Raw genomic sequence first — 57,090 nt, forward strand, 5'->3', positions numbered from 1 at the left:
GGAAAGTTGATGTTTCTTTGCACGGTAACGGATTGTTAGTGCCATCCAGTAAAAAGGAATTCACTGTTAACAACAATGACTTTCAGAACCTGACAATTAACGATGGAGATCGTGGAGCCTTATTGCCTACAGCATTTGGGAAGGATTCAAATGTAATGTTCAAAGGGTCTTTTATGGGAGAAGAGTTTAGTTTTCAGGCAATTGAGGGTATTGATAAAGGGGCTCTTTTTTATCCATTTGCACAGGTCTCGGTTGGATTGCCTTACGGTTTTCAAATTGGCGTGAGAGCTTTACCTGAATTGGAAATAGATGGATCTCAGTTCAGTACTTACGGAGCTGGATTAAAATATAATATTAGTCAGCATTTTAGATTTAATAAAGAAGATGATTTCCAGTTGGCGGCAATTGTCGCATATGATCTATTTGACGTGAAATATGAGTTTGAGCAAATTAGTGTCCCGAATCTTGTAAATCTGGATCTAATAGATGTTAGTGCTGGCGTTTGGCTGGCAGAGGTTATGGCTTCCAAAAAATATGAGAATTTCGAGGTTTTTGGTGCTTTTGGTGTGGCGCAGTCTGATTTCGAATATGAATTTGGTGGCGATGGAATTGCTCTAGGCCTTGTGAATTCAGAAATTGCAACTTTAAATGATAAAGAAGCTCAATTCAAGGGAGATATTGGATTCAACCTATATTTCGAAAGATTCAAAATTTCCACCATGGCGACTGCCGGGAAATTCGTGAATTTAAATCTTGGACTTCACTTTATATTATAAGGACTCTTTGATTTAACCATTCCTTATTATTATTACTGCCTCATTATTCGTAATTTCGCAGTCAATATTAATAGAAATCAAATAATATTTTAACATGAAAGTTACTATAGTAGGAGCAGGTGCCGTTGGTGCCAGCTGTGCCGAATATGTCGCCATCAAAAATTTTGCTTCAGAAGTTGTGTTGCTGGATATAAAAGAAGGTTATGCTGAAGGTAAAGCAATGGACCTTATGCAAACCGCAACTCTTAATGGCTTCGATACAAAAATTACAGGAAGTACTAACGATTATTCTAAAACTGCTGATAGTGATATCGCGGTGATCACAAGTGGGATTCCGCGTAAACCTGGAATGACCAGGGAAGAACTTATCGGGATCAACGCGGGGATCGTAAAAGAGGTTTCTTCAAACCTTATTAAACATTCTCCAAATGTGACCCTTATTGTGGTAAGTAATCCAATGGATACCATGACTTATTTAGTTCATAAAACTACCGGTCTTCCTAAGAACAAGATCATTGGTATGGGTGGAGCTTTAGATAGCGCCCGTTTCAAATACAGACTTAGTGAGGCTTTAGAATGTCCTCCTTCAGACGTAGACGGAATGGTGATTGGTGGTCACAGTGACACCGGAATGGTGCCATTAACAAGACTTGCTACAAGAAATTCTGTTCCCGTTACTGCTTTTCTTTCTGAAGACAGATTGAATCAGGTTTCTGAAGATACTAAAGTTGGTGGAGCAACGCTTACCAAGCTTTTAGGAACCAGTGCCTGGTATGCTCCTGGAGCTGCAGTGTCTGGTCTGGTACAGGCCATTGCTTGTGACCAGAAGAAAATGTTCCCATGTTCAGCCTTACTGGATGGAGAATATGGTCTTAAAGACCTTTGTATTGGTGTACCGGCCATTCTTGGAAAAGATGGTTTGGAGAAAATTGTGGAATTACAATTGGATGATGCTGAAAAAGCAAAAATGAAGGAGAGTGCTGAAGGTGTGAAAAAAACCAACGGTTTACTTGACGTGTAGTTTTTTAGCAAAAACCATTAGAAATAACATGAAAAGCCACAGTATTTGTGGCTTTTTTGTTGGATTTAAAAGTTAAAATTATCCAAAAAAAAATATTGGGATTTGATAATTGAAGTCCTATATTTGTCCGTTTTTAAAATAGACCTAATAATCAATAATTTGAGGAATAATGCAGAATAAAGGACTGATTAAAGTTTTTGCAATTTTGTTTGGGCTGGTATGTCTTTATCAGCTTTCATTTACGTTTATAACAAATAATGTTGAAACTAATGCTGAGGAGTTTGCCGTTCAGGAAGTTGGTGAAGATGTAGAGAATTACTCTGAACTACGTGACCAGGCCGAGGCCCGTTACCTGGATTCTATCGGTAATGATGAAGTTATTGCGGGAATTACCTACAATGCCGCGAAAGACAAAGAGCTTAACAAAGGGCTTGACCTTAAAGGAGGAATCAACGTGATTCTTCAAATTTCCGTAAGAGATATCTTGAGCGGATTGGCGAACGATTCAAAAGATCCTGCTTTTAGAAAAGCGATCGCAGAAGCAGACGAAGCACAGACCGATAGTCAGGAAAACTATGTGGATCTATTCTTCGAGGCTTTCAACAATATCCCGAATGCAAAACTTGCATCTCCTGATATTTTTGCAAATAAAACATTGAGTGACGAGATCAACTTCAACATGAGCAATGAAGAAGTTGAGCCGATCATCAGAAAGAAGATTGACGAATCTATTACTTCAGCTTTTGAAGTATTGAGAAAACGTATCGATAAATTTGGAGTAACCCAGCCAAACATTCAGCGTCTTGGAAATTCAGGAAGAATTCTTGTTGAATTACCTGGAGCAAAAGACATCAGCAGGGTTAAAAACCTATTACAAAGTACAGCTCAGTTAGAGTTCTGGCATGTTTACAAGAACAACGAAATAGGAAATTTCCTTGTTCAGGCTAACAACAGGCTTGCTGAAATGAAGAGAACTCAGGAAGATGCTACTGAAGAAACAGATACAACTGCAACTTCAGGTGATGATGAGATCGATGAGCTTCTTGCGGATTCAGCAGACAGTACTGAAGTTGAAACTGGAAATAACCCACTATTCGATCTAATCGTTTCTCCAGGATTCCAGGGAGGACCGGTAATCGCAACTTTCAAAGTACAGGATACAGCGAAAGTGATGGATTATCTTCAGAATCCTCAAATTAGATCTTTACTTCCTAGCGAAATGCGTTATGCTAAGTTTGTATGGGGAGTTGCAGATGAGGAAACTCAAACAACAGGTCTTTATGCATTAAAAGGTAACCGTAACATGGAGCCACCATTAAGTGGTAGTGTTATTACCGATGCTCAGCAAACATACGATCAATTAGGTCGTATTGCGGTAAGCATGCAAATGGATGGAACCGGAGCTAAGATCTGGGAAGATATGACTGGTAAAGCTTCTAATGAGCAAAGCCAGATCGCTATCGTTCTTGACAATATCGTTTATTCTGCACCGGGTGTTTCTACTGGTCCAATTTCTGGAGGTAGAAGTGAAATTAGTGGAGACTTTACAATTACAGAAGGTCAGGATTTAGCAAACGTACTACGTGCTGGTAAATTACCTGCTTCTGCAGATATTATTCAGAGTGAAGTTGTTGGTCCATCTCTAGGACAGGAGGCTATAGATAGTGGTATCAATTCATTTGGTATTGCTCTTATCCTTGTATTGGTTTGGATGATCCTTTACTACGGTAAAGCTGGTCTTTTTGCAGATGTTGCTCTTGTGGTGAATATCCTTTTCATCTTTGGAGTACTTGCAGGTCTTGGAGCAGTACTAACTTTACCTGGTATTGCCGGTATCGTTTTAACTATTGGTATGTCTGTAGATGCGAACGTACTTATTTTTGAAAGGATTAAAGAAGAACTTGCTAAAGGTAAAATTCAACGTGATGCCATAAAGGATGGTTTCAATAATGCGTTGTCTTCTATTCTTGATGCGAATATCACTACAGGTCTAACCGGTCTTATTTTATTCGTACTTGGTACAGGTCCTATTAAAGGATTCGCGACTACCTTATTAATTGGTATCGCTACTTCTTTATTTACTGCAATTTTCATCACCAGATTGTTCATTGATGGATACGGTAAAAAAGGAAAATCTCTAGATTTTACTACTTCTCTTACCAAGAATCTGTTCACTAACATGAACATCGATTTCCTTAAGAAGAGAAAGGTTGCCTATATAATTTCAGGATTATTTATTGTAATTAGTGTTGGATCTTTATTTGTACAGGGTCTTAACCAGGGAGTTGATTTTGTTGGAGGTAGAACTTATACCGTAAGATTTGCCGATGATGTAAATCCTACTGAAGTTCAGAACGATCTTGTGGCTACTTTTGGTAGTGCTGAAGCAAAGACTTTTGGACCAGACAACCAATTAAAGATTACTACAAAATATAAGGTAGACGAAGAAGGTGCTGAAGTTGATGAAGAAATTCAGAGATCACTTTATGAGTCTCTAGGTTCATACCTTCCTTCAGATTTAAGTTACGAAGAGTTCGTTGACGGAGCAGATGACAAACAGGTAGGAGTGATGCAATCTATGAAGGTTGGAGCTACTATTGCCGATGATATTAAGAATGCTTCTTTCTGGGCTGTATTAGGTTCTTTGGTTGTTGTGTTCCTTTATATCCTGTTGCGTTTCCGTAAGTGGCAATTTAGTTTGGGAGCTGTAACTGCAGTATTCCATGATGTATTGGTAGTATTGGGTATTTTCTCATTATTATACAAAGTGATGCCATTCAACATGGAGATCGACCAGGCGTTTATCGCGGCAATCCTAACCGTAATTGGTTACTCGCTGAATGATACCGTGGTAGTGTTCGATAGAATTAGAGAATACGTTAATGAGCATACTAGCTGGGATCTGAATAAAACAGTGAACGCTGCTTTAAACAGTACCATTAGTAGAACTTTGAATACCTCGCTTACTACCTTGGTAGTATTACTTGCTATCTTCATCTTTGGAGGTGAAAGTATCAGAGGATTTATGTTCGCCCTTATCGTTGGTGTTATTGTAGGTACTTATTCATCGCTATTCATTGCAACTCCTGTGATGTTCGATAGCGTGAAGAAGAAGTCTTCAATTCAAAAGAAAGAAAAGCCTAAAGCAGAAGAGGCTGCTACAGCCTAATCTGTAATAGGATCATATATTAAAAAAGGCTTTCCAAATCGGAGAGCCTTTTTTAATGCCTGAAAATTATTAGTTTATTATGAGTAAAGAGGTTGAGTTCTCTACCATTAATATCATTGGATTCGTTCTGGCTTATCTGCTGCTTTTTCCAGTCGCATACCTGGTTAATTTATTCATCGAGTTCGATCCAGTATATATCTATAGCTTTATCCTTTTAATTGCGCCTATTTATATGCTTTTCAGTGGAAAGCTGCACTTGGAGCTGTGTGAAGATCATTTGTTCATCAAATGGCTTAAAAGGCCTCTTGTTGGAAAGCAGCCTGACTATAGAATCCATTATGGCAAAATTCTGCGATGGAAATATCGAAGAGGAGGTAGAGGACCGGATTCCCTGATTTTTATTTTAAGAAGTGGGAAGAAAATTCGGATTCGTCCATCCATATTCAATATGAAAGAATTGGAAACAGATTTTGTAAAATCTTTTGGAATGCGAATTTCCGAGTTCCATTCGAACCACTCAACTCAGGAATTAATGGAAGAATTGGCTCAATCAGCCTATGTTCAGAAGCTGAAAAAAGATAAAGCCATCCTGAATTGTCTGCTAATTCTGAATACGGGAATTGCCGTATTATTTCTTGCAGTCGGATCTTTTTCAGAAGGAAATTCAGCTGATGAAATCTGGATCTTATTTTGCCTTAGCATTTTAGTTTTCCTGCTGCTAAGTTTTAGATTTCATTATTTAAAGAATGAGCTGAAGGAAACTTTGTCCCTGAATTAATCCAGTTTCTTAAAGCTTATTTTATCGCCTTGTTCTACACCCCATGCGTCTGACAGGCCTCCGTTTATCTCGAGCACAAATTTTGTTGGTCCTTCTGAAGGTAAAGAGGTTTCATCTCTTGGAGTAGCATTCTTCTGTATACTCACCAAAGTGCTGTCTGCAGCGTAATAAATAATGTCTAAAGGGATATAGGTGTTCTTCATATAAAAGCTTCTTACCCTTGCATCATCGTAAACGAAAAGCATTCCCTGGTCGTCTTCCATGCTCTCGCGATACATTAGTCCGGTTTGATGTTCGTAATCTGATTCAGCCAGTTCTATATCCAGTTTTTTCAGAGTGTCACCTGAAGCCTTGATCATGTATAATTCACCTTCTTTAGTGAAGGTGATAGGATCGGTCTCAATGACCTCTTCTTTCTTGTCATCATCGCCACAAGAGGTGAAGCTCAGACTTAAAAAAAGAGAGAGCGAGGCAAGGCTTAAAATTCGTTTTTTCATACTGTCTTTCTTTTAACAGGTCTGTACATGAAGTACAATCCGGCAATTACGAATGGGATACTTAGCCATTGGCCAGTATTTAAGAGCCAGTTCGCGCGTTCTCCTACCTGTGGTTCTTTAATAAATTCAATAAAGAATCTTACCGTCCATAGCAATACAAGGAACAGGCCAAATAGATATCCGCTCTTAAAGCGTTTTTCGGTTTTCCAGTACAGGAACCATAAAATGATAAAAATGGCCAGGTAACAAGCCGATTCGTATAACTGGGCGGGATGTCTTGGGAAATCCTCTCCTAATTTTTCGAAAATAATTCCGTAATCTGAATTCGTAGGTTTTCCAATGATCTCTGAATTGATAAAATTTCCAATTCTAACGAATATAGCTCCACTGGCTACCGGTATCACGATCCTGTCCAGTATCCAAAGGACTGGTTTTTCAATGATCCTTTTGGAATAAAGGTACATCGCGATAATAATTCCTATGGCTGCACCATGACTGGCAAGACCTCTGAATCCAGTGAATTCAAATTCCGGTTCAAAACGAACCGGAAGGAAGATTTCTAACAGGTGATTTTGAAAATACTCCCAGTCATAGAAAATAACATGTCCTAATCTTGCTCCAATAAGCGTAGCTAACACCGTATAAATGAATAAGGAATCTAGTTTTTCAACAGATATATTTTCCCTTGTATAAATAGCCTTCATGATATACCAGCCAAGGGTAAAGGCGATTAAAAACATTAAGCTGTAATAGTGAAGAGTGAAAAATCCTAGATCTAATCCTTCAGAGGGATTCCAGCGAATGGCATTAAGGAGCATACTAATAATTTTGATTAGGCGTAAATATACATATTTGCCTTTTCTTTAGCTCGTTTTGCTGCTGGATTTTCGGGGCACCGGGTCGTATCCCGAACCGCCCCAGGGGTGACATCTACTAATTCGTTTCATCCCCATCCAGAAGCCTTTTACAGGCCCATGTAGCTCTATTGCTTCCAGCATATAACTGGAGCAGGTAGGCTGAAACCTGCACGAAGCAGGGGTAAGTGGAGATATGAATTTCTTGTAGAACTGAACAATAGCGGTCAATATGTTACTTAACCATCGGTTCAGCATAATAAGATTTATTTTACAGAAAAGGTTGTGCCTTCTTTTCCGTCTTTTAATTGAATACCTATTTCCTGTAATTGATCTCTAATCTGATCGCTCAAAGCAAAATTCTTGTTGTTTCTTGCTTCAGCTCTTAATTTGATCAATAGTTCGATAGTTCCCGTAAGCTTTTCTTCACCATTTTCATTTTCTGAAACACCATCAAGTAGTCCAAGAATGTCAAACATAAAGGCATTCATGGTAGACTTTAAATCTTCCCTATCTGCCTCGGTGATGGTTACAGAACCTTCTTTAATACTGTTGATCGTTTTAACGGCATCAAAAAGTTTAGCTATGACGATAGGACTATTGAAGTCATCGTTCATGGCGTCGTAGCATGACTGTTTCCAGCCTGCCAGATCAAAGCTGGTTTTATCTGAAACTGGAAGATCTTCAACCGAATAATAAGCTTCCATAAGTCGGTTAAAGCCTTTTTCACTTCCAAGTAATGCTTCGCTTGAAAAATCAAGTATGCTTCGGTAATGTGCTTGCAGGATAAAGAATCTCACCACGTTCGGCGAAAATGCTTTGGTTAGAACATCGTTATTTCCAGTAAAGATCTGTTCCGGAAGAATAAAGTTACCGGTGCTTTTTGCCATTTTCTTACCGTTAAGGGTAAGCATGTTGGCATGCAACCAGTAGTTTACAGGAGATTTTCCGGTGGCAGCTTCTCCCTGGGCGATCTCACATTCGTGATGGGGGAACTTAAGGTCCATTCCGCCTCCATGAATATCGAATTCCTCTCCAAGGTATTTTGTGCTCATCACCGTACATTCAAGATGCCACCCAGGAAATCCGTCGCTCCAGGGAGATGGCCATCTCATAATATGTTGCGGCTCTGCTTTTTTCCAAAGTGCAAAATCCTGAGGATTTCTTTTATCGCTTTGTGCCTGGAGCTCTCGGGTGTTCGCGATCATATCTTCGATCGCTCTTCCGCTTAGTTTACCGTAAGTATGTTCTTTATTGAATTTTAATACATCAAAATACACTGACCCATTCGCTTCATAAGCAAACCCATTTTCTAGTATAGTCTTAATGATCTCGATCTGTTCAACTATATGTCCCGTGGCAGTGGGCTCGATACTTGGCGGCAGGTTATTGAATTTCTGTAAGATGTTATGGAAATCAACCGTATATTTTTGAACAACTTCCATAGGTTCGATCTGTTCGATCCTTGCCTTTTTGGAAATCCTGTCCTCTCCGCTGTCGGCATCGTTTTCAAGATGGCCTGCATCGGTAATATTTCTTACATAACGCACTTTATATCCAAGATGCTTCAGGTATCTAAAGACCAGGTCAAATGATATGAAAGTCCGGCAATTACCTAAATGCACATTGCTGTATACGGTAGGTCCGCAAACATACATCCCTACATTTCCTTCGTTAATGGGCGTGAAAACTTCCTTTTCACCGCTCATGGAATTATAAAGTTTCAGGCTTTGTTCCTGGTAAAGCGCCATGTAATAAGTTGTTTATGATTTATTAGAACGATGTGTCTAATTTAATATAATCCAGAAATTCTCTTCTAACTTCTTTCTTTTTGAAAGCTCCGCCAAATTCACTGGTCACCGTGCTGCTTTCGATATCGCGTATTCCTCTGCTGTTTACACAAAGGTGCTTAGCATCAATTACGCAGGCAACATCTGGTGTTCCCAGAACATTCTGCAATTCGTGAACGATCTGCATGGTCATCCTTTCCTGAACCTGTGGTCTCTTTGCGAAATAGTCTACGATTCGGTTCATTTTTGAAAGACCAACTACGGTACCATTTGAAATATAGGCAACATGAGCCCTTCCAACTATAGGTAATAAATGATGCTCACAGGTAGAATATACCGTGATATTCTTTTCTACCAGCATCTCGCCGTATTTGTATTTATTTTCAAAAGTAGAAGCTTTCGGCTTTCTTTTAGGATGAAGTCCGGCGAATATTTCGTTAACGAACATCTTAGCTACTCTAAGTGGAGTTCCTTTTAAACTGTCATCAGTAAGATCAAGACCTAATGTTTCAAGGATGTTCTTAACGTCCTCTTTTATAAGATCAACTTTCTCCTGATCTGTTTTTTCAAAAGCATCCTCTCTAAGAGGAGTATTTGCACTACTGCTCGCGTGGGCATCGCCCATCTCTTCAATTTCGTTCAATATTTTGTCTATTTTCATGCTTTTTTGCAATAATAGTCGGTTAAAACCGTATTGGCTTGCAAAGATACATATTTATAAGCTTTTAGCAGTATTCAAAAATCAATAAGCCTGAAGGCTTTGTCTGCTTTATATTTTATATTTTGCGTTGGTTATGGTGATGACGGGAATGAAACCAATTTTAAACACATTATTACTGCTGGTATTTGGGGTTTTATCTAGTTACACGATAAATGCTCAGGGTTCCCTTTGTTCAGATATTGAACCTTTTTGTGCCGGCGAGGAACGTCTCACTTTTCCCAACTCCAACATGACCAATAGTACCCAGATCAATGGTGAGGTTGGGCCCGACTACGGCTGCCTTCTAAAACAACCTTATCCCGCCTGGTTTTTTTTACAGATCGAAGATTCAGGAAATCTTAATTTCAGAATTTCACAGGCTGAAAATCGAGATGGATCTGGTGCCCCACTGGACGTTGACTTTGTAGTCTGGGGTCCCTTTGAAAGAGGTGATGAGTACTGTAATGCCACTAGCCTTAATGCCAATAATATTGTTGACTGTAGTTATCTGGATAACGCCGTGGAGAATATGAGCATACCCAATGCCCAGGCGAATGAGATTTATGTGGTGGTCATTACCAATTTTCAGCAGTTACCTGGTTTTATAAGTCTGGAACAAACCAGTAGCCAGGGCTCTACAGATTGCTCCATACTCGATCTTGACCTGGGAAATATGATCTCCGTTTGTGATGAAAATGAATATACCATCGATGGTACTACCGAAGAAGCTGGAAAATACGAATGGTTCGTTTTTAACGATTCAACTTCTCAATATGATCTCATTCCCGGAGAAGATGGACCTACCTTAACCGTAACCACCTCCGGAAATTATAAATTGATCGTTACCGATGTTATTGAAAATAAAACCGAAGAGGATAATGTGACCGTTACTTTCTATGATAGCCCTGAGATCGGGGAGGTTGCGAATTTACCTGTTTGTGTTGATGGAGCCGAATTTGTTGATCTAAATGATCTCTCCGGCGATCTCTTAGCGCCCAATACTGGAGAGAATTCCAATTATGAAATTTATTTTTATGAAACCCGGGAAGATATCGAAGCCGGGAACAGGATCACAAATGCGCAGGCTTTTCCTTTTGTAGAGGGTAAAACGATCTATGCTGAAGTGGTTGATAGTGATAGTGGTTGCAGATCTGAAGTAGAAGATTTTGAACTTAAGACCTTTGATTTTCCAGAATTCTCTCTGGCGGAAAATACCATTCTTTGCGTGGATGAGAATATGAATCTTCTAAAGACCATAAGCATTGGTAAAGACCTTGGGTCTGGTTATTTCTATGAATGGAAAGACGGCGAACAAATTATTAGTACAGAACCAGTTTTGGATTTGGAAGAATTACCAGAGAATTCAGAAATAAGCGTGACTATAGAGCACCCGGAATCTGGTTGTATGCTGGAATTTTTTACAAACACCATCGCGGTGGCCGGTCCTGAAAATGTTAGCATAGAAATTTCAGGCTCAGATTTTGGTGATGGGTACACCGTGGAGGCAAATACAGATGATTTTATAGGGAAAGATTTTGCGCTGTTGGTTTACAGGCTGGATAATGGAATGTGGCAGGATAGCAATATATTCAACTCAGTTACTCCCGGTAGTCATACTGTGAGTGTGAGGGATCTTAATGGCTGTGGTGCAGCGACTAGCGATAGTTTTTTTCTAGTAGGGTATCCGCGGTTTTTTACGCCAAATTCAGATGGATATAACGATAACTGGAATTTAATTTCAGATAATAATATAAGTATTAAAAGGCTCTATATTTTTGACAGGTACGGTAAGCTTTTAACCCGATTAAATCCTTCAAATAAAGGGTGGGACGGTACTTATAACGGGAATGACCTCCCTGCAGACGATTATTGGTTCAGGGTTGAATTTGTAGATGAAAAAACAGGGGAATATCAGGAATATATGTCCAACTTTACTTTGATGAGATAAAAAAAAAGCGCCCTTTTAAGGCGCTTGGTTTTTTTATATATAAGATCATTTTACAGTCCAAAAGTGAGTGAAAGAACAACATTAGAAAGGTCCCGGTCTAAAGTGGTCGTGTTTATGAAACTTGTGCTACCGTCTTTATAATTAGCATAGCTATAAGCAAGGTCCACATTAAAATTACCAAAGCTATATCCAACACCTCCGGTATAACCGGTAAGATCTCCAACATTATTTTCGTCTTTGAACGGGCTCTCTTCAAATCTATATCCTGCTCTTAGGCTAAAATTGGAAATACGGTACTCACCACCAAATCTAAAAGTGGAGGCTGCCTGCATTTCTTCATCGATCGCATTATTAAGATCATAATATGAAATATCATAGTCTGAACTGTATTTCATATTAGAATAATCTTTCCAGCTGTAATCGAAACTTATCAATCCAGATTTCCCGAATAAATAAGCGAAACTTCCATTGAACTTCGAAGGAAGTCTAAGTTGATAATCAGGATAAACGTTCACAATTTGCGGAGCAACTCTTACGAATTCATCAAATGAATTATTAGATTCAAGATATTGCCTGGTTTCTTCTCTAAAGGTAAACCAGGTAGGGGAGTCATAGGTCAATCCCACTCTAATATTATCACTTACTTTGGCGATCCCTCCCAACTGAAATGAAAAACCATCTCCATTAGTAAATAGACTGTTTCCAAAGTAAACCTCGGTGGTCTCACTTCCGGTATTGCTATTAACCTCAGAAAACTCAGTAGAATTTTCATAATTAATAAAATGAGAATTCAGGTTAAGACCTAAATACAGGAAGTCTTTGTATTGCGTTCCCGCATTAAAGGTAAATTTTCCGTTAAGACCGGTAGCGGCATATTGATATCGCTGATCAAATGTTCCCTGTTCTATAAGCGAATAATATTCAGTATTGTTGGGATCATCAACTTCAGCTTCAATTACATATCCCTGATAACCAAGAAATGCCTGTTGAGCAGCAAAGCCGTAATTCTCTCCTAAGAATTGATAAAGGCTCGAAATGCTTTCATCATCCTGTAATTGTAAAAGCTCCAGTGGAACTCCGTCTGCATAACCTAGGAAATACTGATCTAAAGAATTGGATGAATTTCCACGAACATCAAATCTTTCATCATAATTTGATTCTGTACTGTAATTAAGTCCTAAGGAAAATTTTCGCCAGTCGCTATCTGCGTTATCTCTAAATACAAAAACTCCACCGGCGTTGGAAAGGTCGAAGTCGTCCTCTTCACTGCGACTTGTCCCATCATTAAATCTGATGCTATTCTCCAGGTCCCTGTAATTTAAGGTCATGGAAGCACTGCTAGATAGAAATACCGCAGAAGAAGCCGGGTTAAGGGTCATTGCAGAAATATCTCCTCCCAAAGCGCCAAATGCACCGCTCATTGCCATAAACCTGGCTGTTCCAGATAATTCGTTGTTAGAATAGCGGTAGGCATCTCGAAGATCCTGGGCCTGTATAGAAAGGGTGGTTATAAAAAGTAAGAATAGAATTCTTTTCATTGCTTGAAAACTTTGTGTTTATAAAAAAACCTCACAGGATGGATTCCCGTAAGGTTTGATCTAAAATATCATTTTAATTATCGGTTACCGCCTCTGCCGCCACCTCTGGATGATCCTCCAGAACTTCTGCCGCCACCGCCGGAACCTCTACTTGAACTTCCTGAGCTTCTCATTGAGCCGGAACTTGACCTGGTCGAGCTGCTGCTTCTGGTTGAAGGTGAAGACCTGTAAGTTCTGCTGCTACTCTGGCTTGAGCGTGAATAAACAGGAGAACTACTGCTTCTACTGGTTCTGTAACTTCCTGAACCTTCAGCTCTCCTTGTACTTCTGGTATAGGTTCTGGAATTATCTGTAACTCCTCTTTGTACTCTAGAAGCACGAGAAGATGATTCTGAACTTCTTATGTTTCTAATACTTCTGGAGTAAGAACTTCTTCTGTCACTTACATCTCTGTAACTGGATTGTGAATTTCTTCTTCCTCGGTTATAAGCTATATTATCGTTATAATAGTGGTAATGGTTGTAGCGCCATGGGGAGTAAAATCCTCCGTAACCCCATCCGTATCCGTAAGGGTATCCAAAGCCAATGCCAAATCCAAAACCTCCATAGCCCCATCCGGCAGCCCATCCTGGTCCCCATCCGGCGCCCCAAGGGCCCCATCCAGGAAAGAAAGGATCCCAGAACGGATCATAAAATCCGCCCCAGCCTGGTCCCCAGCCATATCCATATCCCCATCTCCATGGAGAATAGAATCCGCCGAAGCCAGTATTGATTATATTAATTGAGTAGGTGTCCGGATCTTCTCCCCAGGGAGCGTTACCGCCTACATAAGCGACATCACCACCAACTTCAGAATAATTTTCATATCCATCATTAGAACTATAACTGTCTACGTCTGTAAAAACTTCATTATCCAGTACCTCTCCAACCATTTGAGATTGTTGGGCAAATAGGTTTTTATAATAGGTGCTATTATTGTTTGGCTTTACTTCATTCGCTTCTGGATCTTCCTGTTCCCAGATACCCGGTCTTGACTCTCCGTAAATGCCATCGGCCTCATATCCCGAATATTGGTAAGAACCACAGGATGCCAATGCGAAAAGAACCACCGGTACGAACAAGAGGTTCAGTTTATTTCGTAAGGTGTAGTAAAGTTTCATTGGTAATTGTTTTTATTGTTGGGCATCCTAAAAATGCCTAGTTTTGCCCGAACGGTTAGTATACACTAATGGTAAAAGTTACAAGTTTTATGCCAAATAACAAGAAATGGGTAAGAATTTAACGAAGCGAAGCGAAGACTATTCAAAATGGTATAATGAATTGGTTGTCAAGGCCGATTTAGCCGAAAATTCAGCAGTAAGAGGCTGTATGGTCATAAAGCCTTATGGTTATGCAATATGGGAAAAGATGCAGGCTGAATTGGATAGGATGTTTAAAGAGACAGGGCATCAAAATGCCTACTTTCCACTTTTTGTTCCGAAGCATTTATTTGAAGCTGAAGAGAAGAATGCCGAAGGCTTTGCCAAAGAATGTGCTGTGGTAACCCATTACAGATTAAAGAACGACCCAGATAAACCGGGAAAATTGATGGTAGACCCAGATGCTAAGCTGGAAGAAGAACTGGTGGTAAGACCAACTTCTGAAGCGATCATCTGGAATACTTATAAGAATTGGATACAGTCTTATAGAGACCTTCCTATAAAAGTAAACCAGTGGGCCAATGTGGTTCGTTGGGAGATGAGAACAAGATTATTCCTTAGAACTGCTGAATTTCTTTGGCAGGAAGGGCATACTGCTCATGCCACTAAAGAAGAAGCACTTCAGGAAACTGAATTGATGAATGATATCTATGCGGAATTTGCCGAGAACTTTATGGCAATTCCCGTGGTTAAAGGATCAAAGACCGAAAATGAGCGTTTTGCTGGCGCCCTTGAGACTTACTGTATTGAGGCTCTTATGCAGGATGGTAAAGCCTTACAGGCTGGAACCTCACATTTCCTTGGTCAGAACTTTGCCAAGGCGTTCGATGTGAAATTTGCCACTAAAGAAGGTGGGCTTGAATACGTTTGGGCTACTTCCTGGGGAGTTTCTACCAGGTTAATGGGAGCACTTATTATGACGCATAGTGACGATAATGGATTGGTATTGCCTCCAAACCTTGCGCCTATCCAGGTAGTGATCGTGCCTATCTATAGAAGTGAAGAGCAATTGGAGCAGATTTCTGAAGCAGCTAATAAGCTGGTAAAGGATCTTAGGGCTGTAGGAGTTTCGGTAAAGTTTGATGATAATGATAATCAGAAACCGGGATGGAAATTCGCGCAATATGAATTGCAGGGAGTGCCGGTAAGATTGGCGATAGGACCAAAAGATATTGAAAAAGGAACGGTTGAGCTTGCCAGAAGAGATACTCTTACTAAAGAATTTGTGAAAAATGAGGAAGTTGTAGAGAAGGTGAAAGCCTTAATGACCGAGATCCAGGAGAGCCTTTATACGAAGGCAAAAGATTACCGCGATTCGCATATTACTGAAGTTGACAACTTTGAGGATTTCAAAAAAGTTCTGAAAGAAAAAAGAGGCTTTATTTCTGCGCACTGGGATGGTACTCCAGAGACAGAAAATAAGATCAAGGACCTTACAAAAGCTACCATAAGGTGTATTCCTTTTGATAGAAAAGAAGAGGCGGGAGCGTGCGTTCTTACAGGAAAACCGTCAGAAGGAAGAGTGCTTTTCGCGAAGGCCTATTAAAAATTTTAAAAAAAATTGGAGAACATTTGCGGCATTCCAAAAAAGTTGTATTTTTGCATCCGCATTTGAAACAAAACGGTCCGTTCGTCTAGGGGTTAGGACGCCAGGTTTTCATCCTGGTAACAGGGGTTCGATTCCCCTACGGACTACGAAAAGAAACACTGAAAGAATTGTGTTTGTTTTTAGCAACAAATTGAGTTGCACTTTGAAATAATTTTTGGTCCGTTCGTCTAGGGGTTAGGACGCCAGGTTTTCATCCTGGTAACAGGGGTTCGATTCCCCTACGGACTACTTTTAAAAAACATTTAAATACTAATTGTAATGGCAAATCATAAGTCAGCGTTGAAGAGGATTCGTAGCAATGAGACTAAGCGTCTTAGAAATCGCTACCAGCATAAAACTACAAGAAACGCGATCAAGAAATTGCGTGAAGCCGATAAGAAAGAGGCTGAGGCTATGTTGCCTGCAGTGATTTCTATGGTAGATAAATTGGCTAAGAAAAATATCATTCACGATAATAAAGCTGCTAACCTAAAGTCAAATTTGACTAAGCACGTCGCAGCACTTTAATTTTAGCAGTGTTCAATTTATAAAGGAATGCTTTTCGATTTTCGGAAGGCATTTTTTTGTGCCCTAAAATTAAAATACGGAAACTCCGGTAAGAGTAGTGAAGCGCTCCAGCGCTTTCATGCCCAGTTCTGAATTTCCTTTTTCATTTAAAATAGGACTCCATACAGCTACCGAATAATTATCTGGATGTATGGCAACTATTCCTCCGCCCACACCACTTTTTCCCGGCAATCCTACCTGGAAACTAAATTCCCCCGCTTCATCGTAGAATCCGCAAGTCTGCATCAATGCATTGATCCTTTTTACAGTTTTCGGTTTTAGAATCTTTTCGTTGGTTTCTAACATCCTTCCTTTGTTCGCAAAGATCATAAAGGCTTTCGCGATGTCTTTACAGGACATGGATAAAGAACACTGGTAGAAGTAAAAATCAACGATAGGTTCCACATCGCATTTAATGTTTCCCAGGGCCTTGATATAATTTACGAGGGCAATATTTCTATATCCAGTTGCTTTTTCAGAAGCAGCTACTTTTTCATCATATTGGATATCTGGATCACCGGTAATTTTCCTTACGAAATCTAGTAACTCCTGTTTTGGGTCTTCTAATTGATCCACGAGTATATCTGATAGCACCAAAGCACCTGCATTGATGAAAGGATTCCTGGGAATACCACTTTCATATTCTAACTGGGTTAGACTATTGAAAGGATCTCCCGAAGGTTCTACATTTAAACGATCCCAAAGATCCTCACCCATTAATCGCATGGCCATGGCCAGCGTAAAAACCTTCGAGATACTTTGTATGGAAAAATTCTCTTCGCTATCCCCGAATGAAAAATGCTTTTGATCTCCGCAATAGACGTGCATACCGAATTTTCTTCGGTCTACCTTTGCGAGTTCAGGAATATAAGAGGCTACTTTGCCCGTTACATCCCTGTAGCTCATTTCATCATTAATAGTATCGAGGATACGCTGATAATCCATATTAGTTCAAATCTGTTAAATCTGTTTCTGTGTCTATTTCGAAAGGTAATTTATCCTTTTTGAAAACCCTTGCCTGCAGCTTTCCTTTTAACGTAACTTTATTATCCTTTAATTCCAGCCAGCTTCCTTCTCTAAGGCCAATCACTGGTTGAGAATTCAATCCATGAAATTCTTTGATCCTGGTTTCCCTGGTTTCCCCTTTATGTTCTGAATTTGGATCTGGATCCAGGTAGTGAGGATTAATATTAAATGGTACCAATCCTAGCGTTTGGAAGGAGGGTGGATAAATGATAGGCATATCGTTGGTGGTTTGCATACTCAGGCCACCAATATTGGTCCCGGCGCTGGTGCCCATATATGGAGTTCCATTTTTAACCACTTCCTTAATAGCGTTCATCACCTTGTTGCGGTATAATTCTGAAACGAGCAGAAAGGTGTTTCCGCCTCCCGTAAAAATTCCCTGGGCTTGTTTTACCGCGTCAACCGGATCCTTAAATTCATTGATGCCTTTTACCTTTATTCCAGCTTTTGAAAATGCTTCGGCCGCTTTTGCGGTGTATTCTTCGTGAGAGATTCCGCCTGGCCTGGCGTATGGAATGAATAATACTTCTTCCACATTTTTATATAATTCCGGAAGCTGAGGGATCAGGTATTCCAGGTATTCCTGATTGTGTAAAGTTGAAGTGCTGGCAAGTATCGCGTTGATCATGTTTTTTAGTGTAAATTTAGAGAATCACTGGCATTAACAAAAGTTTACAGGCTTCTAAAGGCGAAATTGAAATTTCCTGCGTTATAAGTTAATCGAATACTAACCAATTCGTCTTGATCTTAAAAAACTATTCAGGCCTCTGGCCTTTTTTTCTGCTGCTTTTTTTTGCGGAATATGATATGTACTCCCAGCAAACAACCTTGCTGGAGGGACAAATTGTATCTGACAGTATCTCAACATCAAATATTCACGTTGTTAATCTAAATCTCGAAAAAGGTACTACCAGCGATACTTCGGGGAAGTTCAGGATCTATTCCAGGTCTGGCGATACCTTGCTGTTTTCTTCGGTGCAGTTTGAGAAAAGAAAGGTGGTTGTTACCCAGGCCGATATTGATGCCCGTAGCTTAAGCGTAAAACTTTTTCCTTCGAGAAATGAACTGGACGAGGTAAGGATCTCAGATTTAAAACTTAGCGGTTACCTGGATTCAGACCTTCCCAGGATAAAATATTTCGACCGGCAGCAATACGGGATTCCATATCCTGAGAAAAGACCTAGTCAAACCGAAAGGAGGTTGTATACTGCGAATTCCAATATAACAAGTAGATGGCAATATATTGGGGTCTTACTGGGCGGAGTTCCTTTAGATGTAATAATGAACGACATTAATGGCAGAACTAAATACCTGAAAGCATTAGATAAACAGGATAAATTGCAGCTTAGGGTGCAGAATGAGATAGATGTGTTGGGTAAAGAATTCTTTAAAAATGAACTCGGTCTTCCCGAAAACGAAATTGAAAACTTCGTTTATTATTGCGCTGAATTTCCCGGTTTCGAGAAGCTTCTAAAAACCGCAAACAGGCTGGGTATTATTGAACATTATAAATCCCGGAGACAGGATTTTATCGATCTAAGACAAATAAATGATATCATTGAGAAATAGCATCAGTATTTATTTAGTGGCAATATTGATCTTCTTTTTATGTATTGATCAGGCAACAGCACAGCAGAGAGAAATTATTACCGGTAAAGTGATGGTAGACAGTACCCGGAATATTTCTGGGATACACGTGGTTAATTTAACCGGTGAAACAGGCACGACCACTAACGAGAAAGGAATTTTTAAAATGCTGGCGCAAGCAGGGGATACACTTTACTTTTCTTCTCTTCAGTTCGAGCATAAAAAAGTAGTGGTGGAAAATTCCAATTTAGAGGAGATGCTAATTGTTCCTTTAAGAGAGAAATATAATGAGCTGGATGAGGTGCAGATAGACGATATTAAGCTTTCCGGAGTGCTTATGAAAGACCTGGACAAGGTGCCTAAATCTATTTACGAGAAACTTGGGATCCCTTTTCCTAAGCCAAGACGAACTAGCCTTGAACTCGCAGTGCAATCTGCCAATAATGGAGGTCCTTTGTTAACGATTATAAATACCCTGAACGGAAAGATCAAACAGCTGGAAAAAGCAGAAGAAAATAATGAAAGATCTATTATGGTCAATAAAGGTCTTAACCTTGTAGGAAAATTTTTCTTTGTCTCACAGCTGAATATTGAAGAATCTGAAGTAATTAATTTTCTTTTCTATTGTGTGGATGATGATGAATACAACAGCCTGGTGAATGAAAAGAGAGTTTTACAGTTAATAGAATATTTTGAACTTAAAGTAGATTCTTTCAAAGCATGGCGTGAAATAGATTAAATTCCTTTTTTTTGTGAAATCATGAATAGCAGCAATAACAATATTTATAATTTGAAATATAAGTTCAATAAAAATAAAGGTCTACTGGGTTTGATCTTTTTCTTTTGCCTCGTGGGACTTTCAGCTCAGGCGCAGGAATCAGTTTTACTAAAAGGAAAGGTAGAGGCCAGTAATCCCGATATTGAGAAGATCCACATTATCAACCTGAATCTTGAAAAGGGAGCGGTTACGAATACAGAAGGTGAATTTGAGATCTTTGCTAATGAAAATGACAGTTTATATGTTTCTTCAGTGCAATTCTATAATACAACTGTTGTCGTCACCCGGGAAATGATAGAGAATAAAAGCCTGCTTATCCAACTTCAGGATAAGATGAACGAATTGGCAGAAGTAGTGATAGACGACATTAAGTTATCTGGTCATCTCGCTAATGATCTTTCCAAGATCTCGATCACCGATGTGGAAAAAAAGTATGAGCTTCAGAATAATCTGAATGATTTCATAAGGAAAGACAGGGAGATGAATCCATATGAGAAGACAATGGCTAATGGAGGAATAAGATTAGATAAGATCGCGGGTGCGGTCATCGATAAATTATCTGGCGATAAACAAAAACCTAAAACCTATACTCCCCGTGAACTGGCGAATAAAAGTATAGCGATCGTAGGTCACGAATTCTTTCGCGAAGACCTGGACCTGAATGAAAATGAGATCTGTAATTTTGTTTATTACTGCACCGAGGATGTTCGGTTTAAAAGGCTTGTAATAAATAATAATGCCTTCGTGCTTATAGAATATTTCCAGACCAGGATAGACGATTTCAGGGAACTAAGAGGAGCCGGATTAAATACCCCATTACAAATTCCAGGATAATTTTGAACTGATTTTAAACCTTTTAGTTTTTTAAAGGTCTAACTACTGCAGCCGAAAATGATCGGTTTTGGTTCAATATTTGCTCCAATAGTACCAAAAATGACTATGAAGAAGACTTTTGCTCTTTTGCTTATTCTTGTTTTAGCTAGTTCCTTTGCTAAAAAAGACCATGAAACTTATCTAAGTGTTACCGAAATAGAGTACAAGGAAGATAAGAATAGCCTTCAAATAATATCCAGAGTTTTTATAGATGATCTTGAGGATGTGCTTTCTAAAAGGTACCAGCAAGAGATCAGTCTTTCCTATAAAGAAGACCTTGAAAAGAATAAGGCCGTAATGGAGAGATACATCAATAAAAAACTCCACATCACTATCGATGGTAAAAAACAACCTCTCAAATTACTGGGAAGCAAATTTGATGCAGATCAAATAGTGATGTTCATCGAAGGAACCAATATTCAAAAATTTGATAAGATCACGGTTGAGAATCTAATTCTTACAGATCTATTTGATTCACAGAAGAATATCGTTCACGTAAAAAAGGGAGAAGAGATAGAAAGTATGTTGCTGGTTAAAGGCAACGGTAGTAAAACAATAAATTTTTAAAAAGTTCTCTTGGAGAGAATATTAAATAATTATTTTTAGCAACCTTAAATTAAAACAAAGTAAATGAAGAAATTAAACATGCTATGCTCCGTGTTTTTGATGTTCGTTTTCGCAGGTGTATCTGCACAGGAAACAGGACAGAAAGAAGCGCGGCAGGAAGGCCACACAAACCAAAACAAATTCAGGCAAATGTATCAGGAGATGGCCACTCCTAACCAATATAGAACAGCTTCTGGTGCACCAGGACCTGCATATTACCAGAACGAAGCCGATTATAAGATGGATATCGTTCTTGATGATAAAAATTCAGTGATCACCGGTGATGAGACGATCACTTATCATAATAATTCTCCACAGGACCTTGAATACCTTTGGGTTCAGTTAGATCAGAATATCCGTAAAAAGGACGCTCCTCAAAAAGATGGTGAAGGAATGGCTCCTGTAGCTACTCCCGGAAGATTTACCAGTACTTATATGGAAGAAGCTTTTGATGGCGGTTTCAATATCAAAGAAGTTTCTAAAGATGGTACTCCATTAAAATATACTATTAACCAGACCATGATGCGTATAGATATGCCGAAGGCTTTAAAAGCCGGAGAGAGCTATACTTTTAACATCAAATGGTCTTATAATGTGAATAACCACGTGACCAACCGTGCACGTTCTGGTTATGAATACTTCGAAAAAGATGGTAATAAAGCCTATGTGATCGCTCAGTTCTTTCCGAGAATGGCGGTATATAATGACGTAGAAGGATGGCAGAACTACCAGTTCTGGGGTAATGGTGAATTCGCTCTTCCGTTCGGAGATTACGAAGTGAATATCACTGTTCCTGCAGATTACGTTATGGAAGCAACAGGAGAACTTCAGAATAGAAAAGAGGTTTACTCTAAAGAAATGATGAAGCGTTACGAGCAGGCTAAAAAGAGTTACGATAAGCCTGTTATGATCGTTACCCAGGAAGAAGCTGAAAAAGCTGAAAAAGGTTTTTCAGATAAGACCAAGACCTGGACTTATAAGGCAGATATGGTTCGTGATTTCGCATTCTCTACTTCCAGAAAATTCATCCTGGATATGATGGCTGTAGATGTGATGGGGAAAGATGTAATGGCCGTTTCTGTTTATCCAAAAGAAGGTAATCCTCTTTGGGAACAGTGGTCTACAAGAGCTGTTGCTAGCACATTGAAGAGCTATTCAGATCATACTTTCCAGTATCCTTATCACAAGGCAGTTTCTGTACATGCTAAAAACCAGGGGATGGAATATCCTATGATCTGCTGGAACTATGGACGTCCAGATGAAGAAGGAAATTATAGCGACCGTACTAAATTCGGGATGATAAGTGTAATTATCCACGAAGTAGGTCACAACTTCTTCCCGATGATCGTTAACTCAGATGAGCGCCAGTGGGGATGGATGGACGAAGGTATCAATACTTTTGTTCAGTATATGGCAGAGCAGGAATTCGCAGCAGAGTATCCTGAAGCTATCGCGCCATTAGAAAAATATCCTTCAAGAAGAGGAGAGCCAAGTAAGATCGTTAGTTACATGAAAGGTAACCAGAACTATATTTCACCTATCATGTCTAACCCAGAGCAGGTTCACCAATTAGGTAACAATGCTTATGGAAAACCGGCAACTGCGTTAAATATTCTTCGTGAGACCATTATGGGACGTGAGCTTTTTGACTATGCTTTCAAAACTTATTCTCACAGATGGATGTTCAAACACCCAACACCAGAAGATTTCTTCAGAACTATGGAAGATGCTTCAAGTGTAGATCTTGACTGGTTCTGGAGAGGATGGTTCTATACTACAGATAATGTAGATATAGGGATCAAAGAAGTGAACAAATATTATGTTACAGATACTCCTACCAAAGCTGGAAAGGAAATGTTGCAGAGATATGGAACCACACCAGAAGAGACTAAAGCTCTATATGTGGTAACTGAAGAAGATGAAGAGTTTAATGAAGATATGAAGAACAAGTCTCTTTTAGAGAATTCTGAAACTCTTCAGGCTTACTTAATGGATAACTTCAGCGAGGAAGAGAGAAAAAATCTTAGAGCTCCTAAGTATTTCTACCAGGTGGTTTTTGAAAAGCCGGGTGGATTGGTAATGCCAATTATTGCCGAGCTTACCTATGCCGATGGTACTTCAGAAAAAGTTACTTATCCAGTACAGATCTGGAGAAAAAATGATGAAGTAGTAAGCAAAGTGATCCCAACAAATAAGGAGATCACCAAGATTACTCTGGATCCAGATCTTGAGACAGCAGATGTTGATGTGAACAATAATAACTGGCCAAAAGCTGAGACCAAGAACGAATTTGAAGAGTTCAAAGACGCTTCTCAGGAATAGAAATATTCCGAAATAATATTTAAGCCGACTTTAACGAGTCGGCTTTTTTTATGCTTAGATTTGTAATTATATTTGTCCTGCTATGCATACGTTACCTTTATTTATTAGTGGAGCTGAAATAGCCTTTATCATGTTCATTCTGGTAATGGTTTTTGGAGCCGATAAGATCCCTGATATTGCCAGGGGGATGGGAAAAGGCATGAAAGCAATTAGAAATGCCTCGAATGATATTAAAAGTGAGATCCAGAAAAGCGCTGAAAAACAGGGTATAGATACAGATTTCACTAAGGATGTAAGAGGAGAAATAGATAAGGTAAAAGAAGATATTGAAGAAATTACAGGTTCTGTAAGACGCAAACACTAATTGTTTGAATTATGTGGGAGCAGATTCAGCAATGGGACAGGGACTTGTTTATATACCTCAATAGCCTTGGTATTGAAAGATATGACGCCTTCTGGATCTTTGTGACCAACCCCCGGCACTGGATACCTCTTTACCTTTTATTCTTCCTGTTTTTTTTCCTGGCGTTCCATTGGAGAAAAGCATCTTTTTCTTCCCTATTTCTACTTGCTACCGTTTTTACTACCTGGGGTCTTACCAACCTGGTGAAGGGTATAGCTTTAAGGCTCAGGCCGAATAATACTCCGGAACTTTCAGATGTTATAAGGATCCTGCAGGAACCTACCAATTATAGTTTTTTCTCAGGACATTCTTCAACCTCTTTTGCCGCCACCACGTTTATTGTTCTGGTGATATCTCAAAAAACGCGATGGATCTACCTGGCCTATATCTGGCCAATAATTTTCGTGATGAGCCGTATTTATGTTGGAGTGCATTACCCGGGAGATATCATCGTAGGGATGATCGTGGGCATCATCATGGCCATAATATTCTATAAGCTTTATGACAAATCGGGCAGGCGCCTCTATTTCTAGATCACCCTGGTTAAAGTTAGCCCGTCTCTTATGGGTAAAATAACGGTTTCTACACGTGGATCTTCATTCAGCATTTTATTGTATTCTAATAGCGCCAAAGTAGATTCATCATCTTTTTTTACCTTCTGAACCACTTTTCCAGACCATAAAACATTATCAGATAAAATAATCCCGCCTGGCTTCATTTTATCGATGATTATTTCGAAATATTTAGGATAGTTCGGCTTATCTGCATCAATAAATACCAGGTCGAATTTGGCATCAATTTCAGGAATGATCTCGGTAGCATCTCCGAGATATTGTTTAATTTGATCTTTGTATTCGGACCTGTCGAAGTACTTTTTCTGAAAATCGAATAACTCTTCATTTACATCGATGGTATGCAACATTCCATTTTTAGCCAGGCCTTCAGCAAGGCATAGCGCCGAATAACCGGTATAAGTACCAATTTCCAGAATGCTTTCAGGCATTTTCATTTTCGACAGAAGACTCAGCACCCGTCCCTGATAATGACCGCTTAGCATTCTTGGCTGCATCACTTTTTGGTTGGTTTCACGGTTGAGGTCTGCAAGCAGCTTAGGTTCAGATTGTGAGTGCGCTACTATATAATCGTCTATGTCTTCAGGTAAAAAATGCATTTCTCGAATTTTGAGGCAAAATTAAAGATTTTATGCGGTGTTTCGGCCCTATGTCTTTTAAAACGAAATCGTATTTTTACCAAAAATTGAAAATATGCAGTTCGAGAATACCAGGGAATTTGCCAGACAACTAGATAAAGACGATAAACTTTCGAAATACAGGGAAGAATTCATCTTTCCGAAGGTGAATGGAAAAGAAGTGATCTATTTCGTGGGTAATTCTTTGGGGCTGCAACCAAAAAGCGCTCAGAAGTATGTTGATGAGGTGATGAAGGACTGGGCAGAACTGGCGGTGGAAGGTCATTTCTATGCAGATAAATCCTGGTGGGATTATCATGAACGATTTTCTGGAAAACTTGCTAAAGTAGTCGGTGCAAAACCTACCGAGGTTACCGTGATGAATACGCTTACCGTGAATCTTCACTTACTGATGGTTTCATTTTACAGGCCATCTGGAAAACGCTTTAAAATCATATGCGAGGAAAAGGCTTTTCCTAGTGATCAATATATGATCTCAAGCCAGGTAAGGTTCCACGGGTATGATCCTGAAGATGCGATCGTGGAGATCAAAAAGCGTGAAGGAGAGAATAATTTCAGGACAGAGGATGTGCTGGAAAAGATCAGGGAAGTAGGAGAGGAGTGTGCTCTAGTGCTTATTGGAGGCGTGAATTATTATACCGGACAGGTTTTCGACATGGAAACCATCACCAAAGCCGGCCATGAGGTTGGTGCTTTTGTAGGCTGGGATCTGGCGCATGCTGCCGGGAATATCGAACTGAAGTTAAGTGAATGGAATGTTGACTTTGCGGCCTGGTGTAGCTATAAATATATGAATTCTGGCCCTGGAAATGCTTCCGGATGCTTCATTAATGAGAAATACCATAATAAAAAAGATATACCGAGGTTTGAAGGCTGGTGGGGTCATAATAAAGAAAGAAGATTTTTGATGGAACCTGAGTTCCAGCCGGAACCTACGGCAGATGCCTGGCAAATTAGTAATGCCCCGATCCTGGCTATGGCGCCTTATTTAGCCTCACTGGAAATGTTTGATGAGGTGGGAATGCCTGCTCTTATTGAAAAAAGGAATAAGATCGTAGCTTACCTGGAATTCGTTCTGCACGAAATAGATAAGGAAGTAGACAGTACTTTCGAGATCATTACCCCGGCAGACCAGGAGCATAGAGGGACTCAGCTATCTGTATTTTTACACGGGGAAGGGAAGGAGCTGTTCCGATATCTGATGGATAAGGGAGTGATCACCGATTGGCGTGAACCAAATGTGATAAGACTCGCACCGGCACCATTTTACTGTTCCTACGAGGATATGTATGAATTCGGACAGATCCTTAAAAAAGGCATACTAAGCAAACAAAAAGTAAATTAAAAAAGGAGGCGAAAGCCTCCTTTTAAGTTTAATGATCTGTTGTTCTATTATTCTTTTACCGAAATATCGGTGAAATATAATTCGAAGGAACCATCGGCAGATTTATGCATCTTGGCGATCTTAACGCCTTCATAGTCTTCATAGTCTTCCCAAGTAGTTGCCATTTCTCTTCCTCCTCCTGAAGCTTTATAGACCCACTCCTGTATCATATAATCATCGTTGAAATAAATATCGTAACTGTCTCCCGGGGTATATCCACCTTCTGAAGGATAGCTCACGGTTAACATTTGCATTTCCTTGCCACTAATTGGAGCTTTTGCAGTTTTAGCTTCGCTAATATCGGCATCAGACCATTTTAACTGGTAAGGGAATAATAACCAGTAAGAATCGTTCACGAATCTCTGGTCTATATATTCTTTCTCTTTGGCCAGGCTATCTTTCTTGGTATAGCTCATGGTAGAATCTTTTTCGGTAAGGCTTATTTTGTCGCTTTCCAGATTCCATACCCATTGCCGCTCAGATCTAAGAGTATCGTTTACTTTGACATTAAAAGTAAATTTGATCTCGCTAATACTGTCAAACTCTTTAAGACCATTGGCCATGGCGATCTTTTCATGGATTTCCAGGTTAGGATTCTCTGTAGCAGACTCTTCTTCTTTCTTTTTGTCATTACAGGACATTACAAAAAAGCCAAGCGCAAGTAGAAATAGTAATTTTTTCATTTAGTTAGTTTTTTCTAAAGGTACTAAATATCTTAGTTTACAACGCATTAATGCTCATTCCGCCATCAGCAATAATATTCTGCCCGGTAATAAAGGATGATTTGTCCATTGCTAAAAATGAAATGATCGAAGATATTTCTTCAGCTTCGGCGACCCGGTTTAGGGGAGTTCGGCTTAAAATAGCATTCATTTTTTCCTCGTTATGAAGGAAGCCTTCGGTTAAAGGAGTTTTGGTGAACCAGGGCGATACAGAGTTGACCCTGATGCCTTCCTGCGCCCATTCCACAGCCAGACTTCTGGATTGCTGCAATAAACCAGATTTTGACATGGCATAAGGAGTTCCGGTTCCAACATCCTGTATGGCTGCCGAAGATGCAACATTAATGATAGAGGCATTTCCAGACTTCTTAAGATTGGAATAAAGCAACCTGCTTATTTCAAAAGGAGCGATAAGGTTGATCTCAAGTACTTTTCTGAATTCTTCTTCAGAATAATCATTGGCTTTTTTACGAATATTGATACCGGCATTATTCACCAGTACATCCAGTTTTCCCCAATGCTTATCGATCCAGTTCTTAATCTTTTCACGATCCTCTTTTTTGGCAGAATCGGCCTCGATACCATGGGCTTTAAATCCTTTTTCACTCAATTCCTTTTCAAAAGCCCTGATATCTTCCTCGCTTCTCGAGGTAAAAAGTACATCAGCTCCAAGCTGTAAAAATTCAACTACACTGGCGCGACCAATACCTTTTGTACCGCCGGTGATTAAAGCCTTCTTATTGTCAAGTTTCCACATAAAATGATTTTTCCGAATAAATTATAAATAAAAAACCCTCTGATCGCTCAAAGGGTTTGAAAAATTTCAAGTTTTTATAGTCGCCTTCCGGTAAGTAACTTATATAGAATAAGTATAACGGCTAGTACTATTAGAATGTGGATAATGCTTCCAAGGTCTGGGAAAGCAAAATATCCTACAAGCCATCCAATTACCAGTAAAACGATAATAAGCCAAATTAAATCTCTCATGTCAGGTTGATTTTAAGGCAGACTTAAAGTACATGCCTATGGTTAATATTAAAATTAGTTAGTTAAAATTTTGATTAATTCTGATACTAATTTAGATAATAGAGCAAGCTGCTCCTTTTCATTTAACCTTGATTTAACTTTGATTATTAAAAATCTGACGGGCTGCTAATGATCTTTTTAGCACGCTCCCTGATCTTTTTCATTTCTTCGGGATCCTTCTTATCTAGAAGGCTTATCATCATATTCATCCGCTGATTGTCTTTGAATTCATCACGTTTTGCGTCTAAAAAATTCCAGTAAAGACTGTTAAATGGACAGGCGTCTTCTTCGGTTTTTTTGCTCACTTTATAATGGCAATCCTTGCAATAATTGCTCATTCTGTTAATATAACTGCCACTGGAAACATAGGGTTTGGTAGCTACAATGCCGCCATCTGCAAACTGGCTCATTCCTCTGGTATTGGTGATCTCTACCCATTGTATGGCATCTATATATATTCCCAGGTACCACTGGTCTACCTCGTCTGGATGAGTTTGGGTTAGAAGAGCATAATTACCAGTGACCATTAACCTTTGAATATGGTGAGCATAGGCATTTTCGAGACTATTCTTAATAGAGTGGTGGAGGCAATTCATCTTTGTGTCTGCATTCCAGTAGAAACCGGGTAATTCGTTTTGATTTCGAAGTTTATTCGTCCTGCGGTAACCCGGCATTTCTTTCCAATAGATGCCACGCATGTATTCTCTCCATCCCAGGATCTGCCTTACAAATCCTTCTACTTGTGAAATATCTATGGCATCCTTGTTTTGGTAATAATGATCTATTACACTTTCAATCACCTCTTTTGGGTGCAACATTTTGGTGTTCATGCTGAAAGAAAGGCGGGAATGGAATAAATATTCCTGTTCTGTATGCAGGGCATCCTGGTAATCCCCGAAATGTACCAATAAGTTTTTGCAGAAATAATTAAGGACTGAAAGGGAATCTTCCCTCGAAGTAGGCCAGTTGAAGTTTGATTCCTGTACCTCTCCAATCGTCTTTATTCCTGCTTTTTCTATCTCGGCCAGGATATCTGAAACATCTTTTCTAAAGCCTCTTTCGTGAGGAATTTTCGGTTCACCTTTCCATTTCTTGCGGTTGGACTTATCAAAATTCCATTTTCCTCCCTCGGGATCCTTGTCTGTCGCCATCAGGATATTGTGCTTCTTCCGCATATACCGGTAGAAGTATTCCATGGTAAGCTGCTTTTTGCCCTCATAGAATTTTTCCAGTTCAGTTCTATTGGTAAAAAAATGCTCAGAGTCGAAACTTTCAGTATCAATATCCAGGTTATTGCATAACTCCTTCAGCTGTTCGTCTAACCTGTATTCATCGGGTAGCTGGTATTCAAATTTTTCAAAATCGTTTTCCGAAATCAGTTTCTGTATATTCTTATCCAGGGCTTGCTGGTTGTCTTCATCATTTATCCTGAGGTATATAAGCTTATGATCTCTTTCTCTGAGGTATTCTGAGAAATTCCTCATCGCACTGAAAAACCCTATTACTTTCTGGATATGGTGGGTTACATAATCTGTTTCCTGTCTCATTTCCATCATTACATAAGTAATGTGGTCTTCGCTGCTGTTATACCAGCTATGTTTATGGTTTAACTGGTCGCCCAGGATTAGTCTTAAGGTTTTTAATTGTTCAGCCATAAATTCTGATATTCCTGATCTGGATCATAGCGATCTGCCTGACCCTCGATATTAAATTTTCTATCCCTGGGATCATTTCCAACCCCGCTGTTATACATCCAGTTTCCCCAATTGCTGTGAACGTCGTAATCTATGAGCAGACTTTCAAAATAGGCCGCGCCTATGCGCCAATCCTGCTTAAGTTCTTTTGCCCAGAAACTATTCACATTCTGCCTGCCACGATTGCTCATAAAACCGGTGGCGGCGATCTCTTTCATATTGGCGTTCACAAAATCATATTTGGTATTTCCTTCGATCCATTGGTTAAGTGTATGTTCATTCTTACTCCATTCCAGATCCTTCTCTAGGATGCCACCAATTTTGAAGATCTTATTACCATGTTTAAGTGAGACATATTTAAAAAAGTCCCGCCATATTAGTTCGAATATAAGCCAGTAGGTGCTTTGGTTACTCTTAACCTCTTTTTCGAATCTTTTTACCTCGTGGTAGACCTGTTTGGGAGAAATACTGCCATTGGCTAGCCAGGCTGATAGTTTTGAACTATAATCGGTGCCTACAAGGCCGTTTCTTGTTTCTTTATATTCTGCCAGGTTTTCGGTTTCCCAGAAATACTTTTTGATCCTTTTCATGGCCTGGTCTTCACCACCTTTGAATGGGAATGCCGATCTAGGATCTTCTTCAAAATCATCCAGACCCAGATCCTGCAGTGTCGGAATGCTGGTATTATTGGAAATATCTGATTGTGCAAATACTTCCGAAGTTTCTATAAGATACCTAACCTTGGATTTTTTCTCACAGGCTTTTCTAAAGGCAGTATACACTTTTGGAATGTCTTGAAATGAGTCGAAAGGGATGTCTTCTGGATGAAAAAGAAATTGCTGGTAATAGGATACGAGATCAACATCTTCTGAGGTTTTTATCACAGCATTTTCAACGTTTTTTTCTTCCTGTGTCCATTCCTTCTGAAAATATACTGTCTCAATATGGTTTTCCTTTATCAAATCAGGAATGATGTTCTCAGGTTTTTCCTGGTAGACAAGAAGCGGAATATTTAAGGAGGTGAGATTCTTCTGAAGTTCTGTTATGGTTTCGATCAAAAACCTGGCTCTGAATTTCCCGGTTTTAATAAATCCAAACCTGTCTTTTTCGTAATGTCTTGGATCGAAGCAATAAATTCCAATTACTCTATCGTGCTTTTGAGAAGCTGTATTCAGTGCTTCGTGATCTTTAGTTCTAAGATCGTTTCTATACCATACAAGGCCAGTGCTCATTTTTTATTTCTTCGACATCTTTCACTGCAATATTTTACATTATCCCAGTCTTTCTGCCATTTTTTTCTCCATTTAAAAGGTCTGCCACATACAGGACAGATCTTTTCCGGAAGGTTTTCTTTCTTCATTAATTTTTTTCCTTGCTAAAAAAGGATTTTACTTCCTGGTTTGGCCTGGCGTAATGGAACCTATCCAAAAGGCTGGGAAGAGAATATCCGTCCAGACCATTTATGGCTACCGTGCCGGCATCATCCAGGCGTAACCAGCCATCTGGCATTTGAATGCCTTCATCAAAATAAATATGTTCAATAGCAGCCACTACCAGTAGCGTGTCATTTTCTTTAATGTGATATTCATTCAGGTATTTACAGCCTAATTTTACTTCAGACTGTTTTACATATGGGGCATGGAAATCATCCAGGTATTCCTCATTGAGTCCTGTTTTATAAAATTCAGAAATATCCTCATCATATTTTGCGGCAGTATGATGGGCCTGTTCGATCATTTTTTCATGGATATGATTCACGGTGAAATAGGAAGTTTCCCTGATATTTTTATAGGTATTGCGGGATACATTTAGTGGCCTGGTAACAAATCCCAGCATGGCAGGATCACTGCCCATATGAGTGATAGAACTGAAAACGGCCACATTAGGGTTGCCGCTTTTGGATTTTGTGGCGATAAGGTTAGCAGATTTATACCCGGTGCAGCTGTTTATTAAATTTAAACGGAAGATCTTTTCCATCTTCTCGATCTCACTTGCTTCAATATGTTTCATAAAAAAAGGCCAGTTTTTATACTGACCTCAATTTATAGAATGCTTTTTTAAAAGCTGTTAATGTATTTTTAAATTAAGCCTGATTCTCCATTTTATTGATGGCCATTTCGTACTCTTCCATTGCTTCCCTAATCGCATCAATATTATCTGAAGCTTTCTGGTGGGCATCTTCCATGACCTTTTCCAGATTTTTATCGGGATGTTGAAATAAGTCGGTGATCACATGATTGATTTTATCAATGATACTGCTTTGAGTATTCTTAATATCTTCCAGTCTGTTCAAAGTAGACCTCATGTGGTCGAGTTTCTCCTGATCCATAATTTATATGTTTTTGTTCTTACTAATTTACTTTAACATTTAGAGGGTCCAAAAACTCTTAACAGCTTTTAAAACAGCTTTATAATAATATTATGAAACTTTTTCTTCCTCATAAGCCGGATAGTCGGTATACCCTTCCTTCCCGGTGGTATAGAACGTATCTTCATCATATTCAGCTATAGGCCATTTATTCTTGAATCGCTCCGGAAGGTCTGGATTAGAAATAAATAATTTCGCGTAAGCAACCAGGTCTGCATCTCCATCCTCGATCACCTTATTTCCAGATTCGCGGTCGAAGCCATTATTGATCATTAAAGTGCCTTTATAGATCTTGCGGTAGTGCTTGGCTATATCTGTTACCAGGTAGGGTACATCGCTCACATCTGTGAATGGTTCTGAAAGGTGGACATAAGCCAGATCATACGCATTCAGTTTTTCGATTATATGGTCGAAGGTTTCAATGCTTTCTTCGGTAGCTACTATTCCGAAGGATTTATGAAGGGAAGGATTGAACCTGCAACCTATCTGGTTTTCCGGCCATACTTCGGTGATCGCATCTAACACGTCAAAGAAGAAGCGGGCTCTGTTCTGTATGCTTCCGCCATAATCATCGGTTCTTTGATTTGCATTTTTATTGAAGAACTGGTGGAATAGGTAACCATTAGAAGAATGTATCTCTACTCCATCAAATCCCGCACCTTTAGCCATTTGAGCGGCATGCTTGAATTCCTGGATGGTTTCATGGATCTCCTGGATACTCATTTCCTTTGGTTCTGTAGTTTGTTCAAAACATTCCGGGGTGTATACTTTTGAATTAGGATTTACCGCACTTGGAGCTAAGGGTTTGTTCCCATTATGAAATTTTGGATGTGAAATTCTACCTACATGCCATAACTGGATAAAGATCTTTCCATCTTTTTCATGAACGGCATCTACAACTTTCTTCCAGCCTTCAACCTGTTCCTGGGTGTGAATTCCCGGGGTATTTACATAACCAACAGCTCTTTCTGAAACCTGTGCGCCTTCGGTGATTATTAATCCCGCTCCGGCACGCTGCGTGTAATATTCTACATGCATGTCTGTAGGTTTGTTCTCATCATTATCGGCTCTACTTCTCGTCATTGGAGCCATGATAACTCTATTTTTAAGGGTGATATTCCCAAGTTTATAGGGTTCTAACAGGGCTTGCTTTTCTGTACTCATATATTATTTTTCTTTAAAATTACCGGATAACATTAAGCTTTGCTGTTAATTAAATTATAAATGAAGTTTTGCTGCAGGAGCTGTCTTTATGCGCTTAAGGAAGTCAGTTTCATAATAATTAAGTAATTTCGCAATTAGAAATAACCGCAATCTTCAGGCAATTTTCAAACCTCTGCCGGGGATTTATTTTTCAAATCGATACATGCAAAAAGAAAAAGATGTAGCAATAGTAGGATCGGGACTTGTAGGATCTTTACTGGCTATTTTCCTTCGGAAACAGGGACATAAAGTAACTGTATTTGATCGCAGACCAGATGTGCGAAAAGTTCAGTTCTCGGGCAGGTCCATTAACCTGGCGATGTCTAATCGTGGATGGAAGGCTTTGCGTGAAGCAGGGGTAGAGGAAGAGATAAGGGGGCTTGCGCTTCCCCTCGATAAAAGAGCGATGCACGTTGAAGGCCAGCCGGTTTATTTTCAAAAATATGGTGAAGAAGGTGAAGCGATCTATTCTATTTCCAGGGGTGTCCTGAATAGAAAAATGATAGACCTCGCTGAAAATGCCGGGGCGAAATTCAAATTCGAAGAGAAGATCTGGGATGTAGATATGAAGGAAGCCAGGCTTTATACCGGTGAATCTGAAAAAAGCGTCTGGAAAGAATATAAATTCGATCTTATTTTTGGAGCAGATGGAGCCTTTTCCAGAGTGCGTCATAAAATGCAGCGACAGAGCAGGTTCAATTATTCCCAGCATTTCATAGATGTTGGTTATAAGGAGCTTACAATTTTAGCAAACGAGGACGGCAGCCATAGACTGGATAATTCTTCTTTCCATATCTGGCCCAGGGGCAACTTTATGCTTATCGCCATGCCTAACCTAGATGGGACTTTTACCTGTACCTTGTTCATGCCTTTTGAAGGTGAAGTGTCTTTTGAAAGTATAAAGACAGAGCAGGATGCAGACGCGTTTTTTGAGAACTACTTTCCAGATATCAAAGACGAGATCTCTAATTTGAAGAAGGACTTCTTCAAAAACCCAACCAGTGCCATGGTGACCATAAAATGTTTTCCTTGGTCTTATTACGATAAGATAACGCTGGTAGGCGATTCTGCCCATGCTATTGTACCATTTTACGGGCAGGGAATGAATGCCGGTTTTGAAGATATTTCTGTGTTGAATGATAAGATGAACAAATACGGTGATGACTGGGAACAGATCTTTGAAGAATATCAGACTGAAAGAAAACCGAATGCGGATGCCATAGCCGAACTCAGTTATCGCAATTTCGTTGAAATGAGCTCTAAAACGGCAGATCCCATGTTCCTTTTAAGGAAGAAGATCGAAAAGAAATTTGCGCAGGAACATCCCGAACTATGGACTCCTTTATACTCCCGGGTAACTTTTTCAGATAAAGCCTATGCCGATGCTTTAAAAATTGGAGATTATCAACGGGGCATCATGGATCAGGTGATGGAAATTCCGCACATAGAAGAAAAATGGGATAGTGAAGAGGTGGAGAAGGAGATTATAAAACTCATCAAAAAATAAAGCCCGCTCAAGAGCAGGCTTATACTTTTATTCCTTCTATAGGACAATATCCTTTTTCTAATTAGTCATTTTTTATTCGCTCGAATTAGAATGTTGATTCTCTTTCAATAGCTCAGGAAACTTCGATTTGAACCTGTTAAGTCTTGGGATTGAAACATTCCTGATATAAGGATTGTTAGGATTGTTTTTTTCATAATTCTGATGGTAGTCCTCTGCTTTCCAGAATTTTTGAAATGGTAAGATTTCAGCGGCGATAGGCTCATCGTAATTTTTGGCAACCTCGGCCTTTACTTCCTCAATTATATTTTTCTGTTCTTTGTTCTGATAAAAGATGATCGATCTGTATTGCGAACCTCGGTCTGGTCCCTGTCCATTTACCTGGGTTGGATCCTGAGAGCCAAAATATACCTCGACCAGGGTCTTAAAACTCACCACCTCTGGATCATAAATCACTTCAACCGCTTCGGCATGACCAGTTCTACCGGTGTTGCTTTGCTCGTAAGTCGGATTCTTGGTATGACCACCAGAATATCCTGAAATGGCCTCCTCGACGCCCTGAACGCTTTCATATACGGCTTCGACGCACCAGAAACAGCCACTGGCGAAATAGGCCTTTTTCATTCCATCCTGTACGGGTACTTCTACAGGTTCGGCGTTGGCGATCTCTGTTTTGGTAGCATTGCTTTTTTCAGCCTGATTACCACAGGCTAAAAGTAGCAGACTAATAAAGTTTAAAATCAAAAATTTCATAGTTATTTCTTTTTATAGGTTCCTTCAAGGGTTTTCTTTCCAAGTAATGCGTAGTCTATAGCGATCTCACCATCTATTCTGAATCCTTTCCAGTCAAGCTTTAGATCACCATTAGGCTCCGGGCTTAAGACTGCAATTGGCATACCAGTCTCAAATTTATCCCACGGAATTTTTTCAGCAGTTGTTTTTGCAGATCTGCCATTATAAAAAATATTGATGTTATTCCCATCTTGCTGAAATCGCGCATTGATATACATTTCATTTTCTTTCAGGCATAATTCTGAAGAACCACCGGTGGCAACATCAAGACAATAACATTTACAGGAAGTATCTTCCTGGTGTTCTGTGTTTAAATAAGTACCGGAAATTGTTGTAGCAGAATTAGCATTCTCAGTTCGATCTACTTCAGTTTTTTTCTCTTCCTTCGGAGTTCCTTCCTCTGCATTTATGGGTTGATCCTGGGCAGAAGAGCCTAGGTCATTCTTATATTCTAAAGAATCATTCTCCGCAGAAAGATCATCTTTCTCTTTGCTGGAATTGTTGCAGGAAATAAGGCATGCGCTGAAGCAAAATAGGATAATTAAAGTTCTCATATTCATCGAAATTGGGTTCTCTAAAGATAGCCCATAATTGATCGATTAATGTGAAATACTTGTTAATCCGGTGGGAGTTTGAATTTTAGGGCATAAAAAAACTGCCTGAAAAACTTTTGCTTCAGATCCTGAGATCTTACTGTTATTTTCCAGGCAGTTAAAAGATTAAGGTGTTCTAAAAAGGCTTAGAACCTTTTGAACATACCTTCCATTTTTTCTTGTTCTTCTTTAGCCAGTTCTTCGTCTACCAATATTCTACCACTGTGCTCATCTGTGATGATCTTCTTACGACCAGCGATTTCCATGATCACCTGTGGTGGAATAGTAAAGAATGAACCACCAGAAGCTCCACGCTCTACAGGTACAACTGCAAGACCGTTCTTTACATTGCTTCTTATTCTTTTATAAGCGGTAACAAGTCTTTCTTCAATATTTTTCTCATATTCTTTAGACTTGTCGATAAGAGCCTGCTCTTCTTTTTCAGTTTCTTTCAGGATCTCATCAAGCTCACCTTTCTTGTGCTTAAGGTGTGCCTCACGCTCAGCAAGTTTTTCTTTAGTCTGAGCAATAATTTCTTTCTTCTGCTCGATCTTTACCTTATATTCCTTGATGTGCTTCTCAGAAAGTTCGATCTCAAGCTCCTGGAATTCTACCTCTTTGCTTAAAGCGTTGAATTCTCTGTTGTTACGAACATTCTTTTGTTGCTCAGAATATTTCTTGATCGTAGTTTTAGACTCCTCGATCTGGTTCTTCTTGTTCTTGATGTCATTTTCAATGACTTCTATGTCCGCATCCAGTTTCTCCAGGCGTCTGTTTAAACCTGCTACTTCATCTTCCAGATCTTCAACTTCTAGAGGTAATTCACCACGTACGTTTCTAATTTCATCAATTCGCGAATCCACCAACTGAAGATCGTACAGTGATCTTAACTTCTCTTCTACAGTAACATCGTTTTTTTTCGCCATATTATAAATAATGTATTGGATTGGTATTTGTATCTGCTAAAATAAGTGCAAAACTACTAATTTTTTTGCTAAGAAAAGAATATAGTAAATTTTTTGTAAACTGTTCACTTTCATAGTGTCCAATATCTGCCAATACCAGCTTTTCCTCGGCTTTATAGAAGTCATGGTATTTTAGATCTGCCGTAATAAAAATATCAGCTCCGGCAGCTCTGGCATTATTGATCGCAAAGGCGCCACTTCCACCAAGTACTGCGACCTTTTTAATAGGCTTATGCAATAATTTTGAATGTCTTATACAACCGCTGTGAAATGTAGATTTAACCTGGTTAAGGAATTCCTTTTCATTTATTTCAGATTCTAGCTCCCCGATCATTCCCATTCCAAGGTGCTGATTTTTATTTTCCAGGCTATGGATCTCGTAAGCGACCTCTTCATATGGATGGGAGCTAAAAAGGTTTTTCAGGATCTGGGATTCCAGGTGGGCGGAGTAGGTCACCCCAATTTGTGATTCCTCTTCAAAATGAACCGAGCCTTTTTCGCCAACCACTGGATTCGATTCTTCATTGCCTTTAAAACTTCCCTTACCGGTAATATTAAAACTGCAATTATCATAATTTCCAATGCTTCCCGCTCCGGCAGAAAACAGGGCTTCTCTTACTTTATCGGCATCTTTTACCGGAACAAAAGTAGTAAGCTTTTTAATGGAATCTTTTCTAGGGATCAGGACCTGCCTGTTTTTAAGTCCTAATTTCTCGCAGATCATATCGTTCACACCTTTGTGCTGATTGTCCAGGGCAGTATGAATGGCATAAATCGCGATGTCATTCTTTATCGCCTTTAGAACTGTTCTTTGAACATAGTCTTTCCCGGTTAATTTTTTTAATCCTGAAAAGATGATAGGATGAAAACTGATAATAAGATTGCAATTTTTTGCAATTGCCTCTTCCACGGTAGCTTCTAGAGTATCGAGGGTAATTAACGCGCCTGAGACTTCAGTTTTAGAATCGCCTACCAGCAGCCCAACATTATCAAAGTCTTCAGCATAATTTAATGGAGCAAAATCTTCTATCAGGTCGATTACTTCCTGTATGATCATAATTTAATATTTTAGCTATCAATTTAGAACGCATAGGAGCTGAGAATTGTGGAATTAATGTCCATTTTCAAAGTATTTCTCAACAGCTATTCAAATATAAATATTATACAAAGCCTTTCATGCCGAATCCAAGAAAATTACTTTTTCCCTTTTCCCTCATTTACCATGGCGTGACAAAGGTTCGGAATAAACTTTATGATGCAGATCTTCTAAAATCTGAATCTTACGATTTCCCGGTGATCGCTGTGGGAAATCTCAACATGGGTGGAACAGGTAAATCTCCAATGATTGAATATTTGCTGAAAATATTAAGCGAAAATAATAAGGTTGCTACCCTTAGTCGTGGTTATAAGAGGGATAGCAAGGGTTTTCAACTGGTAAAAGCTGAGGATTCCGTAAATAAGTCAGGAGACGAACCTTTACAGTTCAAAAATAAATATCCTGAGGCTATCGTGGCTGTTGATGCGAACAGGAGGGAAGGAATTTCTGAGCTTATGCAATTTTCTCCAGATGTTATTCTGCTTGATGATGCTTTCCAACATAGAAAAGTCGAGGCAGGTTTCTATATACTTCTAACTGCTTATGGAGATCTTTATGTAGATGACCTGATACTGCCTGCCGGTAATCTAAGGGAGTCTTCTGCAGGAGCAGAGAGGGCAAACATCATCGTGGTGACCAAATGCCCCGGGAATCTTGGGATTGCTGAAATGGAGAAGATCAGAAAGAGATTAAAGCCAAATTCAGAGCAGTCTGTTTTTTTTAGTACGATCAAATATTCTGAAAAAATAATTTCTTCAGAAAAGAGTATTAGGATAGAAGATATAAGGGAATCAGAATTTGCGCTCGTGACCGGTATTGCCAATCCCAAACCATTGCTGGAGTTCCTAAATGCAAAAGATATTGAGCTGAAGCATTTCAAATTTCCAGACCACCATAATTTCTCTGAAAAAGAGATCGAGCAATTATCAAAGCAATCCAGGATACTGACTACTGAAAAGGACTATATGAGGCTGAAGGATAAATTGCCTCTGAATAAACTGTATTATCTGCCTATAGAAGTAGAATTTTTAGGCGGAGGGAAAGCTGATTTTGATAATCAGATCCAAAATTTCATCAATAAAAAAGAGGTGTAAAAACACCTCTTTTTCTTTTTGGCTAATTCAAACTATATAAAAATCTTTTCTATATAATTCAATTTGCCCTATTCTTTACAAAGCGTATGCCAAAAGTTTAAACTGCGGTTTCCCTAGCAGCAAGATATTTATTGATCTTATGGAAGAACTCTTCCGTTTTATATGGTTTAGGAATAATATCGTTAAAACCATTCAGATAGAATTCATCAAGATTATCATCCAGGGTCACTGCCGTAAGCGCAATGATCGGAATAGACTCATCAAATTTTCTGATCTCGATGGTGGCTTCAATTCCGCTTATTCCAGGCATATGAATATCCATTAAAATAAGATCGAAATCATTATTCTGTACCTTTTCGATAGCAACGGTTCCGTTATCGGCTACATCACAAATAACCTTATTCTTTTCAAGGATCTTACGGGTGATCATCTGGTTGATCTTGTTATCCTCTACTACAAGGATACGCTTGTCTTCCATGATGTCGTTGGTAAGTTTGGTTTCATCGATCGCTGGAGTGGCCGCGGCGACTTTTCTAAGTTCAGCTTCCGGGATCTCAAAATCCAGTTCGAAAGTGAATTTTGAACCTTTTCCAAGATCACTCTCAAGGTCGATCTCACTCCCAAGAAGACTTAGTAGGTTCTTAACAATAGATAGCCCCAGTCCGGTTCCTCCAAATTTTCTGTTGATCTGGGTAGAGCCCTGGGTGAAATTGTCGAAAATCGCTTTCTGCTTTTCTTTTCCAATACCTTCACCGTTATCCTTGATCTCAAATAAAAGAGTGATATTCTTATCTAACTGTTTGGTCTTCTTAACCTCGATCCAGATATCTCCGTCTTCAGTGAATTTTATGGAATTTCCAATAAGGTTTATAAGTATTTGAGAGATTTTAAGTGGATCTCCGCTCAACTTATTCGGGATCTCTTCGTCGAAATCGAAGTGTATTTTTGTGTTCCTTTCGTCGGCAGAATTCTTTAAAGCGATAAGAACATCAGACATTCTCTTTTTAAGATCGAAATTGGAATTTACAATTTCAACCTTGTTAGCCTCAAGTTTGTTGAGGTCAAGAATGTTATTGATAAGTGATAATAAATATTCACCTGAGAATTTCAGGGAATTAAGATGTTCCTTCTGGCTTTCGGTAGGGCTTTCTTCAAGCAAAAGATGGGTGAGCCCCGTTACCGCGTACAATGGTGTTCGTAATTCATGAGTGATCGTAGTTAGGAATTGAGCTTTTGCCAGTGACGCTTTTTCAGCATTTTCTTTGGCCAGAACCAGTTCAGAATTCTTTTTCTGAAGCAGTTCATTCGCTCTCGCCCTAAGATTGTTGTTCTTATAAAGAGAAAGGGTTAAAAGAGATAGTATTGTTATTAAAGCAACACTTAAAATCGTGGTGAGTTTATTTACTTTCAGGGTTCTTTCCTGCTCCGCATTTTGAATAGTTAATTCATCCAGAGTATTTTTTAAAGCATCGACCCCGTATCTGGCATCTGCTTCTTTTGCTAAAGCCTCTTTATTTGCATTAAATACCTCGTCCCTTTCCTTGTTCATTTTTTGAAGGTAGGCTAGGGCAGCGGCAGGGTTATTTCTTTCTTCTTCGATTTCACTCAGGATACCATAAGTATACATGGTCATGCCAGTGAAATTCCCTTTTTCAGCAATTTCTAAGGCTCCTTTTGCGGCTTGTTCGGCCTTCTCAAAATTTCCTTCCATGCTATAGGCTCTGGCTAGAAAATAATGCAGGCGGGTAATTTCATATTTATTGGTGCTTCCTTCCAGGTAGATCTCTGCATTATTCAATTCAGACATTGCCCGAGCATGGTCTTTTTTACTGAAAAGAAATATGATTGCCTTATTAAGGGCAATTACACCCATTTGCTCTGAATTCTCCTGTTCCTGGTAATACTCCATAGCAAGATCCAGATATTTCAACGCACGGTCATTTTCGTCTTTGGAATTCAGTAATTTTCCATACATGATGTAGGAATAATTCAAACCTGCTTTATCTCCAATTTCCCTTTGGATGGAAATCGCTCTTTCAAGTTGAGTTATACCCTTATCATATTCATGCCGAACACTATACATCCTGGCAAGAATACTACTGGTGAGCGCAATATACCGTTTATGGTCTATGCGTTTTGCTAATTCCAGGGACTTATTGAGCTGATTCTGAGCTTTGTCAAAAAGCATCATATCAATAGATTTCTCTGCCTGGCTAAGTAATTGTTTTATTTGCTCGGGTTCCGGCTGGTTTTCACTAACCTGTGAATCCTGAAATCCAAAGAGCACAAAACAACATGCTAATAAAAAGATAAGCTTTAAGTTCTTCATTCGGGAAAAATAGCAAGAAGCTGTTAATGTCGTTAAATATAGCTATTTATCGTTAATGAGTGAAATTAAATCGATAAGACGATTTGAGTAGCCAATTTCGTTGTCATACCAGCCGATCAATTTTACCAGTTTTCCACCTATTACTGAGGTCATTTGAGCATCAAAAATGCAACTATGACTGTTGTCTAGAATATCTATGGAAACTATTGGATCTTCAGTATATTCAATAATACCCTTCATATAGCTCTCAGAAGCCTTTTTAAAGAGGGCGTTAACTTCTTCGATACTGGTATCTTTATTTACATTAAGGGTCATATCGGTTAGGGATCCATTAGGAACAGGAACCCTAATACCGCAACCTCCAATCACCTCACTAAGCTTTGGGAAAATACTTGTTAAAGCTTTTGCAGCCCCAGTAGTAGTAGGAATAATAGACTGAGCGGCAGCACGACTTCTCCTAAGGTCTCTATGTGGTTTGTCGTGCAGGCTTTGGTCTGATGTGTATGAGTGAACTGTAGTGATGTAAGCCTGCGTTACTTCCAGGTGATCATTGATCACTTTAAGCATTGGAGCGGCATTATTAGTGGTACAGGAGGCATTAGATATGATCATTTCTGAGCCATCGAGAATATCATCGTTGACTCCCAGAACAACCATTTTAATATTATCATCCTGCGGCGGAACCGAAAGAATTACCTTTCTAACTCCGTCTTTTAAATGGCCTTTTAAAGTTTCTTCAGTTTTGAACTTTCCGGAAGCTTCAACAACGCATTCTACCCCATACTCATTCCAGGGAATACCAGCCGGATCTTTATGATTTAGAAGAGGAATTTTTCTTCCATTCACAACGATCTCAGAATCGGTCGAAGACACTTCAGCCTTCAGGGTTCTGTGAATACTGTCGTATTTTAAGAGATGCGCCAGGCTTTTAGCGTCATGAATATCATTAATGGCAACGACCTTGATCACGGGATGATCAAGAAGAATTCTGAAAAGATTTCGCCCTATCCTGCCAAAACCATTAATGGCAATATTAATTGTTTTAGCCATTATTCAGTGACTAATTAATATGTTTCTGTGCTTTGTATGAAGATCTAACCAGGGCGCTGCTTTCAACATGTCTGAATCCTAGATCCAGCCCTATTTCTTCATATTTTTTGAATTGGTCTGGAGTGATAAATTGCTTAACCGGTAAGTGTTTTTTACTAGGCTGTAAATACTGGCCAATAGTAACTACGTCTACTCCGGCTTCTCTTAGATCTTTAAGGGTTTGGATCACTTCTTCTTCCTGTTCTCCAAGGCCTAGCATGATCCCAGATTTGGTTCTTCTAATACCATTATCCTTAAGATATTTTAAAACAGCAAGGCTTCGATCGTATTTTGCCTGAATTCTAACTTCTCTGGTAAGTCTTTTTACAGTCTCCATATTGTGAGAAACCACCTCTGGCATCACTTCAATGATCCTGTCTATATTTCTTTCGTTCCCCTGGAAATCTGGAATAAGTGTTTCCAGTGTAGTTTCCGGGTTCATTCTTCTAATTGCCTTTACAGTTTCAGCCCAGATAATAGATCCCATATCTTTAAGGTCGTCACGGTCTACGCTTGTTACCACGGCATGCTTGATCTGCATTAATTTAATGGATCTCGCAACTTTTTCTGGTTCATCCCAATCTACAGTTTCCGGTCTTCCGGTCTTAACGCCGCAAAAACCACATGACCTGGTACAAACATTACCAAGGATCATAAAGGTAGCCGTACCTTCACTCCAGCATTCACCCATATTAGGGCAACTACCAGAGGTGCAGATAGTATGAAGATCATACTTATCTACCAGGCTCCTTAATTCGGTATATTTCTTACCGGTAGGAAGTTTAACTCTAAGCCATTTTGGTTTTGGCTTTCTTTCTGTTTTGGATTTTACGGGCGCAACGTCTGTATTCATAGCAAAAATCTGAGTTTCAAAGATACAATAATATCATGAACTGCATAAATTAGACTCGGTAGGATTTAAATCCTTACTTAGCTCTTTCTAAGTTCGATAATTTCTGCCAGAAGCTTCTTCGCTCTTAGCAGTTTAACCTTGATATTATTCATAGGCTCATCGAGGATAGCAGCAATTTCTTTATAAGATTTCTCCTGAAAAAACCTAAGATTGATCACTTGTTGATAATGCGGTTTCAATTGCTTGATATCTGCAAGAAGTTGCTCTAGGTTCTGTTCCTTGATCAATTTATCTTCTATGCCGGGGGTTTCATCAGCGATCTCATAAACCCTTTCTTCATCCTGCATGGAGGTACGCGACCTGATGGAAGCATTTTTCTTTCTAACCTGGTCTATGTGAATGTTTTTGGAAATGGCAATAAGCCAGGTGGTAAACGAGTAATTTTCATCAAAACTCTCTATTTTGTTGAAAGCTTTAGAAAATGTCTGAATGGTGATATCTTCAGACTCATATTCGTTTTTGGTCTTCTTAAGCTGAAAACCGTAGACATCGTTCCAGTATTTATCCAGAAGATAGTTGAAAGCCGATTGACTCCCGTTTTTTGCCTCCCTGATCTTATCAAGAAGATGGTCAGGATTTATTTCCAATGCTTAGGTTTTGAGATGAGGTTAGCTATAAAGATAGCTAATTGCATGAAAATCAAAAAAAGATCAAAAAATGGAAATAACCAAACCACGTCACTTTCATTTAATTTCTTTCCTGCTTTAATGTATACAAAGGCTTCGGTGATAAGTTTTAGGGCCAGAATACCAAGAGCAATCTGTGGATAAACCTGCAAGATCATCATAGCCGTAAATAGCACCCAGAAGATTACTCTGAAAGTGAAAAAAGTTCCAAGTAATACTTTGTGTTTAGTCTTATAATGTCCGGCTACTGAAACATGCCTGCGTTTTTGGTGAAACCACTCGCCAAAACTGCTTTTAGGAACACTTCTCGTAATGGCATCTGGATGAAAACAAATAGCCGTATTGTCTGGGGTAGAAGCTTCGTTCACAAAAAGATCATCGTCGCCAGACCTTAAATGAAGATGATTCGCAAAGCCTTTCATTTCATAGAATTTCGTAGAAGTATAGGCAAGATTTCTCCCTACACCCATATAAGGGGAACCTAATTTAGCGTAAGAAAAATATTGAATCGCAGTTAGTAAGGTCTCGAAGCGTATAAGTTTGTTCAGTAAGCTTCCCGAATGCTGAAAATATCCCCCATAACCTAGCACGATAGAGCTACCAGGTTGAAAATTTGCCGACATTTCCCTGATCCAGTTCTTGGTCTGGGGCGCACAATCGGCATCGGTAAATAAAAGATGAGTGTTTTTCGCCTTTTTGATGCCTAGGGTTAAGGCATATTTTTTATTTGCCCAGAACGCTTCGTTGTTCTGAACATTTACAATTTTAATTCTCGGGTCTGTTTTCTGAAAGTCTTCAATTATTTCCAGAGTTCCATCTGTAGAAGCGTCGTTTATAACGATCACCTCAAACTCCGGGTAATCCTGTTCCAGAATGGCCGGCAAGAAATTCTTTAGATTTTCCTCCTCATTCTTTGCGCAGATGATCACTGAAACCGGGACTTCAGGATGTATCTTGGATTTTATGCCAGAAGTGGCAAATGAGAAAAATGAAAAAAAGTAGAGTAGATTAACTAAGCTTACAACAATAAACAGCCCCAATAAAATTGCTCCCATTCAGCTTAAACAGTCTTTGGTTTATCTGAACAGTTTTCAATTTCATCTGGTAATTTACCACAGAAGCTGCAGGGTTCTCCAGATTTGTTTAGGTAAGGATTCTGGCTGGCGCAGGTTCCGGCAAACTTTCCGTCCTTTTTTCCCCAGATTTTAATAGCGATCCCCGCGAAAGCGAGACCTAGTAATATTATGCTTATTATTAAAAGTTTCATGTCCTTAAGATTCTGATGCAAAAATAACAATAAAAAAAAGCAACTAAAAATAGGACGTGTCATTAATATAGTCTTTACACTATTTAACTAAACTTTAATCAAAAAAGAAGCTATAAAAGGCTTTTGCACAATATCTTGCACCGTTAACACTAAAAAAAGACTATAATTATGAAAATTAAAATGTTATTTACGGTTCTTGCTCTTTCTGCAATCGTTTTCACTTCATGTGAAGATAATAAGAAAAAGGAACAGGCAGAGAAAGAACGCATGGAACAAATGGAAGCTGAGAAAGAAGCTGAAATGCAGGCCGAAAAAGAAAAAATGGAAATGGAATCCAACAGTATTGCTGCAAAAGCAATGGAGACCGATACCTTAAGTACTTTGGTAACTGCATTGAAAGCTGCTGAACTGGCTGAAATGTTTAAAACTGAAGAAGGACCATTTACAGTATTCGCTCCACATAACGCTGCTTTTAATAAAGTAGATAAAGCGACTTTAGAATCACTTCTTAAACCAGAGAATAAAGAAAAACTTGCCGACGTCTTAAAATATCATGTTGTTTCTGGAGAGGTAACTTCTCAACAACTGGTGCAGGCGATCCAGGATAACGATGGTAAATATGAAATTTCTACTGTAGGTGGAGGAAAATTAGTAGCTTCTATCGAAGGTGAAAATGTGATCCTTACAGATGAAAATGGAAATAAAGCAACAGTGGTTATGACAGATGTAGATGCTTCAAACGGAGTTGTACATGTAATTGACGCTGTAGTAATGAAAAAAGCTTAAGAAATTTACTTTCTTAAATAAGAAATAACCGGGAAACGCGATGATCGTATTTCCCGGTTTTTTTATATGATATTCACTTCAGCTTCCAGGTCTATACCAAATTTATTTTTGATAGTTTGCTGGATGTTTTTTGAAAGTGACAGTATTTCCTGTCCGGTCGCAGCGCCATAATTTACCAATACCAATGCCTGGTCTTTATGAACTCCTGCGTCTCCGCTTCTGTAACCTTTAAATCCTGCCTGGTCTATAAGCCAGCCCGCCGGTACCTTTATTTCGTTATCTGAAACATGGTAGGAGGGAACTCCAGGATGTTCAGTTTCTAATTTCTCGAACTGCTCTTTACTAATTATTGGATTCTTAAAAAAACTACCGCTGTTCCCTATCTTCTTGGGATCTGGCAATTTTGAGTTCCTTATAGCGATGACCGCCTTAGATATATCCTGAATTGTTGGTGAAGCAATTTCTTGTTTTTCCAATTCAGACCTGATTGCCCCATATTCTGTATGAAGCTTATGATCCTTTTTGGTTAACCTGAATTTTACCGAGGTAATGATGTATTGACCTTTTAGTCTATTTTTAAAAACAGAATTTCGATAATCAAAATCACAATCCTCGAGGCTGAATTCCTTTTCCTCCAGGGTTTGCACATTCATGGCCTTGCAGCTTAAAAAACTGTCTTTAAGCTCCACTCCATAAGCTCCTATATTCTGAATAGGGGCGGTGCCCACGTTTCCAGGAATAAGTGATAGATTTTCAAGTCCGCCAAAATCCTGTTCCAGAGTCCATAAAACAAACTTATGCCAGTTTTCACCCGCAGCTGCCTGAACGATCACTTCGTTCTCGTCTTCAGAAATGATCTCTTTACCTTTAAGAGCAATGTGAATAACAGTTTTGCTGATATCCTGCGTTAAAAGCATATTGCTGCCGCCACCAAGAACAAATAATTCTGATGCGTAATTTTTTCTAAGAACGGTTCTAAGGTCATCAAGGTTTTTAATGGAAACGAATTTCCCGGCCTTGACGTCTATGCCGAAACTATTGTAATCTTTCAGAGAAAAATTGCGCAGAACCTGCATTAATTTTGCTGATTATATTGCTTTAAAGCTTTCTCTAATATTACGATGGCTCTTTCCAGGTCTTCTTTCTTCAATACATATGCGATTCTCACCTGGTTCATCCCAGTGTTCGGGGTAGAATAGAAACCTGCCGCCGGAGCAACCATGATAGTTTCGTTATCATCTTCAAAACTCTCCAGTAACCACTTAGCGAAATCATCGGCATTCTCTACCGGTAATTCGGCAATGCAATAAAAAGCTCCTTTTGGCTTTGCAACCTTAACACCTTCAATTTTCTCAAGACCATCTACCAGAAGATTTCTTCTGAAAGTATACTGCTCGATAACATCATCGAAATATGACTGCGGAGTGTCTAAAGCTGCTTCGCTGGCTATTTGAGCGAAGGTAGGAGGGCTTAGTCTCGCCTGAGCAAATTTCATGGCAGTAGCCATAACCTCTTTATTCTTCGATACCAGGCAACCAATACGAGCTCCACACATACTGTAACGCTTGGAAACTGAATCTACCATGATCGCATTTTCTGACAATTCTGGAATGCTCATAATAGAATGGTGCACGGCACCTTCGTATGCAAATTCTCTGTAAACTTCATCTGAAACTATGAATAGGTCATGTTTCAAAGCAAGATCTGCCAGTTGCTTTACTTCTTCCTTGGTATAAAGATATCCAGTTGGATTTCCTGGATTACAAAGGATGATCGCTTTTGTCTTTTCTGAAATTAATTTTTCGAATTCTGAAATTGGAGGTAAGGCGAAATTATTTTCTATACTTGACTGAATAGGTTTGATCTTAACTCCCGAAGCTGTCGCGAATCCATTATAATTAGCATAAAATGGTTCAGGAATGATCACCTCGTCACCTGGGTCTGTAATGCTTCCCATGGCAAATAACAGAGCTTCAGAGCCACCAGTAGTAATGATGATATCATCTTTTTCTACCGGAAGAGAAGACTTCTGGTAATATCCCGCAAGTTTCTCTCTGTATTCTTCAAAACCAGCTGAATGACTGTAAGACAGTACCTCGATGTCATGATTTCTTACCGCATCTAAAGCTCCTTGTGGAGTCTTAATATCTGGTTGGCCAATATTAAGTTGGTATATTTTACGGCCCTTTTTGGTAGCTGCTTCAGCGAAAGGAACCAGTTTTCTTATAGGAGATTCGGGCATTTCCAGCCCTTTATTTGAAATTTTAGGCATAGCTATTTATTTGTGGATTGCAAAATTGCAAAATTAAACTATGAATCTATAATTATAGCTGGTAATAATCCGGTATTTTTTGTTTTTAAGCAGGTTAGATTAATAAATTCATATTATTCCAGTTGTAATATGATAATAGGCATAAAAAAAGCCTTCCAATATGGAAGGCTCTAATATTTAAGGTCATTAAAAATTAACTTTCGGTTTTCTCACTGTCAGTATCAATGACAGCACCTTTAATTTTCAATGCTTTTACTGGTTCGTCTGAATTTGAATAAACAGTTACGGTCTTTCTTATTGGTCCAACTCTTTTAGTGTCATACTTCACCTGGATCTCACCAGTTTCGCCCGGCATAATTGGAGCATCTGGTTTTTTAGGTACGGTACAACCGCAGCTGGATTTTACATCTTCGATAACTAAAGGAGCATCTCCAATGTTTTTTACTTCAAAGACTCTAAGGCCATCACTGCCTTTTTTAATTTCACCATAATCAATAGTTTCTGATTTAAATTCCATCTTAGCGACTTTCTGAGCCTGAGCCACAGATACGGCTGCAAAGATAAAAATGGCTATTGCGATTAGTTTTTTCATATTTTAAAAATTTAGCGGAATAGTAAAGATAAGCTGAATTAATTCAATTCTCAAAATTTATATCAATTCAGCAGCTTTCATAATCCTTCATTAATAATTACTTTTGCCATTATTTCAAAAATCAGACCAAGAAATGGCAATTGCTTCACAATACAATGCGAAAAAAGTAGAGGATAAGTGGTATGACTACTGGATGAAAAACAACTATTTTCATTCTGAAGTTGATGAGAGAGAGCCTTATACCATTGTGATCCCTCCACCAAACGTGACCGGTGTTCTGCATATGGGACATATGCTTAATAATACCATTCAGGATGTTCTGGTTAGACGTGCGCGTTTAAAAGGATACAATGCCTGTTGGGTACCTGGAACAGACCATGCTTCTATTGCTACAGAGGCAAAGGTGGTTGCCAAACTTAAGGCAGAAGGAATTGAAAAGAACGACCTAAGTCGTGACGAATTTCTACAGCATGCGTGGGACTGGACCCATAAACATGGAGGTATCATCCTGCAGCAATTAAAGAAACTTGGAGCTTCCTGTGATTGGGAACGTACTAAGTTCACCATGGATAAGGAAATGTCTGAATCTGTGATCAAGGTATTCGTAGACCTTTACGAAAAAGGACTGGTATATCGTGGTTACCGGATGGTAAACTGGGATCCCCAGGCCAAGACCACGCTTTCAGACGAAGAAGTGAATTATGAAGAAAGAAATGGTAAGCTTTACTATTTAAAATATAAAATAGACGGCAGTGATGAATATCTAACTATTGCCACTACCAGGCCGGAGACGATTTTAGGGGATACTGCTATTTGTATAAATCCTAACGACGAAAGATTCGAGCATCTGAAGGGTAAGAAGGCTATTGTGCCAATTTGCAACCGAACCATTCCTATTATTGAAGATGAGTATGTAGATATGGAATTCGGGACGGGATGTTTAAAGGTAACTCCGGCTCACGATGAGAACGATAAGAATCTTGGAGATAAACATAATCTGGATGTGATCGATATCTTTAATGATGATGCGACCTTGAACGAATATGGTTTGCATTATGAAGGTAAAGATCGCTTTGTAGTTAGAGCTGAAATCGTTGAAGAACTGGAGTTATCTGGTTTCCTTGATAAAGTTGAAGATCATGTAAATAAAGTTGGAACCAGCGAGCGTACTGGTGCGGTAATAGAGCCAAAGCTAAGTGACCAGTGGTTCCTAAAGATGAAAGAAATGGCTCAGCCAGCTTTGGATGCAGTGGTTGGAGATGAGATAAATCTTGTGCCTGATAAATTCCTGAATACTTACCGTCACTGGATGGAGAATGTTCGTGACTGGAATATTTCCCGTCAATTGTGGTGGGGACACCAGATTCCGGCCTATTATTATGGCTCAGGCAAAAATGACTTTGTAGTAGCTGAAACTGCCGAAGCAGCCCTGGAAAAGGCCAGGAAAGCAACCGGTAATAATGATTTGAGAGCTGCGAACCTTACTCAGGATAAGGATGCTTTAGATACCTGGTTCTCTTCTTGGTTATGGCCAATGAGCGTATTTAATGGAATCCTTGAGCCTGAAAATAAGGAAATACAATACTATTATCCTACCAACGATCTTGTAACGGCACCAGAGATCTTATTCTTCTGGGTTGCAAGGATGATCATGGCAGGTTATGAATATAGAGGAGAAAGACCATTTAAAAATGTTTATCTAACCGGGATTGTAAGGGATAAGCAAAGACGAAAAATGTCGAAATCTCTTGGTAATTCACCAGACCCGCTTGGTTTGATCGAGCAATACGGTGCAGATGGAGTAAGAGTAGGGATGCTTTTAAGTTCACCTGCCGGAAACGACCTTATGTTCGATGAGGATCTCTGTAAGCAGGGTAGTGCCTTTACCAATAAGATTTGGAATGCCTTCCGTTTAGTAAAAGGATGGGAGATTTCAGAAGAGATCGACCAACCCGAAACTGCCAGAATGGCTATCGACTGGTATAGATCCAAATTTCAGAAAACAATAGAGGAGATCGAAGATCATTATTCAAAATACAGAATTAGTGATGCATTGATGTCTACTTATAAACTTGTTTGGGATGATTACTGTAGCTGGTTCCTGGAAATGGTGAAGCCGGCTTATGGTGAGCCTATGGACGCAAAGACATTTAAAGAAATTATTGCGATCCTTGAGGATAACCTGAAAATCCTTCATCCTTTTCTGCCATTTGTGACCGAAGAGATCTGGCAGGAAATTACCGAGCGTTCTCCGGAAGAAGCATTGATCGTTGCAAAATGGCCTGAACAGAAGAATTTCGATGAAAAGATAATTAGGGAATTTGCCCATGCAGCAGAAGTGATTGCCGGGGTTAGAAAGATCAGAAAGGATAAGAATATTTCCTTTAAGAACGAAATAGATCTGAGTATTCTGAATAATGAGAATACATCTAAGACCTTTGATTCGGTGATCGCCAAAATGGGTAATATTGGCAATATGGAATATGTAGATAGCTCTGTAGACGGTGCTCTTTCTTTTAGAGTTAGGTCTAACGAATACTTTATTCCTATTGTTGGTGCAATAGATGTTGAAGCTGAGAAAGCAAAGATCCAGGAAGAACTTACTTATACTGAAGGTTTCCTGAAATCTGTAGACAAGAAGCTTTCTAACGAAAGATTTGTGAACAATGCCCCAGAGAAAGTGGTGGAAATAGAAAAAACAAAGAAGGCCGATGCTGAAGCCAGAATAGAAGCTTTAAAGGCTAGTCTGAAAAGCCTGGGCTAGGATCTTAGATCTTTTAGAAACAAAAAAGAGGACTAAATGTCCTCTTTTTTTATTTGAAATATTTTTTTAATCCTTTATTTCCCCAATATGCTCTTCAACCAGGTCTATGTAGCGCTTTTGGGCTTCTTTCTTGCTTAAATCCTTAACCTGAACCAGTGCATTGATCTTGAAAGCATTTCGAAGATCTCCCTGGTCTGTTGGCGGGATATAAAATCCGTTCTTCTCGGTAGCTCTCTTGTAAAGAGCGTAAAAGTGTAAAAGCACATCTGGCGGGAACTGCTTACTGGTGCTGCTCGCCATATCATAGGCTTTTAGAAATTTTGAATTTTCTTGTGCCATCATAAATAATTATGAGGCGACATCAGCGATCACACTAACGCCTCCTTTTACTTTTTGGTTAATCTCAACATTCACTTTTGTTCCCAGGGGAACAAATACATCTACACGGCTACCAAATTTTATAAATCCACTGTCACTTCCCTGAACTACCTCAGTATCAACTTCAGCGTAATTTACGATTCTTTTGGCCAAGGCGCCAGCTATCTGGCGATACATGATCTCTCCTGCGACTTCATTCTTAACCACCACCGTAGTTCTTTCATTTTCTTCGCTGGACTTTGGATGCCATGCGACCAGGAATTTCCCGGGGTGATATTTGCTAAATGTCACCTTACCACCCACAGGATGGCGTGTTACATGCACATTTATTGGTGACATAAAGATTGAAATTTGCAGTCTCTTATCTTTAAAATATTCTTTTTCGTAAACCTCTTCGATCACTACTACTTTTCCATCTACAGGAGCGACGATATGATTATTGTTATGCTTCGTTTCTCTTTTTGGATTTCTGAAAAACTGAATGATCAAAAGAAAAAATACGATAGATACAGCAAAAATAGCAAACTTTACCCAGTAAGTATTTATCAGACTGTAGGTTACGATGTTTATTGCGATCAAAATGAGCGCAGTGATCGTCATTATTTTGTATCCTTCTTTATGAAACATAATTTAATATATATAAATAGGCATAAACAAACGGGCTTGCAAAGATAATACTATCTAACCTATCAAACAATCCGCCGTGTCCCGGCATCAGTTTCCCGCTGTCTTTAACTCCTGCCTGTCGTTTGAATTTAGATTGAATAAGGTCCCCAAGTGTTCCGAAAATACTTAGAATAATAGCCATTCCCAGCCAGGACCACATGGTTAAGAAGTTGGTGTAATACCATATCCCATAACTCATTAGAACGCTAAATACCAGTCCGCCAACAAAACCTTCAATAGTTTTGTTCGGGGATATTTTTTCATAGAGCTTGGTTTTTCCAAAATTCTTGCCAATTAGATAAGCAAAAGTATCATTAGTCCAGATCAGGAAAAATATTCCAATTACCAGTTTCGGGATAAAAACGCCTTCTATGGTTGGTATGAGCGTTAGAAAAATGGTTGAGGATATTAAATAGAATATGATTATGATATACTTTTTCTTCTCGAAGACGGGGATCTTTTTTATCACAATAAGATCCTTGACTAGAAAAAGGTTTACAAAGATCGTAATGAATAATAATAGTATTGTGGCATCCTGATTAAACTTCAGGAAGCTGAAAAGATAGAAAAGAAGAGCTTGCAAAAGATAAAGCGCGTAGCTTTTTAATCTTAGCAGTTTCTGCATCTCAACAAGACAAACAAGGCTTAGAAGATAGAATAGTACAATAAAAATAACTTCGGAAGACAGAATTGAAGCGACCAATATGGATATATACAACAATCCTGAAATAGCACGAATAATGGTTTCCCTCATAAATTACAGATCTTCCAGCAGAAGCAAATATAGGTTTTTTGTACTACTTCCATAACTCATGAAATCACCCTCTTTTTGAGTTTCAAAATTTTTGATCGTGGTGATATTGGAAGGAATTTGCTGTCTGTTCTTGAATTTAATTCCTCTTAGGCCTTCGCCAATATTGTCTATCAGCTGGCTTGTAGAGGATAAAATAATGAAGTTCGAAGGAAGTTCGTGAAGTTTTCTTTCTTTGATCTGGTTTGAGGAAATTAAAATAGAGCCATCATTGGCTACGAGAAATTCACAGGTAGATAAATAAAATTCAGCGTCTGCCGATTTATTAAAATCCAGGTTGAAACCTTTAAATTTACTTTTTAATTTTTCATCGAAACAACAACATTGTTTCTCATACCAGTCATTTTCCAACAAGATATTGTCGAAAGCTTCCTGAATTTCAGCTTCATCTACACAGTATAAGAATTTACCGCCGTTATTTTTAAAATTGAGCATAAAACGCTCGTCGGTAGGTAGTTTAACCTCCGGCATATATTTCCCCCGGTCAGCTTTCTCAGGGACATCCTGATCCTGATCTGCTTTCGCCTTGGGATTAAGAAACCTTTTGAATAGATTCATAGGGTTTTGGGTGTGATTCTAACTGTCATTTTATCAAAGTTAAAAAATCTGAAATTAACTAATGTTCAATTTCAGATTTTTTACTTCAACTTCTACACTACTTATTAACCGAATCGTTTTCGGTTAATTCTCCTTCTTCGTCAGTATCTTTTCCTTTAGATGCCTTGGATTCCTGGCCGTTTTCGTCCTCTTTGTGGAGTTTGTTCTTCTCCTTAACAGGTCTTCCTTCAGCTTTTTCTTTTTCGAAAGGTCTTTTTCCGAAGATCTTTTCAAGGTCATCTTTGAATATTACCTCCTTGTCCAGAAGAATTTCAGCCAGCTGGGTAAGTTTATCTTTGTTATGCTCTAATAGATCGAGAGCTCTTCTATATTGTTCTTCAATAAGATTAGAGATCTCTTTGTCGATCAATTCTGAAGTTTTTTCACTGTATGGTTTGGTGAAATTATATTCACTTTGTCCCGAAGAATCGTAATAAGTAAGGTTTCCTACCGCATCGTTAAGACCATAAATGGTAACCATAGCTCTGGCTTGCTTTGTAACCTTTTCAAGGTCACTAAGGGCTCCTGTAGAGATCTTATTGAATATTACTTTCTCTGCAGCACGACCACCAAGCGCAGCACACATTTCGTCCAGCATCTGCTCTGGTCTAACGATCAATCTTTCTTCTGGAAGATACCATGCAGCTCCAAGAGACTGTCCACGTGGTACGATAGTAACTTTTACCAGCGGTGCGGCATGCTCCAGCATCCAGCTTACGGTTGCGTGACCTGCCTCGTGAAATGCGATGGCTTTCTTTTCAGAAGGAGTAATGATCTTGTTCTTTTTTTCAAGTCCACCAACAATTCTATCAACGGCATCAAGGAAATCCTGTTTTCCAACCGCTTTATTTCCTTTTCTTGCAGCGATAAGCGCGGCTTCGTTACAAACATTGGCAATATCTGCTCCAGAGAATCCTGGTGTTTGTTTAGCAAGGAATTCAGTATCTAACTCATCTGCTACCTTCTTTAAAGGAGCCAAATGAACTTCAAATATTTCTTTTCTTTCGTTAAGATCTGGAAGATCTACATAGATCTGCCTGTCAAAACGTCCAGCTCTCATCAAGGCTTTATCCAGTACGTCTGCACGGTTAGTTGCAGCGATCACAATTACATTTGTGTTCGTTCCAAAACCATCCATTTCTGTTAATAACTGGTTTAGCGTATTTTCACGTTCATCATTAGAACCTGAGAAATTGCTTTTACCTCTAGCTCTACCAATAGCATCGATCTCATCGATGAAAATGATGGAAGGGGATTTTTCTTTTGCCTGTTTAAATAGGTCACGTACTCTGGAAGCACCAACTCCAACAAACATTTCCACGAAATCTGATCCTGATAATGAGAAGAAAGGAACTTTGGCTTCTCCAGCAACGGCTTTCGCTAATAAGGTTTTACCTGTTCCAGGAGGTCCTACTAAAAGGGCTCCTTTAGGGATCTTACCACCAAGGGCGGTATATTTTTCAGGTTGTTTCAGGAAGTCTACGATCTCCTGTACCTCTTCTTTGGCTCCTTCCAGGCCGGCAACATCTTTAAAAGATGTTTTAACATCGGTATTCTGGTCAAATAGTTTCGCTTTGGATTTACCTATATTGAAGATCTGTCCTCCTGCGCCACCTCCGGCACCAGAGCTCATTTTTCTCATGATAAAGATCCAAACTCCAATGATAAGAATGAAGGGAAGTAAAGCCCAGAAAAGATCGCCTAAAACATCACTCGAAGTGTCATAGGATACTTCAGTAGTAAGGTTATTCTCTTCTTTGATTTCCTGGATGTCATCTTCAAAATTCTGAAGATCACCAAACTGGAAGCTATAAGTAGGAGTTTCACCGGTTGGTAGAAATTCCTGGTCTATATTTTTCCTATGTATATCTTTCTGCTTGGCTTCTTCGGTAAGAAAAACCCTGGCAACATTACGGTTGATGATCTCAACTTTCTTCACATCACCATTACGAAGATATTCCTTGAATTCAGCAGGATTTGTTTTGGCAGGTTCAGAAAAACCTCCATCACCAAACAAATTCAGGCCTAAAAATATTATAATGATCGCAGCATAAATCCAGTAGGCACTAAATTTGGGCTTTTTGGGATCTAATTTTTTCTTTGGTTTTTGATTCGCCATTCTGTCTTTCTAATGATTTGGATTTAATAACTTGTTTCTATGGAAGTGATCTTTGCATCACCCCATAGGCTCTCAATATCGTAAAATTCCCTGATATGCTTCTGGAATACGTGAACAACAACGTTTACGTAGTCCATAAGCACCCATTCTGCATTTTCACTACCCTCGATATGCCAGGGTTTGTCTTTCAGGCTTTTACTAACTGTTTTT

At 39.1% G+C, this 57,090-nt stretch carries 57 protein-coding genes and 2 tRNA genes (2 of these 59 cut by a window edge); 21 read left to right on the forward strand and 38 right to left on the reverse strand.

Annotated features, from left to right (window positions below; translation table 11 throughout):
- From C8P64_RS12245 to C8P64_RS12260, 4 genes are all read left to right on the forward strand, one after another.
- Nucleotides 1-776 carry the 3' portion of a DUF6588 family protein gene (locus tag C8P64_RS12245; protein WP_108172375.1) on the forward strand. It extends 202 nt beyond the left edge of the window, so the window shows 776 of its 978 coding nt (coding positions 203-978); the start codon falls outside the window, past its left edge; it ends in the stop codon at nt 774-776.
- Nucleotides 777-870: 94 nt separating this feature from the next.
- Complete coding sequence (mdh, locus tag C8P64_RS12250; RefSeq protein ID WP_108172376.1) at nt 871-1,797, forward strand: malate dehydrogenase; 927 nt, start codon at nt 871-873, stop codon at nt 1,795-1,797.
- 169 nt (nt 1,798-1,966) lie between these two features.
- A complete protein-coding gene (secDF, locus tag C8P64_RS12255) occupies nt 1,967-4,966 on the forward strand; it encodes a protein translocase subunit SecDF (protein ID WP_108172377.1) in 3,000 nt (999 codons plus the stop codon).
- A 79-nt stretch (nt 4,967-5,045) separates the two neighbouring features.
- Nucleotides 5,046-5,744: a hypothetical protein gene (locus C8P64_RS12260; protein WP_108172378.1), complete on the forward strand. Its 699-nt coding sequence runs from the start codon at nt 5,046-5,048 to the stop codon at nt 5,742-5,744.
- Here C8P64_RS12260 and C8P64_RS12265 read toward each other — a convergent pair.
- From C8P64_RS12265 to folE, 5 genes are read right to left on the reverse strand one after another with little or no spacing between them, the layout of a single operon-like run.
- Nucleotides 5,741-6,241 carry a DUF192 domain-containing protein gene (locus tag C8P64_RS12265; RefSeq protein WP_108172379.1) on the reverse strand — a complete coding sequence of 167 codons (501 nt, stop codon included), beginning with the start codon at nt 6,239-6,241 and terminating at the stop codon, nt 5,741-5,743. The two genes, C8P64_RS12260 and C8P64_RS12265, sit on opposite strands and share 4 nt — an antisense overlap.
- Nucleotides 6,238-7,059, reverse strand: coding sequence for a prolipoprotein diacylglyceryl transferase (gene lgt, locus C8P64_RS12270; protein WP_211307619.1), 822 nt, complete (start codon nt 7,057-7,059; stop codon nt 6,238-6,240). The genes C8P64_RS12265 and lgt overlap by 4 nt, the downstream gene beginning before the upstream one ends.
- 45 nt (nt 7,060-7,104) lie before the next feature.
- The gene (gene yidD / locus C8P64_RS12275) at nt 7,105-7,353 is read right to left on the reverse strand and encodes a membrane protein insertion efficiency factor YidD (protein ID WP_108172381.1); all 249 of its coding nucleotides are present in this window, start codon (nt 7,351-7,353) and stop codon (nt 7,105-7,107) included.
- 8 nt (nt 7,354-7,361) lie between these two features.
- Nucleotides 7,362-8,846 carry a cysteine--tRNA ligase gene (gene cysS / locus C8P64_RS12280; RefSeq protein WP_108172382.1) on the reverse strand — a complete coding sequence of 495 codons (1,485 nt, stop codon included), beginning with the start codon at nt 8,844-8,846 and terminating at the stop codon, nt 7,362-7,364.
- A gap of 22 nt (nt 8,847-8,868) precedes the next feature.
- Nucleotides 8,869-9,546 (reverse strand): GTP cyclohydrolase I FolE, encoded by a 678-nt coding sequence (gene folE, locus C8P64_RS12285; protein ID WP_108172383.1) that lies wholly within the window; start codon nt 9,544-9,546, stop codon nt 8,869-8,871.
- 148 nt (nt 9,547-9,694) lie between these two features.
- Between folE and C8P64_RS12290 the strand changes: the two genes are divergently transcribed.
- The gene (locus C8P64_RS12290; protein WP_170106661.1) at nt 9,695-11,533 is read left to right on the forward strand and encodes a T9SS type B sorting domain-containing protein; all 1,839 of its coding nucleotides are present in this window, start codon (nt 9,695-9,697) and stop codon (nt 11,531-11,533) included.
- A 50-nt stretch (nt 11,534-11,583) separates the two neighbouring features.
- Here C8P64_RS12290 and C8P64_RS12295 read toward each other — a convergent pair whose 3' ends face one another.
- Together C8P64_RS12295 and C8P64_RS12300 are read right to left on the reverse strand one after the other, a co-directional pair.
- Complete coding sequence (locus tag C8P64_RS12295; RefSeq protein ID WP_108172385.1) at nt 11,584-13,071, reverse strand: OmpP1/FadL family transporter; 1,488 nt, start codon at nt 13,069-13,071, stop codon at nt 11,584-11,586.
- 77 nt (nt 13,072-13,148) lie between these two features.
- On the reverse strand, nt 13,149-14,231 hold the full coding sequence (locus C8P64_RS12300; RefSeq protein WP_108172386.1) for a hypothetical protein: 1,083 nt from the start codon (nt 14,229-14,231) through the stop codon (nt 13,149-13,151).
- Nucleotides 14,232-14,337: 106 nt separating this feature from the next.
- On the opposite strand from C8P64_RS12300, the gene proS reads away from it, so the two are divergent.
- From proS to rpsT, 4 genes are all read left to right on the forward strand, one after another.
- Complete coding sequence (proS, locus tag C8P64_RS12305; RefSeq protein WP_108172387.1) at nt 14,338-15,816, forward strand: proline--tRNA ligase; 1,479 nt, start codon at nt 14,338-14,340, stop codon at nt 15,814-15,816.
- A 77-nt stretch (nt 15,817-15,893) separates the two neighbouring features.
- Nucleotides 15,894-15,965, forward strand: a tRNA-Glu gene (locus C8P64_RS12310).
- 70 nt (nt 15,966-16,035) lie between these two features.
- Nucleotides 16,036-16,107 (forward strand) — tRNA-Glu (locus C8P64_RS12315).
- A 30-nt stretch (nt 16,108-16,137) separates the two neighbouring features.
- Complete coding sequence (rpsT, locus tag C8P64_RS12320; protein WP_108172388.1) at nt 16,138-16,386, forward strand: 30S ribosomal protein S20; 249 nt, start codon at nt 16,138-16,140, stop codon at nt 16,384-16,386.
- Nucleotides 16,387-16,455: 69 nt separating this feature from the next.
- Here the strand turns inward: rpsT and C8P64_RS12325 are convergent, their stop codons facing one another.
- On the reverse strand, nt 16,456-17,370 hold the full coding sequence (locus C8P64_RS12325) for a glutaminase (RefSeq protein WP_108172389.1): 915 nt from the start codon (nt 17,368-17,370) through the stop codon (nt 16,456-16,458).
- A gap of 1 nt (nt 17,371) precedes the next feature.
- The gene (gene pepE, locus C8P64_RS12330) at nt 17,372-18,079 is read right to left on the reverse strand and encodes a dipeptidase PepE (protein WP_108172390.1); all 708 of its coding nucleotides are present in this window, start codon (nt 18,077-18,079) and stop codon (nt 17,372-17,374) included.
- Between the two features lie 113 nt (nt 18,080-18,192).
- On the opposite strand from pepE, the gene C8P64_RS12335 reads away from it, so the two are divergent.
- From C8P64_RS12335 to C8P64_RS12365, 7 genes are all read left to right on the forward strand, one after another.
- On the forward strand, nt 18,193-19,020 hold the full coding sequence (locus tag C8P64_RS12335; protein WP_108172391.1) for a carboxypeptidase-like regulatory domain-containing protein: 828 nt from the start codon (nt 18,193-18,195) through the stop codon (nt 19,018-19,020).
- Nucleotides 19,001-19,777: a carboxypeptidase-like regulatory domain-containing protein gene (locus tag C8P64_RS12340; RefSeq protein WP_108172392.1), complete on the forward strand. Its 777-nt coding sequence runs from the start codon at nt 19,001-19,003 to the stop codon at nt 19,775-19,777. The genes C8P64_RS12335 and C8P64_RS12340 overlap by 20 nt, the downstream gene beginning before the upstream one ends.
- A gap of 21 nt (nt 19,778-19,798) precedes the next feature.
- Nucleotides 19,799-20,650 (forward strand): carboxypeptidase-like regulatory domain-containing protein, encoded by an 852-nt coding sequence (locus tag C8P64_RS12345; protein WP_108172393.1) that lies wholly within the window; start codon nt 19,799-19,801, stop codon nt 20,648-20,650.
- 105 nt (nt 20,651-20,755) lie between these two features.
- Complete coding sequence (locus C8P64_RS12350) at nt 20,756-21,256, forward strand: DUF6702 family protein (RefSeq protein WP_108172954.1); 501 nt, start codon at nt 20,756-20,758, stop codon at nt 21,254-21,256.
- Nucleotides 21,257-21,319: 63 nt separating this feature from the next.
- The gene (locus tag C8P64_RS12355) at nt 21,320-23,617 is read left to right on the forward strand and encodes a M1 family metallopeptidase (protein ID WP_108172394.1); all 2,298 of its coding nucleotides are present in this window, start codon (nt 21,320-21,322) and stop codon (nt 23,615-23,617) included.
- Between the two features lie 82 nt (nt 23,618-23,699).
- Nucleotides 23,700-23,981: a Sec-independent protein translocase subunit TatA/TatB gene (locus C8P64_RS12360; protein WP_108172395.1), complete on the forward strand. Its 282-nt coding sequence runs from the start codon at nt 23,700-23,702 to the stop codon at nt 23,979-23,981.
- Nucleotides 23,982-23,992: 11 nt separating this feature from the next.
- Complete coding sequence (locus C8P64_RS12365) at nt 23,993-24,553, forward strand: phosphatase PAP2 family protein (protein ID WP_108172396.1); 561 nt, start codon at nt 23,993-23,995, stop codon at nt 24,551-24,553.
- On the opposite strand, the gene C8P64_RS12370 is transcribed toward C8P64_RS12365, so the two are convergent.
- A complete protein-coding gene (locus C8P64_RS12370) occupies nt 24,550-25,191 on the reverse strand; it encodes an O-methyltransferase (RefSeq protein ID WP_108172397.1) in 642 nt (213 codons plus the stop codon). The genes C8P64_RS12365 and C8P64_RS12370 overlap by 4 nt on opposite strands.
- A gap of 94 nt (nt 25,192-25,285) precedes the next feature.
- Here C8P64_RS12370 and kynU point away from each other — a divergent pair, with 94 nt between their 5' ends.
- Entirely contained in the window at nt 25,286-26,575 is a 1,290-nt protein-coding gene (gene kynU, locus C8P64_RS12375; RefSeq protein WP_108172398.1) for a kynureninase, read from the forward strand.
- Nucleotides 26,576-26,622: 47 nt separating this feature from the next.
- Here the strand turns inward: kynU and C8P64_RS12380 are convergent, their stop codons facing one another.
- From C8P64_RS12380 to C8P64_RS12420, 9 genes are all read right to left on the reverse strand, one after another.
- Nucleotides 26,623-27,297 (reverse strand): hypothetical protein, encoded by a 675-nt coding sequence (locus C8P64_RS12380; RefSeq protein WP_108172399.1) that lies wholly within the window; start codon nt 27,295-27,297, stop codon nt 26,623-26,625.
- 37 nt (nt 27,298-27,334) lie between these two features.
- Nucleotides 27,335-28,093 (reverse strand): SDR family oxidoreductase, encoded by a 759-nt coding sequence (locus C8P64_RS12385; protein WP_108172400.1) that lies wholly within the window; start codon nt 28,091-28,093, stop codon nt 27,335-27,337.
- A gap of 74 nt (nt 28,094-28,167) precedes the next feature.
- Nucleotides 28,168-28,323 (reverse strand): lmo0937 family membrane protein, encoded by a 156-nt coding sequence (locus C8P64_RS12390; RefSeq protein WP_011710576.1) that lies wholly within the window; start codon nt 28,321-28,323, stop codon nt 28,168-28,170.
- 146 nt (nt 28,324-28,469) lie between these two features.
- Nucleotides 28,470-30,017: a cryptochrome/photolyase family protein gene (locus C8P64_RS12395; RefSeq protein WP_108172401.1), complete on the reverse strand. Its 1,548-nt coding sequence runs from the start codon at nt 30,015-30,017 to the stop codon at nt 28,470-28,472.
- Nucleotides 30,002-31,288, reverse strand: coding sequence for a DASH family cryptochrome (locus C8P64_RS12400; protein ID WP_108172402.1), 1,287 nt, complete (start codon nt 31,286-31,288; stop codon nt 30,002-30,004). The genes C8P64_RS12395 and C8P64_RS12400 overlap by 16 nt, the downstream gene beginning before the upstream one ends.
- Entirely contained in the window at nt 31,285-31,416 is a 132-nt protein-coding gene (locus tag C8P64_RS12405) for a DUF2256 domain-containing protein (RefSeq protein WP_108172403.1), read from the reverse strand. Before C8P64_RS12405 ends, C8P64_RS12400 begins: the two co-directional genes overlap by 4 nt.
- Nucleotides 31,416-32,066, reverse strand: a complete 651-nt coding sequence (locus C8P64_RS12410) for a flavin reductase family protein (RefSeq protein ID WP_108172404.1) — start codon at nt 32,064-32,066, stop codon at nt 31,416-31,418. Before C8P64_RS12410 ends, C8P64_RS12405 begins: the two co-directional genes overlap by 1 nt.
- Nucleotides 32,067-32,139: 73 nt before the next feature.
- Nucleotides 32,140-32,385, reverse strand: coding sequence for a hypothetical protein (locus C8P64_RS12415; RefSeq protein ID WP_108172405.1), 246 nt, complete (start codon nt 32,383-32,385; stop codon nt 32,140-32,142).
- A 90-nt stretch (nt 32,386-32,475) separates the two neighbouring features.
- Nucleotides 32,476-33,588 carry an alkene reductase gene (locus tag C8P64_RS12420; RefSeq protein ID WP_108172406.1) on the reverse strand — a complete coding sequence of 371 codons (1,113 nt, stop codon included), beginning with the start codon at nt 33,586-33,588 and terminating at the stop codon, nt 32,476-32,478.
- Between the two features lie 202 nt (nt 33,589-33,790).
- Between C8P64_RS12420 and C8P64_RS12425 the strand changes: the two genes are divergently transcribed.
- Entirely contained in the window at nt 33,791-35,134 is a 1,344-nt protein-coding gene (locus tag C8P64_RS12425) for an FAD-dependent oxidoreductase (RefSeq protein WP_108172407.1), read from the forward strand.
- 72 nt (nt 35,135-35,206) lie between these two features.
- On the opposite strand, the gene msrA is transcribed toward C8P64_RS12425, so the two are convergent.
- The 4 genes from msrA to C8P64_RS12445 form a co-directional block, all read right to left on the reverse strand.
- Entirely contained in the window at nt 35,207-35,884 is a 678-nt protein-coding gene (gene msrA / locus C8P64_RS12430; protein ID WP_108172408.1) for a peptide-methionine (S)-S-oxide reductase MsrA, read from the reverse strand.
- A 2-nt stretch (nt 35,885-35,886) separates the two neighbouring features.
- The gene (locus C8P64_RS12435; RefSeq protein ID WP_146167222.1) at nt 35,887-36,477 is read right to left on the reverse strand and encodes a hypothetical protein; all 591 of its coding nucleotides are present in this window, start codon (nt 36,475-36,477) and stop codon (nt 35,887-35,889) included.
- 185 nt (nt 36,478-36,662) lie between these two features.
- Nucleotides 36,663-37,442: a zinc ribbon domain-containing protein gene (locus C8P64_RS12440; protein WP_108172410.1), complete on the reverse strand. Its 780-nt coding sequence runs from the start codon at nt 37,440-37,442 to the stop codon at nt 36,663-36,665.
- A gap of 1 nt (nt 37,443) precedes the next feature.
- A complete protein-coding gene (locus C8P64_RS12445; protein WP_108172411.1) occupies nt 37,444-38,538 on the reverse strand; it encodes a Nif3-like dinuclear metal center hexameric protein in 1,095 nt (364 codons plus the stop codon).
- A gap of 119 nt (nt 38,539-38,657) precedes the next feature.
- On the opposite strand from C8P64_RS12445, the gene lpxK reads away from it, so the two are divergent.
- Nucleotides 38,658-39,671, forward strand: a complete 1,014-nt coding sequence (gene lpxK / locus C8P64_RS12450; protein ID WP_108172412.1) for a tetraacyldisaccharide 4'-kinase — start codon at nt 38,658-38,660, stop codon at nt 39,669-39,671.
- 97 nt (nt 39,672-39,768) lie between these two features.
- On the opposite strand, the gene C8P64_RS12455 is transcribed toward lpxK, so the two are convergent.
- The 6 genes from C8P64_RS12455 to C8P64_RS12480 form a co-directional block, all read right to left on the reverse strand.
- The gene (locus tag C8P64_RS12455) at nt 39,769-42,000 is read right to left on the reverse strand and encodes a hybrid sensor histidine kinase/response regulator (protein ID WP_108172413.1); all 2,232 of its coding nucleotides are present in this window, start codon (nt 41,998-42,000) and stop codon (nt 39,769-39,771) included.
- Nucleotides 42,001-42,042: 42 nt separating this feature from the next.
- A complete protein-coding gene (gene gap / locus C8P64_RS12460) occupies nt 42,043-43,050 on the reverse strand; it encodes a type I glyceraldehyde-3-phosphate dehydrogenase (RefSeq protein ID WP_108172414.1) in 1,008 nt (335 codons plus the stop codon).
- Between the two features lie 10 nt (nt 43,051-43,060).
- Nucleotides 43,061-43,942 carry a lipoyl synthase gene (gene lipA, locus C8P64_RS12465; protein ID WP_108172415.1) on the reverse strand — a complete coding sequence of 294 codons (882 nt, stop codon included), beginning with the start codon at nt 43,940-43,942 and terminating at the stop codon, nt 43,061-43,063.
- A gap of 77 nt (nt 43,943-44,019) precedes the next feature.
- Entirely contained in the window at nt 44,020-44,589 is a 570-nt protein-coding gene (locus C8P64_RS12470) for an RNA polymerase sigma factor (RefSeq protein WP_108172416.1), read from the reverse strand.
- Nucleotides 44,580-45,683: a glycosyltransferase gene (locus tag C8P64_RS12475; RefSeq protein ID WP_108172417.1), complete on the reverse strand. Its 1,104-nt coding sequence runs from the start codon at nt 45,681-45,683 to the stop codon at nt 44,580-44,582. Before C8P64_RS12475 ends, C8P64_RS12470 begins: the two co-directional genes overlap by 10 nt.
- A gap of 5 nt (nt 45,684-45,688) precedes the next feature.
- Nucleotides 45,689-45,895, reverse strand: a complete 207-nt coding sequence (locus tag C8P64_RS12480; RefSeq protein WP_108172418.1) for a membrane or secreted protein — start codon at nt 45,893-45,895, stop codon at nt 45,689-45,691.
- A gap of 168 nt (nt 45,896-46,063) precedes the next feature.
- On the opposite strand from C8P64_RS12480, the gene C8P64_RS12485 reads away from it, so the two are divergent.
- Complete coding sequence (locus C8P64_RS12485) at nt 46,064-46,681, forward strand: fasciclin domain-containing protein (RefSeq protein WP_108172419.1); 618 nt, start codon at nt 46,064-46,066, stop codon at nt 46,679-46,681.
- A 62-nt stretch (nt 46,682-46,743) separates the two neighbouring features.
- On the opposite strand, the gene murB is transcribed toward C8P64_RS12485, so the two are convergent.
- The 3 genes from murB to C8P64_RS12500 all read right to left on the reverse strand — a co-directional run bounded on the left by murB (nt 46,744) and on the right by C8P64_RS12500 (nt 49,545).
- Nucleotides 46,744-47,757 carry a UDP-N-acetylmuramate dehydrogenase gene (gene murB / locus C8P64_RS12490; protein ID WP_108172420.1) on the reverse strand — a complete coding sequence of 338 codons (1,014 nt, stop codon included), beginning with the start codon at nt 47,755-47,757 and terminating at the stop codon, nt 46,744-46,746.
- Nucleotides 47,757-48,953: a pyridoxal phosphate-dependent aminotransferase gene (locus tag C8P64_RS12495; RefSeq protein WP_108172421.1), complete on the reverse strand. Its 1,197-nt coding sequence runs from the start codon at nt 48,951-48,953 to the stop codon at nt 47,757-47,759. Before C8P64_RS12495 ends, murB begins: the two co-directional genes overlap by 1 nt.
- A gap of 193 nt (nt 48,954-49,146) precedes the next feature.
- Entirely contained in the window at nt 49,147-49,545 is a 399-nt protein-coding gene (locus tag C8P64_RS12500) for a DUF1573 domain-containing protein (protein WP_108172422.1), read from the reverse strand.
- Between the two features lie 133 nt (nt 49,546-49,678).
- Here C8P64_RS12500 and C8P64_RS12505 point away from each other — a divergent pair, with 133 nt between their 5' ends.
- Nucleotides 49,679-52,309 carry a valine--tRNA ligase gene (locus C8P64_RS12505; protein ID WP_108172423.1) on the forward strand — a complete coding sequence of 877 codons (2,631 nt, stop codon included), beginning with the start codon at nt 49,679-49,681 and terminating at the stop codon, nt 52,307-52,309.
- A 66-nt stretch (nt 52,310-52,375) separates the two neighbouring features.
- On the opposite strand, the gene C8P64_RS12510 is transcribed toward C8P64_RS12505, so the two are convergent.
- The 6 genes from C8P64_RS12510 to rsfS form a co-directional block, all read right to left on the reverse strand.
- Entirely contained in the window at nt 52,376-52,651 is a 276-nt protein-coding gene (locus tag C8P64_RS12510) for an acyl-CoA-binding protein (protein WP_108172424.1), read from the reverse strand.
- A gap of 6 nt (nt 52,652-52,657) precedes the next feature.
- Nucleotides 52,658-53,314 carry a phosphatidylserine decarboxylase family protein gene (locus C8P64_RS12515; RefSeq protein ID WP_108172425.1) on the reverse strand — a complete coding sequence of 219 codons (657 nt, stop codon included), beginning with the start codon at nt 53,312-53,314 and terminating at the stop codon, nt 52,658-52,660.
- Nucleotides 53,304-54,107 carry a phosphatidate cytidylyltransferase gene (locus tag C8P64_RS12520; RefSeq protein ID WP_108172426.1) on the reverse strand — a complete coding sequence of 268 codons (804 nt, stop codon included), beginning with the start codon at nt 54,105-54,107 and terminating at the stop codon, nt 53,304-53,306. The genes C8P64_RS12515 and C8P64_RS12520 overlap by 11 nt, the downstream gene beginning before the upstream one ends.
- Before the next feature lie 3 nt (nt 54,108-54,110).
- Nucleotides 54,111-54,722, reverse strand: coding sequence for an LUD domain-containing protein (locus C8P64_RS12525; protein ID WP_108172427.1), 612 nt, complete (start codon nt 54,720-54,722; stop codon nt 54,111-54,113).
- A gap of 97 nt (nt 54,723-54,819) precedes the next feature.
- Nucleotides 54,820-56,880: an ATP-dependent zinc metalloprotease FtsH gene (ftsH, locus tag C8P64_RS12530; RefSeq protein WP_108172428.1), complete on the reverse strand. Its 2,061-nt coding sequence runs from the start codon at nt 56,878-56,880 to the stop codon at nt 54,820-54,822.
- Between the two features lie 23 nt (nt 56,881-56,903).
- Nucleotides 56,904-57,090, reverse strand: the 3' portion of a protein-coding gene (gene rsfS / locus C8P64_RS12535) for a ribosome silencing factor (protein WP_108172429.1). 185 nt of this gene lie beyond the right edge of the window; only the last 187 of its 372 coding nucleotides appear in the window; its start codon lies beyond the right edge, outside the window; it ends in the stop codon at nt 56,904-56,906.

The sequence above is a fragment of the Christiangramia gaetbulicola genome, from assembly GCF_003054225.1.
GTDB lineage: Bacteria > Bacteroidota > Bacteroidia > Flavobacteriales > Flavobacteriaceae > Christiangramia > Christiangramia gaetbulicola.

What these genes read in the sequence shown, in the direction of transcription:
- mdh (WP_108172376.1), top strand. Translation starts at nt 871, where the DNA reads ATGAAAGTTACTATAGTAGGAGCAGGTGCCGTTGGTGCCAGCTGTGCC.
- secDF (WP_108172377.1), top strand. Translation starts at nt 1,967, where the DNA reads ATGCAGAATAAAGGACTGATTAAAGTTTTTGCAATTTTGTTTGGGCTG.
- C8P64_RS12260 (WP_108172378.1), top strand. Translation starts at nt 5,046, where the DNA reads ATGAGTAAAGAGGTTGAGTTCTCTACCATTAATATCATTGGATTCGTT.
- C8P64_RS12265 (WP_108172379.1), bottom strand. Translation starts at nt 6,241, where the DNA reads ATGAAAAAACGAATTTTAAGCCTTGCCTCGCTCTCTCTTTTTTTAAGT.
- lgt (WP_211307619.1), bottom strand. Translation starts at nt 7,059, where the DNA reads ATGCTCCTTAATGCCATTCGCTGGAATCCCTCTGAAGGATTAGATCTA.
- yidD (WP_108172381.1), bottom strand. Translation starts at nt 7,353, where the DNA reads ATGCTGAACCGATGGTTAAGTAACATATTGACCGCTATTGTTCAGTTC.
- cysS (WP_108172382.1), bottom strand. Translation starts at nt 8,846, where the DNA reads ATGGCGCTTTACCAGGAACAAAGCCTGAAACTTTATAATTCCATGAGC.
- folE (WP_108172383.1), bottom strand. Translation starts at nt 9,546, where the DNA reads ATGAAAATAGACAAAATATTGAACGAAATTGAAGAGATGGGCGATGCC.
- C8P64_RS12290 (WP_170106661.1), top strand. Translation starts at nt 9,695, where the DNA reads ATGAAACCAATTTTAAACACATTATTACTGCTGGTATTTGGGGTTTTA.
- C8P64_RS12295 (WP_108172385.1), bottom strand. Translation starts at nt 13,071, where the DNA reads ATGAAAAGAATTCTATTCTTACTTTTTATAACCACCCTTTCTATACAG.
- C8P64_RS12300 (WP_108172386.1), bottom strand. Translation starts at nt 14,231, where the DNA reads ATGAAACTTTACTACACCTTACGAAATAAACTGAACCTCTTGTTCGTA.
- proS (WP_108172387.1), top strand. Translation starts at nt 14,338, where the DNA reads ATGGGTAAGAATTTAACGAAGCGAAGCGAAGACTATTCAAAATGGTAT.
- rpsT (WP_108172388.1), top strand. Translation starts at nt 16,138, where the DNA reads ATGGCAAATCATAAGTCAGCGTTGAAGAGGATTCGTAGCAATGAGACT.
- C8P64_RS12325 (WP_108172389.1), bottom strand. Translation starts at nt 17,370, where the DNA reads ATGGATTATCAGCGTATCCTCGATACTATTAATGATGAAATGAGCTAC.
- pepE (WP_108172390.1), bottom strand. Translation starts at nt 18,079, where the DNA reads ATGATCAACGCGATACTTGCCAGCACTTCAACTTTACACAATCAGGAA.
- C8P64_RS12340 (WP_108172392.1), top strand. Translation starts at nt 19,001, where the DNA reads ATGATATCATTGAGAAATAGCATCAGTATTTATTTAGTGGCAATATTG.
- C8P64_RS12345 (WP_108172393.1), top strand. Translation starts at nt 19,799, where the DNA reads ATGAATAGCAGCAATAACAATATTTATAATTTGAAATATAAGTTCAAT.
- C8P64_RS12350 (WP_108172954.1), top strand. Translation starts at nt 20,756, where the DNA reads ATGAAGAAGACTTTTGCTCTTTTGCTTATTCTTGTTTTAGCTAGTTCC.
- C8P64_RS12355 (WP_108172394.1), top strand. Translation starts at nt 21,320, where the DNA reads ATGAAGAAATTAAACATGCTATGCTCCGTGTTTTTGATGTTCGTTTTC.
- C8P64_RS12360 (WP_108172395.1), top strand. Translation starts at nt 23,700, where the DNA reads ATGCATACGTTACCTTTATTTATTAGTGGAGCTGAAATAGCCTTTATC.
- C8P64_RS12365 (WP_108172396.1), top strand. Translation starts at nt 23,993, where the DNA reads ATGTGGGAGCAGATTCAGCAATGGGACAGGGACTTGTTTATATACCTC.
- C8P64_RS12370 (WP_108172397.1), bottom strand. Translation starts at nt 25,191, where the DNA reads ATGCATTTTTTACCTGAAGACATAGACGATTATATAGTAGCGCACTCA.
- kynU (WP_108172398.1), top strand. Translation starts at nt 25,286, where the DNA reads ATGCAGTTCGAGAATACCAGGGAATTTGCCAGACAACTAGATAAAGAC.
- C8P64_RS12380 (WP_108172399.1), bottom strand. Translation starts at nt 27,297, where the DNA reads ATGAAAAAATTACTATTTCTACTTGCGCTTGGCTTTTTTGTAATGTCC.
- C8P64_RS12385 (WP_108172400.1), bottom strand. Translation starts at nt 28,093, where the DNA reads ATGTGGAAACTTGACAATAAGAAGGCTTTAATCACCGGCGGTACAAAA.
- C8P64_RS12390 (WP_011710576.1), bottom strand. Translation starts at nt 28,323, where the DNA reads ATGAGAGATTTAATTTGGCTTATTATCGTTTTACTGGTAATTGGATGG.
- C8P64_RS12395 (WP_108172401.1), bottom strand. Translation starts at nt 30,017, where the DNA reads ATGGCTGAACAATTAAAAACCTTAAGACTAATCCTGGGCGACCAGTTA.
- C8P64_RS12400 (WP_108172402.1), bottom strand. Translation starts at nt 31,288, where the DNA reads ATGAGCACTGGCCTTGTATGGTATAGAAACGATCTTAGAACTAAAGAT.
- C8P64_RS12405 (WP_108172403.1), bottom strand. Translation starts at nt 31,416, where the DNA reads ATGAAGAAAGAAAACCTTCCGGAAAAGATCTGTCCTGTATGTGGCAGA.
- C8P64_RS12410 (WP_108172404.1), bottom strand. Translation starts at nt 32,066, where the DNA reads ATGAAACATATTGAAGCAAGTGAGATCGAGAAGATGGAAAAGATCTTC.
- C8P64_RS12415 (WP_108172405.1), bottom strand. Translation starts at nt 32,385, where the DNA reads ATGGATCAGGAGAAACTCGACCACATGAGGTCTACTTTGAACAGACTG.
- C8P64_RS12420 (WP_108172406.1), bottom strand. Translation starts at nt 33,588, where the DNA reads ATGAGTACAGAAAAGCAAGCCCTGTTAGAACCCTATAAACTTGGGAAT.
- C8P64_RS12425 (WP_108172407.1), top strand. Translation starts at nt 33,791, where the DNA reads ATGCAAAAAGAAAAAGATGTAGCAATAGTAGGATCGGGACTTGTAGGA.
- msrA (WP_108172408.1), bottom strand. Translation starts at nt 35,884, where the DNA reads ATGAAATTTTTGATTTTAAACTTTATTAGTCTGCTACTTTTAGCCTGT.
- C8P64_RS12435 (WP_146167222.1), bottom strand. Translation starts at nt 36,477, where the DNA reads ATGAGAACTTTAATTATCCTATTTTGCTTCAGCGCATGCCTTATTTCC.
- C8P64_RS12440 (WP_108172410.1), bottom strand. Translation starts at nt 37,442, where the DNA reads ATGGCGAAAAAAAACGATGTTACTGTAGAAGAGAAGTTAAGATCACTG.
- C8P64_RS12445 (WP_108172411.1), bottom strand. Translation starts at nt 38,538, where the DNA reads ATGATCATACAGGAAGTAATCGACCTGATAGAAGATTTTGCTCCATTA.
- lpxK (WP_108172412.1), top strand. Translation starts at nt 38,658, where the DNA reads ATGCCGAATCCAAGAAAATTACTTTTTCCCTTTTCCCTCATTTACCAT.
- C8P64_RS12455 (WP_108172413.1), bottom strand. Translation starts at nt 42,000, where the DNA reads ATGAAGAACTTAAAGCTTATCTTTTTATTAGCATGTTGTTTTGTGCTC.
- gap (WP_108172414.1), bottom strand. Translation starts at nt 43,050, where the DNA reads ATGGCTAAAACAATTAATATTGCCATTAATGGTTTTGGCAGGATAGGG.
- lipA (WP_108172415.1), bottom strand. Translation starts at nt 43,942, where the DNA reads ATGAATACAGACGTTGCGCCCGTAAAATCCAAAACAGAAAGAAAGCCA.
- C8P64_RS12475 (WP_108172417.1), bottom strand. Translation starts at nt 45,683, where the DNA reads ATGGGAGCAATTTTATTGGGGCTGTTTATTGTTGTAAGCTTAGTTAAT.
- C8P64_RS12480 (WP_108172418.1), bottom strand. Translation starts at nt 45,895, where the DNA reads ATGAAACTTTTAATAATAAGCATAATATTACTAGGTCTCGCTTTCGCG.
- C8P64_RS12485 (WP_108172419.1), top strand. Translation starts at nt 46,064, where the DNA reads ATGAAAATTAAAATGTTATTTACGGTTCTTGCTCTTTCTGCAATCGTT.
- murB (WP_108172420.1), bottom strand. Translation starts at nt 47,757, where the DNA reads ATGCAGGTTCTGCGCAATTTTTCTCTGAAAGATTACAATAGTTTCGGC.
- C8P64_RS12495 (WP_108172421.1), bottom strand. Translation starts at nt 48,953, where the DNA reads ATGCCTAAAATTTCAAATAAAGGGCTGGAAATGCCCGAATCTCCTATA.
- C8P64_RS12500 (WP_108172422.1), bottom strand. Translation starts at nt 49,545, where the DNA reads ATGAAAAAACTAATCGCAATAGCCATTTTTATCTTTGCAGCCGTATCT.
- C8P64_RS12505 (WP_108172423.1), top strand. Translation starts at nt 49,679, where the DNA reads ATGGCAATTGCTTCACAATACAATGCGAAAAAAGTAGAGGATAAGTGG.
- C8P64_RS12510 (WP_108172424.1), bottom strand. Translation starts at nt 52,651, where the DNA reads ATGATGGCACAAGAAAATTCAAAATTTCTAAAAGCCTATGATATGGCG.
- C8P64_RS12515 (WP_108172425.1), bottom strand. Translation starts at nt 53,314, where the DNA reads ATGTTTCATAAAGAAGGATACAAAATAATGACGATCACTGCGCTCATT.
- C8P64_RS12520 (WP_108172426.1), bottom strand. Translation starts at nt 54,107, where the DNA reads ATGAGGGAAACCATTATTCGTGCTATTTCAGGATTGTTGTATATATCC.
- C8P64_RS12525 (WP_108172427.1), bottom strand. Translation starts at nt 54,722, where the DNA reads ATGAATCTATTCAAAAGGTTTCTTAATCCCAAGGCGAAAGCAGATCAG.
- ftsH (WP_108172428.1), bottom strand. Translation starts at nt 56,880, where the DNA reads ATGGCGAATCAAAAACCAAAGAAAAAATTAGATCCCAAAAAGCCCAAA.